A 52,707-nucleotide genomic window follows, 5' to 3' on the forward strand; every position below is an offset into this window, starting at 1 on the left:
CACGCGCTGGACGATCTTGGTGAAGTTACCGGTCGCGTTATCGGCCGGCAGCAGCGCGAATTGCGCACCCGAGGCAGGCGCGAAGCTGTCGACCGTGCCCACCAGTTTCTTGCCCGGCATGGCGTCGATGGTCACGTGCACGCTCTGGCCGCGGTGCAGGTCGGCCAATTGGGTTTCCTTGAAGTTGGCGGTGACCCAGACGTTATCCTGCACGATGGCCGTCAATTGCTGGCCAGGCTGCACGCGCATGCCCGTTTCCACGTTGCGCTTGCCGATGCGGCCGGCGACGGGGGCCAGGACGCGGTTGTATTGCAGCTGCTGTTCCGCGTCCTTCAATTGCACGCGCAGCACGGCCACCTGGGCCTTGGCCACGTCGCGCGCAGCTTGCGCCGCACCAATCTGCGCCTTGGCGGCGGAAGCGCTGTCGCGACGGGCGGCCAGGTCGGCCACGGCGCTGGAGCGGGCCGCGTTGGCGGCATCGAGTTCCGCCTTCGAGACGGCTTTCATCTGGCTCGTGTACAGCTGGCCATAACGCTCGGCATCCTGTTTCGCGCGCAGCAGTTGCGCATCGGCCTGCGCCACCTGCGCCTGGGCGGCGCTGGCCTGCGCCTGCACTTGCGCGATCTGCGCGTCGGCTTGCAGCACTTGCTGCTCGGCGCTGGCGATCTGCGCGGCGATCTGCTCGGTTTTCACGCGCTGGTCGAACGGATCGAGTTCGGCGATCACGTCGCCCTCTTTCACCACTTGATTGTCGTCGATGAAAACCTTGGTGACGACGCCGGAAATGCGCGCCGAGACGGGATGCACGTGGCCGGATACATAGGCGTTTTCCGTTTCCACGAAATAGTGGCTGCGGTACCACATGCGCGCGCCAGCGCCCAGCGCGACAAGGACGATCAGGCCGGCGATGATTTTCACGCGCTTATTCGGTGCAGCGGAGCTGGCAGAAGCAGCGGGCGCTGAAGGTGCGGCAGGGGCCGCGGGTGGGACGGCGCTCAGCACCTTGTGCTCTGCTGGACCTGGCTGGTTGGACATACTCGCTCCGAAAATGAAATGACATAGGTTCATTATTGGACAAAGAAAAGCGCTTGTCAAGAAATGAAACGATTGCATTTCATTTTAATTTGCACTACAGTGTGAGCCATCACTAACCTTATGAAGAGACCCAGACCATGTCCGATCCCGGCCTCAGCGATACCTTGCCCACCGATACAGAATCCGACGCCTCCGCCAAGGAGCTTTCCTGCTGCGGCAAGCCAGCCGGCCGCCCGCGCGCGGCCGACATGGAGGCGCGCATGGAAAACCTGCTGCACACGGCGGGCGGCCTGTTTCTGGAAAAAGGGTATGGAAAGGTAAGCCTGGAAATGATCGCGCGCGAAGCCCATGTGGCCGTGCGCACGATTTATGTGAAATTTGGCGGCAAGTCGGGCTTGTTCAATGCCGTGGTGGAACTGCGCCGCGCCGCCTATTTCTCGACCATGCCGGCGCTGGAAACGGATATGCGGCCCCTGCCCACCATTCTGGGCGAATTCGGCCTGCTGTTCGTGCAACTGGTCACCATGCCGGCGGCGATCCGCCTGAATCGCATGGTGGTTGCCGAGGCGGCCACGCATCCTGAACTGGCGGAAACGTTTTACAAGGTGGGACCGGGACAGACACGCGAGATGCTGAGCAAGTTTTTCAGCCGTCCCGACATCGCGCCACTGTTTCGCGCGGAACTGGCACCATCCATCCTGGCGCTACACCTGCTCAATTGCCTGCTGGGAGATCAGATGTCGCGCCTGCTGTTTGCGCCGCAGACGCAACCGGATGTGGCACAGCTGCGCGCCAAGGTAGCCCTCAGCCTGGACCTGTTCCTGCGCGGCACCTTGCGCCAGGCGCTCGCGGCCTGACGCGCGATTCAGCCGGGGCAACCGCCCTCTTCCTGCATCGCCGCTGCAGCACGCTCATCGCTCAGGCCCAGCGCGCGCAAGAAAGGCTGGGCCGCCGACTGGCCATCCGGACTAAGTGAAGAATCACTTCCGTCATGGCGTTCCGGGCCATAGCGCATCAGGTCGAACGATGTTTCAAAGCGCTGTGCCAGGAAGTAGGTACGGAAGTAATCGAAGGAAAACGCCGCCTGGCCATCGGCCAGCAGCAGCAAGCCATGCGCATACAGCGGCGCCAGCCAGTCCCTTGCCGGCATGTTCCAGCCCTTCACGCCGCAATAGTCGCTGACAAAACGCTGCAGTTCCGCTTCGCCAAGAAACAGGGTCTTGGCTTCGAACATCACGAACGCCAGTTCGATCAGGAATTCGCGCGCATCGGCCGCCACGCCAGCGTCCTCACGCTGCTGCGCGCCCGCCCTGCCCAGCAAGCCATCGAAATAGGCGCGTTCGCCTGCCAGCTGCGGCAGCAAGGTGGCAAACACATACTCGGCATCCATCTGCCCCGTTTCCTGGCCATTCGGCGTGTACAGCACCGACAGGGCGAAATTCTTGCTCACTTCGTCGAACTCGCGCAAGGAGACCTTCCACGGCGTGCCTGACGCGTCGCCATCGGCTCCGTTTGTGCCGAACTCGAGCACGGAAAACGCCGCCATCTGGCCATGCGCGCCGTACAGGCTGCCGGGATTGCTCTTGAACAAGATGCCTAGCGACTTCATCAGCGAACTGGCGTCCCCCGTATGCTGCTGGCCGTGGAACACGGCGTGGATATTCTTGTAGTACGCGCGCTGCTCGGCACTGGCGTGCTCATCGGCAGAGAAAAAACTGAAGCCGGCATTGCCCTGCGCCGCAGCCGCAACACCCTGCACGCGGCTGCCCGGCACCAGGTAGTATCGCGCACCGGGCAAGCTGGCCGCCTGCAGCAAGGGACGCAGGAAATATTCGTAGACATACAAGGGCGTGGTGCTGGCACAGGCATCGAGCGCCACCAGCTGGCCCGTGAAGAAAATCGCATCGATCTGCTTGCCCACCGTCAGGATAGCGGCCACATCCTGGTACAAGGCATGCAGCATCACGGCTTGCTCTTGCTCATCGGCGCGGCGCAAACGGACATCGGCAATATGAAGGGCGGTAAATTTTTTCATCGTTGCAAAACTCTCTCAATACAGCGCAATTTGACCGTATCCCACGCTGGCAACATTCCTGGAAAAATCACACGCTTCCGTTGAAGCAAAAGCAAAACATGCTGACAGACCTTCATTCTGCCACTTTTTCCATGTGGCAATACTCACCAATTTTCACAAGATACCGCTGCGCCACGTTTTACTATGCTACAGGTCAAGAGAAATAAAAAAACCGGGAACATGTCCTGGTTTTTTATACTGAAAGTTAACTCTTTATCAGCGCTTGCGCGGTGGCGGCAAGTCCGTGCAGACACCTTCGTAGACTTCAGCATCCATGCCGATCGATACACCCAGGGTCGGGTGAGGATAGATGGTCTTGCCGATGTCCGTGCCGTCGCAGCCCATTTCGATGGCCAGGGCGATTTCGCCGCTTCATCGTTCACCTGTCGCCCGCATGCGTGCCGACGATGGTGCCGCCGATGATGTGCCTAATCGTTGCTGGATAATAAAAAACCCCGCAATCGCTTGCGGGGTTTTTAGTGTTACGACATCAGCGCTTGCGCTGTGGCGGCAAGTCCGTGCAGACACCTTCGTAGACTTCAGCAGCCATACCGATCGATACACCCAGGGTCGGGTGAGGATGGATGGTCTTGCCGATGTCCGTGCCGTCGCAGCCCATTTCGATGGCCAGGGCGATTTCGCCGCTTCATCGTTCACCTGTCGCCCGCATGCGTGCCGACGATGGTGCCGCCGATGATGCGCCTAATCGTTGCTGGATAATAAAAAACCCCGCAATCACTTGCGGGGTTTTTAGTGTTACAACATCAACGCTTGCGCGGTGGCGGCAAGTCCGTGCAGACACCTTCGTAGACTTCAGCAGCCATACCGATCGATACACCCAGGGTCGGGTGAGGATGGATGGTCTTGCCGATGTCCGTGCCGTCGCAGCCCATTTCGATGGCCAGGGCGATTTCGCCGCTTCATCGTTCACCTGTCGCCCGCATGCGTGCCGACGATGGTGCTGCCGATGATGTGCCTAATCGTTGCTGGATAATAAAAAACCCCGCAATCGCTTGCGGGGTTTTTAGTGTTACAACACAGCGCTACAACATCAACGCTTGCGCGGTGGCGGCAAGTCCGTGCAGACACCTTCGTAGACTTCAGCAGCCATACCGATCGATTCGCCCAGGGTCGGGTGAGGATGGATGGTCTTGCCGATGTCCGTGCCGTCGCAGCCCATTTCGATGGCCAGGGCGATTTCGCCGATCATGTCGCCCGCATGCGTGCCGACGATGGTGCCGCCGATGATGCGGTGCGTTTCCGCATCGAACAGCAGCTTGGTGAAACCTTCGGCGCGGCCGTTGGCCACGGCGCGGCCCGAGGCGGCCCACGGGAAGTGGCCCTTCTCGACCTTGATGCCCTTGGCTTTCGCTTCGTCTTCCGTGATGCCGGCCCATGCCACTTCCGGGTCCGTGTAGGCGACCGATGGAATCACCTTGACGTCGAAATGCGACTTCTGGCCGGCGGCAGCTTCCGCCGCCACGTGGGCTTCATGCACGGCCTTGTGCGCCAGCATCGGCTGGCCCACCAGGTCGCCGATGGCGAAGATATTCGGCACATTGGTGCGCATCTGGCTGTCGACTTCGATGAAGCCGCGGTCCGTGACGTTCACGCCGGCCTTGTCGGCGGCGATCTTCTTGCCGTTCGGGCTGCGGCCCACGGCGACGAGCACCAGGTCGTAGACTTGCGGCGCCGGCGCCGTGGCACCCGCTTCAGCCGCTTCGAACGTGACCTTGATACCTTCCGGCAACGCCTCGACGGCCACCGTCTTGGTCTTGGTCATGATGTTGTCGAAGCGTTTTTCATTGAACTTCTGCCACACCTTGACGGCATCGCGGTCGGCGCCCTGCATCAGGCCATCCATCATTTCGACCACGTCGATGCGCGCGCCAAAAGTGGAGTAGACCGTCGCCATTTCCAGGCCGATGATGCCGCCGCCGATGACCAGCATGCGTTTCGGGATCTGGCGCAATTCCAGCGCGCCCGTCGAATCGACGATGCGCGGGTCTTCCGGCACGAAGGGCAGTTTCACCACGGACGAACCGGCGGCGATGATGGCTTGCTTGAACTGCACGACTTTTTTCGAGCCGTCAGCCGCCGTCACTTCGATGTGGTTGGCACTGAGGAACTGGCCCACGCCCGTCACCACTTGCGTCTTGCGCGCCTTGGCCATGCCGGCCAGACCGCCCGTCATGTTCGAGATGACGCCTTCCTTGTACTTGCGTACCTGGTCGATGTCGATGCTCGGCTTGGCAAACGTCACACCCGTGTTGGACATGTGCGCCGTTTCATCGATGACGGAAGCGACGTGCAGCAGCGCCTTCGACGGGATGCAGCCCACGTTCAGGCACACGCCGCCCAGGGTGGCGTAGCGCTCGACGATGACAGTGCTCAGACCCAGGTCGGCCGCGCGGAACGCCGCCGAATAACCGCCAGGACCGCCACCCAGCACCATCATGTCGACATCGATGTCGACCTGGCCGCTGTAATTGCCGGCCGGGATGGCGGCGACAGGTGCAGCTGCTGCCGGAGCTGCAGCAGGTGCTGCCGCTGGCGCAGGAGCAGCCGCTGGTGCGGCAGCCGCCGCGCCTTCAGTCGCTTCCAGCACCAGCAGCGCGCTGCCTTCGGCGATCTTGTCGCCAACCTTGACTTTGATTTCCTTGACGACGCCTGCGTGGGTCGACGGAATCTCCATGCTGGCCTTGTCCGATTCAACCGTGATCAGCGACTGGTCCACCTTGATGGTGTCGCCTACCTTGACCATCAGTTCGATGACTTCGACTTCCTTGAAGTCGCCGATATTCGGTACTTTTACCTCTACTGTGCTCATGAATCGCTCCTTACAGCAGAATTTTGCGCATGTCGGCCAGGACTTCGCCGAGGTACACGGAGAATCGCGCGCCCATCGCGCCATCGACCACGCGGTGGTCGTAGGACAGCGAGGTGCCCATCATCAGGCGCGGCTGGAAGGCCTTGCCATCCCATACCGGCTTGATCGAGGCTTTCGACAGACCCAGGATCGCCACTTCAGGCGCATTCACGATAGGCGTGAAGTGCGTGCCACCGATGCCGCCCAGGGACGAAATCGTGAAGCTGGCGCCCTGCATGTCGGCCGGTTTCAGCTTGCCTTCGCGTGCCTGCAGCGACAGTTCCGTCATTTCGCGGGCGATCTGCGAGACCGATTTCTGGTCCGCGCCCTTGATCACGGGCACCACCAGGCCATTCGGCGTGTCGGCCGCAAAGCCGATGTTGTAGTACTGCTTGAGGATCAGGTTTTCACCCTTGGCGTCGAGCGAGGCGTTAAACGCGGGGAATTTCTTCAGCGCGGCGACGGACGCCTTGATGACGAAGGCCAGCATGGTCAGCTTGGCCGCATCCTTGTTCTTCGCATTGGCGGCGTTGGTGTCGACGCGGAACGCTTCCAGGTCCGTCACGTCCGCTTCGTCGAACTGCGTGACGTGCGGGATCATGACCCAGTTGCGGTGCAGATTCGGACCCGAGATTTTCTTGATGCGCGACAGCGGCAGCAATTCAGTCGTGCCGAATTTGCTGAAGTCCAGCGACGGCCATGGCAGCAAGTCCAGGCCCACGCCCGAACCACCTTTGGCAGCGACCGGCGCATTTGGCGCGGCGACGGCGCCCGACATCACGCCCTTGACGAAGTTCTGCACGTCTTCCTGGGTGATGCGGCCCTTCGGCCCGGAACCGCCCACGCGGGCCAGGTCCACGCCCAGTTCGCGCGCGAACTTGCGGATCGATGGCGAAGCGTGCGCCAGCTTGCCATTTGCGGCAGGTGTGGCGGCAGGGGCAGCGGCGACCGGTGCCGAAGCGACGGCGGCGCCTGGCGCGGCAGCAGCTTGCGCGGCCGGTGCAGGCGCGGCGGCAGGGACAGCAGCAGGAGCGGCAGCGCCGCCGCTCGTTTCCACCACCAGCACCAGACTACCCTTGGCAACCTTGTCGCCGACCTTGACCTTCAGTTCTTTCACGATACCGGCGTGGCTCGATGGAATTTCCATGCTGGCCTTGTCCGATTCCACCGTCAGCAGCGACTGCTCGACCTTGATCGTATCGCCGACCTTGACCATCAGTTCGATGACTTCGACTTCCTTGAAGTCGCCGATATCGGGCACGGTCACTTCGACCAGGCCGCCAGCAGCAGCGGGGGCGGCGACAGGCGCTGGAGCGGCTGCAGCGGGTGCGGCTTCAGCTTCAGCTGCCGGTGCAGGCGCTGCAGCGGCAGCAGGTGCAGGCGCGGACGCATCATCGGCCACTTCCAGCAACAGCACCAGCGAACCTTCGGCGATCTTGTCGCCCACGTTGACTTTCAATTCCTTGACGACACCGGCGTGGCTCGATGGAATTTCCATGCTGGCCTTGTCCGATTCGACCGTGATCAGGGACTGGTCAAGCTTGACCGTATCGCCTGGCTTGACCATCAGTTCAATGATCTCGACTTCCTTGAAATCGCCGATATCCGGGACTTTGACTTCCACAATGCTCATAGCTTGCTCCGTTATTTTATTTGTCAGATGGACCCGCACACACGCCAGGGCGGCACTTGCGCACCGCCCTGGCATCATCGGGTCCGCACAACGATTACTGGGTCACCGGATTCGGTTTGTTGGCGTCGATGCCGTACTTGGCAATCGCCTGCTCCACCACCGATACGTCGATCTTGCCTTCGTCAGCCAGCGATTTGAGCGCAGCCACGGTGACATAATAACGGTTCACTTCGAAGAACTCGCGCAGCTTGGCGCGGCTGTCCGAGCGGCCAAAGCCATCGGTGCCCAGCACTTTATAAGTGCGGCCTTTCGGCATGAAGGCGCGGATCTGTTCTGCAAACGCGCGCATGTAATCGGTCGTGGCGACGATCGGGCCGTCCGTGTCCTGCAACAGCGACGTCACGTACGGCACGCGCTGCTGTTTCGACGGGTTGACCATGTTCCAGCGCTCTGCATCCTGGCCATCGCGGGCCACCAGGGTCAGCGACGGCGCCGACCACACGTCTGCAGCCACGCCCCAGTCGTTTTGCAACAGCTCGGCGGCGAAGATCGATTCGCGCAGGATGGTGCCGCAGCCGATCAGTTGTACGCGCAGCTTGGCGTCAGCCTGGCCTTCCTGCAACTTGTACATGCCTTTCAGGATGCCTTCTTCCTGGCCTGGCTTGATGCCTGGCTGGGCATAGTTCTCGTTCATGATCGTGATGTAGTAGAACACATCTTCCTGGTTGGCGATCATGCGGCGCAGGCCGTCCTGGATGATGACGGCGACTTCATGGCTGAAGGTCGGGTCGTACGGCATGCAGGTCGGGATGGTCGCGGCGAAGATATGGCTGTGGCCATCTTCGTGCTGCAAGCCTTCGCCGTTCAGGGTCGTACGGCCAGCCGTGCCGCCCATCAGGAAGCCACGGGCGCGCATGTCGGCCGATGCCCATACCTGGTCGCCGATGCGCTGGAAGCCGAACATCGAGTAGAAGGTGTAGAACGGGATCATGATGCGGTCGTTGGTCGAATACGACGTCGCTGCGGCGATCCACGAGCTCATGCCGCCCGCTTCGTTGATGCCCTCTTGCAGGATCTGGCCGGCCTTGTCTTCGCGGTAGTACATGACCTGGTCTTTGTCGACCGGCTCGTACAACTGGCCTTTCGGGTTGTAGATGCCGATCTGGCGGAACAGGCCTTCCATGCCGAAGGTACGCGATTCATCGACCAGGATAGGCACCACGCGCTGGCCCAGGTTCGGGTCTTTCAGCAGGGTCGAAATGACGCGCACGAAGGCTTGCGTGGTCGATATTTCACGGCCTTCCGGCGTCGCTTCCAGCACGTTCTTGAACGCGTCCAGGCCAGGCACAGGCAGGGTTTCTTCCGATTTCTGGCGGCGCTGCGGCAGGTAACCACCGAGGGCCTTGCGGCGCTCGTGCAGGTAGACCATTTCCGGCGCATCGTCGGCTGGCTTGAAGAACGGGATGTCGGCCAGCTTGTCGTCAGGGATAGGCAGCGAGAAGCGGTCGCGCATTTCGCGGATGGCTTCGTCGTCCAGCTTTTTCGTCTGGTGCGCCGTGTTGCGCGCTTCGCCGGACTTGCCCATGCCGTAGCCCTTGACGGTTTTCACCAGCAGGACGGTCGGCTGGCCCTTGTGCTCCTGGGCGATCTTGAAGGCCGCGTAGATCTTGTGCGGATCATGGCCGCCACGGGTCAGGCGCCAGATGTCGTCGTCCGTCATGTTGGCAACCATTTCCAGCAACTTCGGATGCTTGCCGAAGAAGTGCTTGCGCACGTAAGCGCCATCTTTGGCCTTGTAGTTCTGGTATTCGCCGTCGACGGTTTCCATCATCACGCGCTGCAGGATACCTTCTTTATCTTGCGCCAGCAGGGCGTCCCAGCCCGGACCCCAGATGACCTTGACGACGTTCCAGCCAGCGCCACGGAATTCACCTTCCAGTTCCTGGATGATCTTGGTGTTGCCGCGCACCGGGCCGTCCAGGCGCTGCAGGTTGCAGTTGACCACGATGACCAGGTTGTCAAGCATGTCGCGTGCGGCCAGGCCGATCGCGCCCAGGGACTCCGGCTCGTCCATTTCGCCATCGCCGCAGAAAGCCCAGATCTTGCGGTTGTCGGTTTTCGCGATGCCGCGTGCGTGCAGGTATTTCAGGAAACGCGCCTGGTAGATCGCCATGTGCGGGCCCAGGCCCATCGACACGGTCGGGAACTGCCAGAAGTCAGGCATCAATTTTGGATGCGGGTACGAGGAAAGGCCCTTGCCGTCAACTTCCTTGCGGAAGTTCAGCATTTGCTCTTCGGAGAGGCGGCCTTCGAGGAAGGCGCGCGCGTAGATGCCGGGCGAGGAGTGGCCCTGGATGTACAGCAGGTCGCCGCCGTGGTCGGCCGTCGGCGCGTGCCAGAAGTGGTTGAAACCGATGCCCAGCATGTTTGCCAGCGAAGCAAACGAAGACAGGTGGCCACCCAGGTCGCCGTCGGCGCGGTTGGCCTTGACTACCATGGCCATGGCGTTCCAGCGCATCCACGAGCGCAGGCGCTCTTCGTATTCCAGGTTGCCGGGACAGTGTGCTTCTTGCTTGGTGGGAATGGTATTGACGTAGGCGGTGGTGCTGGAGAACGGGATCTGGGCGCCACGGCGGCGGGCCAGGTCAACCATGCGCTCCATCAGATAATGCGCGCGTTCGGGACCTTCATTTTCCAGCACGGCTTCGAGCGCGTCCAGCCACTCCTTGGTTTCCTGCATATCCGGGTCGGTGCCGATCTGTGTCGTTACCTGGTTCAGTTGAGCTGACATCTGTTGAGTCTCCTTTGTGAACGCCCCACCCCGATTTTCCGGATCGCTGTCGGACGGTATTTCGCTGATTATTTACTATTAAGTCGGTTTAGTGTGGGGATTCTAACAGCGTATTTACTATTTTTCAAATTACGATATAGCGTTTCATATTATGAAATTACCCTCTGGAATTTATGCTGCAGTGCCGCAAATTCTGCCCGGAAATTAGCGTGATCAAAGTGCCAAAAACGGCGCCAAAAAAACCGCAGGCCCTTGCGCTCCCTAGACCACCAGCACAACAGCAAAACGCATTAACGCCCCAGTCGTCCGCACAGGCATACCGGGCCAAGCGGGCCTGAAAAATGTCGAGGGCAAGGCGCTGCAACGCCGTCATCGGCATTTTCTCAGGCTCGCGTCTGTGGCCCGCCGTTGTTACGCCTTTGCATAGCCAAAACCGCCCCTTTGCGCCGCCCGGCTTTATAATCTGTCTTTTCCCTCCCACACAGCCTCCCTACCATGCCAGCACAACTGATCGACGGAATCGCCCTCTCCCAAAAACTGCGCAGCGAGATCGCCACGCGCGCCGCCGCCCTCACGGCCAAGGGCACCCAGCCCGGCCTGGCCGTGATACTCGTCGGCGAAGACCCGGCCAGCCAGGTGTATGTCCGCAACAAGGTCAAGGCCTGCGGCGACGTGGGTTTTTACTCGGTGCTGGAAAAATATGAAGCGGACCTGTCCGAAGCGGACTTGCTGGCGCGCATCGCCAGCCTGAACGCCGACCCGGCCATCCACGGCATCCTCGTGCAAATGCCCTTGCCCAAGCACATCAACCCGCACAAGGTCATCGAAGCGATCTCCACGACGAAAGACGTGGATGGCTATTCCGTCCTGAGCGCCGGCGAACTGATGACGGGCTTGCCCGGCTTCCGTCCCTGCACGCCCTATGGTTGCATGAAACTGATCGAAAGCACGGGCGTGGACTTGCGCGGCAAGCACGCCGTCGTCATCGGTCGCAGCAACACCGTCGGCAAGCCGATGGCCCTGCTGCTCTTGCAAGCGAACGCCACCGTCACCATCTGTCATAGTGCGACGCCGGACCTGGGTCTGTACACGCGCCAGGCAGACGTGGTCGTGGCCGCCGTAGGCCGCCGCAACACGCTGACAGCCGACATGCTCAAGCCGGGCGCCATCGTCATCGACGTGGGCATGAACCGCGACGATGACGGCAAGTTGTGCGGTGACGTGGATTTTGCCGGAATGAAAGACGTCGCCTCCCACATCACGCCCGTGCCCGGTGGCGTGGGTCCGATGACCATTACGATGTTATTGATGAACACGGTCGAAGCCGCCGAGCGCATTTAAGAATCACCGGGGGCGGCATGAACGCCCCTTTTAATATATGGAACTGACGATGACCACCAATCCCCTGCTTGATTTTTCCGGACTGCCACGCTTCGACGCGATCACGCACGAGCATGTCACGCCTGCCATCGATACCCTTTTGGCCCAGGCGCGCGCCACCGTGGCGCGGCTGGAAGCGCCGATGGCAGCAGTCAGCTGGGAAAACTTCGTCGCGCCGCAGGACCAGATCGCCGAAACCCTGGGCCGCGCCTGGAGCATCGTCAACCACCTCAACAGCGTGATCGATACGCCGGAACTGCGCGCCGCCTACAATGCCAACCAGCCCAAGGTGACGGAATTCTTGACCGAGCTGGGCCAGAACGACATCCTCTTCGGCAAATACAAGCAATTGCAGGCCAGTCCCGCTTTCGCCAGCCTGTCGCCGGCGCGCCGGCGCATCGTCGACAATGCCGTGCGCGACTTCCGCCTGGGCGGCGCCGAGTTGCCAGAAGACAAAAAAGCGCGCTTTGGCGCCATCCAGGAAGAACATGCGGCCGTCGGTACGCGTTTTTCCGAAAACGTGCTCGACGCCACCGATGACTACAAGTTGCTGGTCGACAATGAAGCTGATCTCGCAGGCTTGCCCGACGACGTGAAGGCCGCCGCGCGCGCCGCCGCCGAAAAAGCGGGCAAAGCGGGTTATGAATTCTCGCTGCACTTCCCCTCTTATTACCCGATCCTGCAATTTGCCGACAAGCGCGCGCTGCGCGAGACCATTTACCGCGCCAACGCCACCAAGGCATCGGAGCAGGGCGAGGTCTTCAGCAAGAAGGACGAGTGGGACAATACGCAAAACATCGTCACCCTGCTGCAGCTGCGCGACGAAGAGGCAAAACTGCTCGGTTACGCCAATTTTGCCGAAGTGTCGCTGGCCTCCAAAATGGCTACCTCGCCCGCGCAAGTCATCGCTTTCCTGGAAGACCTGGCCCAACGCGCGCGCCCGTTCGCCGAGAAGGACTTGGCAGAACTGAAACAATTCGCCCGCGAAGAACTGGGCATAGACGCGCTGCAAGCGTGGGACGTGCCTTACGCTTCCGAAAAACTGCAGGAACGCCGCTACGCGTTCTCGGCCCAGGAAGTAAAACAGTATTTCCCTGAACACAAGGTGATCGACGGCCTGTTCCGCCAGATTCAGAACCTGTTCGCCGTCGAGATCAAGCTTGATACGGCACCCGTCTGGCACCCGGACGTGCGCTTTTACCGCATCGAGCGCGACGGCACGCTGATCGGCCAGTTTTATCTGGACCTGTATGCGCGCGCGGGCAAGAGCGGCGGCGCCTGGATGGACGATGCGCGCGGCCGCCGTGCAGACGCGCAACACGTGCAAACGCCGATCGCTTATCTGACCTGCAACTTCACGCAGCCGGCCGTGCTCGACGGCACGACCCAACCGGCCCTGTTTACGCACGATGAAGTGATCACCCTGTTCCACGAATTCGGCCACGGACTGCACCATATGCTGACGGTCGTCGACGAGCTGGGCGTGTCCGGCATTGCCGGCGTCGAATGGGATGCCGTGGAACTGCCATCGCAATTCATGGAAAACTTCTGCTGGGAATGGGAAGTACTCGAACACATGACGGCACATGCCGTCACGGGCGAGCCGCTGCCGCGCGCGCTGTACGACAAGATGCTGGCGGCCAAGAATTTCCAGTCCGGCTTGCAAACCTTGCGCCAGGTGGAGTTCTCCTTGCTCGACATGCATTTGCACTATGACTACGATGCCAGCACGGGCCAGAGCGTGCAGCAGCTGATCGACGGCGTGCGCGCCAAGTTTTCGCTGCTCATCCCGCCCCCGTTCAACCGCTTCCAGAATGCCTTCGGGCATATCTTTGCTGGCGGCTACGCGGCAGGCTACTACAGCTACAAATGGGCCGAAGTACTGTCCGCCGACGCCTATGCAGCCTTCGAAGAAGCCCGCGCGCTGGGGCCGGCCGCCACCATCGAGGCAGGCAAGCGTTACCTGCAGGAAATCCTGTCCGTCGGCGGATCGCGCCCCGCGCTGGAATCGTTCACGGCCTTCCGCGGCCGCGAACCGTCAATCGACGCCCTGCTGCGCCACAGCGGCATGGCAGCCTGAGTTCGCCATGAGCCGCGTCGATTTTCACAGCAACGTACCCGACAAGCTGGCGTATGCCTGCCGCCTGGCGCGCAAGGCCTATATGGCGGGCAACAAGGTCGTCGTGCTGGCGGCCGACAGCGCCCAGCTCGACGCCTTGAACCGCGCCATGTGGACCATTTCCGCCACGGATTTCCTGCCGCACGTGCTGGCCGGCGACCCGCTGGCGGCGCAAACGCCCATCATCCTGACCGATGACGAAACGGCCGAGCTGCCGCACCACGACATCCTTGTCAACCTGTCACAGTTGCCGCCCGCCAATTACGCGCAGTTCCAGCGCGTCTTTGAAATCGTTTCCATGGATGAGCAAGATGCGCAGGCAGGCCGCCAGCGCTTCCTGCATTACCGCCAGCAAGACGTGCAACCGACCCACTTCGTGGCAGGGAAGACATGAACCAACAGCCTTTCGACCAGGGCATCCCCCTGCTGACGGAGGTGCTGCTGGGGCCGGAAGTGGCGCCCGCCATGCCAGCCGAGCCTGCTGTCGAGTTGCCACCGGACGTCGTGCAGCCTGACTGGGACGCCATCGAAGAGCGACTGACGCAGCGCATCCTGCATCAGGTGCAAGGCAAGATCGACCATCTGCTGGAAGAACGCATCGCCCACGTCTTGCAGACGGCCCTGCAAAACGCCCTGATCGGCATGCGCGGCGCATTGCGCGAAGACTTGCAGCAGTCGCTGGAACAGATCGTGGCGCACGCCGTCAGCCATGAACTGGGACATTTGCATCCGCCTGCACAGTAATCAGGCCACTTTTACCCCTAACAGCGAATTGCCGGGGTCGGACCCTGAGGGTCCGACCCCAGTCCTTGCCGCTGGGTTAATGCCAGCATTCCTACACCCTCGCCCCTCCCAACGCCATTCTTTGGTGCGCTCGCGTCTGCGAAATCGGTGCATCGCGCCTCACTTTGGTGATTGTTGCGACAAAATGCGAAAAGCCCCAAAAGCGGCTTTGCGCCGCGTGTTTTTTGTTGTACCTTTCTTCACACGTACCGCCATTCGAAGCGGTTTCACGAGACGCCGCCGTATCTTTATCCATTGGAGAATGTTTATGCTGCTCAAGACCAAAGTCCTTCCTCTCGCCCTCGCCCTCGCTTTTTCCGGCCACGCGGGCGCGCAGGAAATCATCAAGATAGGCCATGTTGCCCCGGTCTCAGGCGCCAGCTCCCACCTGGGCAAGGATAATGAGAACGCGGCCAAGATGGCCATCGAGGATTTGAACGCCAAAGGCTTCAAGATCGACGGCAAAGTCGTGAAATTCGTGCTGCTGTCCGAAGATGACGCAGCCGATCCCAAGCAGGGCACGGCCGTGGCGCAAAAGCTGGTCGACGCCAAGGTCAACGGCGTGGTCGGCCACCTGAACTCGGGCACGACGATTCCCGCCTCGCGCATTTACTTCAATGCCGGCATTCCGCAGATTTCGCCGGCCGCCACCAACCCGACATATACCCAGCAAAAATTCAACACGGCCTTCCGCGTGGTGGCCAATGACAACAAGCTGGGCGGGACCTTGGGCGCGTATGCCGTGGGCAAGCTGCAGGCGAAGAAAATCGCCGTCATCGATGACCGCACGGCCTACGGCCAGGGCGTGGCGGAACAGTTCGTCAAGGGCGCCAAGAAGGCTGCGCCAGGCGTGCAAATCGTCGGCAAGGAATTTACCAATGCCAACGCCACCGACTTCAATGCCATCCTGACCAGCATCAAATCGAAAAATCCCGACCTGATCTTCTTTGGCGGCATGGATTCCGTGGGCGGCCCCATGCTGCGCCAGATGAAGGCGCTGGGCATCAAGGCCAAGTTCATGGGCGGCGACGGCCTGTGCACGGAACCGCTGGGCAAGCTGGCGGGCGACGCCGTGGGCGAAGACATGGTCACCTGCGCGGAAGCGGGCGGCGTGACGGGCGCGCAGCAAAAAGGCATGGACGATTTCCGCGCCCGCTACAAGCAGAAATACAATATGGAAGTGCAGCTGTACGCGCCGTACGTCTACGATGCCGTGATGACCATGGCCACCGCCATGGCCGATGCCAAATCGTCGAAACCATCCGTCTACCTGCCGTTCCTGGCCAAGGTGCACTACCAGGGCGTGACGGGTCCGATCTCGTTCGATGCCAACGGCGACATCAAGGATGGCGCGCTGACCTTGTTCACCTACCGAGACGGCAAGAAAACCAAGATGGAAGTCGTCAAGTAATAGAACCTACTGCGCGGCGCGATTTGCGGCCTACGATGCTCACTGTGCATTCGCACAGCTGCGCTTCTCAGCCACAACTCACATCCGCTCGCTACGGTTCTCGCTGCTCAGCCATGTAAGCCTGCAAGCCTTCGACCAGCGCGTCGAAGGTGGCGCGGCAACGCAAGCTGCCGCGCAAGTCTGCATGCATGGTGACCCAGGTTTCCATCGGCAGCGAAAATGCTTGCGGCAGCACGCGCCGCAGGGCCGGGTCGCGCGCCGCCAACCTCGCCTGGCACACGCCGATGCCGGCGCCTGCGCGTATCAGGGCCAGTTGCGCCAGATCGCTGTCGCTGCGCCAGGCAAAATTTTTCCGCTCAAAACCCTGAAAGGCCACGCCCGCGTTGCGCACGAAGGGACTTTCTTCGTCATAGCCGATGACGGCATGCTGCGCCAGATCAGGCAATCCTGCCGGCACGCCATGGCGCGCCAGGTAGTGCGCATGCGCATGCAGGCCCAGTTCGATATCGCCCACCTTGCGTGCCACCAGCTGCTCCTGACGCGGGCGCAGCATGCGCACGGCAATATCCGCTTCCCGGCGCAGCAAATCCTGCACCTTGTTGCTCAATACCAATTCAATGCTCAAACCCGGATGGCGCGCGCCCAATCGGGTCAGGATAGGCGGCAGCACTTCCACGCCCACCACCTCGCTGGCGGCGATGCGCACGACGCCGACCACGCCCTGGCCCTGGTTGCTGGCGGCGCGCTGCATCAGGGCCGCCGTATGCTCCATGGTTTCCGCATGGGGGCGCAGCGCCAACGCCACTTGCGTGGGCAGCAAGCCCGACTGGGAACGGGTAAACAGGGTCGCGCCCAGCGCCTGCTCCAGCGCGGCGATATGCCGGCCGACGGTGGGCTGTGTGATGCCCAGCGCGCGGGCCGCGCCGGACAGCGAGCCGTGCTTCAGTACGGCCAGCAGCGAGCGGTAGTATTCCCAAGCAATGGAGGTAGTCATACATAAATGTATAGCCTGTACTCGATGTTCGTCAATTCCCAATTAGCCATGCGCGGCAGATACTGGCGCTATCAACCACACGGAGGACAATATGGACAAAACGGCATTGGTACTGGGCGCCACGGGCGGCATCGGCGGCGAGATGCTGCGCCAGTTGGCGGCGGCGGGCTGGCAGGTGCGCGCCTTGACGCGGGGAGCAACGCCATCGCCACGGGGAGATAACGTCGAATGGCTGCGCGGCGACGCGCTGTCGCGCGCGGACGTGCTGGCCGCCGCCAAAGGCTGCGCCGTCATCGTGCACGCCGTCAACCCGCCCGGCTACCGCCAATGGGGCCGGCTGGTGTTGCCCATGCTCGACAACACCATCGCGGCCGCCATCGCCGAAGGCGCCACCATCGTGCTGCCTGGCACCGTGTACAACTTTGGCCCCGATGCCTTCCCCCTGCTGGCCGAAGACGCGCCGCAGCACCCGCAAACGCGCAAGGGCGCCATCCGCGTGGAACTGGAAGCACGCCTGGAACGGGCCAGCACACAGGGCACGCGGGTGCTGATCGTGCGCGCGGGCGACTTCTTCGGCCCGCGCGCCGGCAACAACTGGTTTTCGCAGGGCCTGGTGAAACGGGGCCAGAGCGTGCGCAGCGTGCTGTATCCGGGCGCGTCCGGCGTGGGCCACCAGTGGTCCTATCTGCCCGACGTGGCGCGCACGATGCTGCAGCTGCTGGCCATGCGCGCCACCTTGCCCGCGTTTGCGCGCTTTCACATGGCCGGCCACTGGGACCACGACGGCCGACAAATGACGGCGGCGATTGCCCGCGTGGTGAAACAGGCCACGGGTGCGCCACCGCTCATCCGGCGCTTTCCCTGGTGGCTGGTGACGCTGGCGTCGCCGTTCGTGGCGACCCTGCGTGAAATGCGCGAGATGCGCTATTTGTGGCAAACCCCGCTGCGGATGGACAATGCGCAACTGCTGGCCGTGCTGGGCCAGGAGCCGCATACACCGCTCGATGAAGCGGTGCGGGCTACCCTGGAAAGCATGGGGAATTTGCAGGCAGCGGGCAAAAAAAATGCGCCGGGATTGCCGGCGCGCTAATTGCAGCTACTGCGGCACAGATTATTTCTGTGCCAGTACCCATTTAACCAGGGTGTGGGCTTCCGCCTCGCTCACTTGCGGGTTGGCTGGCATCGGGATCGCGCCCCAGGTGCCGGAACCGCCCTTCATGACTTTCGCCACGAGCTTGGCTTCCGCGTCTTTTTGGCCGGCATACTTGGCCGCCACGTCTTTATACGCAGGACCCACCAGCTTCGTGCTCACCGCGTGGCAAGCCATGCAGTTTTTTGCTTTCGCCAGGTCCGGATTGGCCAACGCTGCTTGCGATGCCAGAGCCGATACGGTCAATACACTCACCAACATAAAACGTTTCATTGTCTTTTCTCCAAAGTTACTTCCTGCGGCATTTTACTGTGTTTCCGCAGATGCACCACGAGCCCAGATCAAGCGTTTCAATGTAGTAACGCAATATAGTAACGATTAGGCACTCATATTCTGCCCCATCTGCGCACGCATGACCATGTTGTTTGTAAGGCGATGTAACGACAGGCGGCCCCGCACGCTCAAACGGAGCCGGCCGTCGCACTTATGCAACAAATCAGCGTTTCTTCAGTTGGGAGAGATCACGCACGGCGCCGCGGTCGGCCGACGTCGTCAGCGCCGCATATGCCTGCAGCGCCTGCGACACGTAGCGCTCGCGGTTGACGGGCAGCCAGGCGCAATCGCCCTTCGCTTCCATGGCGACGCGGCGCGCGGCCAGCTGCGCATCCGTCACGCGCAGGTTGATGCTGCGCTCGGGGATGTCGATGTCGATGAAGTCGCCCTCCTCCACCAAGCCGATGGCACCCCCTTCGGCCGCTTCCGGCGAGGCGTGGCCGATCACCAGGCCCGAGGAACCGCCCGAGAAACGCCCGTCCGTGAACAGCGCGCACGCCTTGCCCAGGCCCTTCGATTTGATGTACGAGGTCGGATACAGCATTTCCTGCATGCCGGGGCCGCCTTTCGGGCCTTCGTAGCGGATGATGACGACGTCGCCTTCATGCACGGTGTCTTCCAGGATCGCCGCGACGGCCGCGTCCTGGCTTTCAAACACGCGCGCCTTGCCGGAGAATTTCAAAATACTGTCATCGACGCCGGCCGTCTTGACGATGCAGCCCTTCTCGGCCAGGTTGCCGTACAAGACGGCCAGGCCGCCATCCTGCGAATACGCATGCGCCTTGTCGCGGATGCAGCCGGTGCTGCGGTCCGTGTCGACGGCAGCGAAGCGCTCCGACTGCGAGAATGCCATCTGCGTCGGCACGCCGCCCGGTGCGGCGCGGAACAGTTCATGCACGGCAGGGTTGTCCGTGCACATGATGTCGTTTTGCGCGATGGCGTCGGCCAGGGTCGGCGCGTGGATGGTCGGCAAAGTCGTGTTGAGCAGGCCGGCGCGCGCCAGTTCGCCCAGGATGCCCACGATGCCGCCCGCGCGGTGCACGTCTTCGATATGGTATTTGTCCGTCATCGGCGCCACCTTGCACAGGCAGGGCACCTTGCGCGAGATGCGGTCGATGTCGGCCATGGTGAATTCCACTTCCGCCTCGTGCGCGGCGGCCAGCAGGTGCAGCACGGTATTCGTCGAGCCGCCCATGGAGACGTCGAGCGCCATGGCGTTTTCAAATGCGGCCTTGGTGGCGATGGAGCGCGGCAGCACCGAGTAATCGTCCTGCTCGTAGTGGCGCTTGGCCAGTTCGACGATCAGGCGGCCCGCGCGCAGGAACAGTTGCTGGCGGTCCGAATGCGTGGCCAGGATGGTGCCGTTGCCGGGCAGGGCCAGGCCCAGCGCCTCGGTCAGGCAATTCATCGAATTGGCCGTAAACATGCCGGAGCAGGAACCGCAGGTCGGACAGGCCGAACGCTCGATTTCCGCCACATCGGCGTCGGAGACGCTGCTGTCGCCCGCCTTGATCATGGCGTCGACCAGATCGAGCTTGATGATCTTCTGCGTGCCGTTGACAACCTTGACGACCTTGCCCGCTTCCATCGGCCCGCCTGAAATGAAAACGACGGGGATGTTGATGCGCATGGCGGCCATCAGCATGCCCGGCGTGATCTTGTCGCAGTTCGAGATGCACACCATGGCGTCGGCGCAGTGGGCGTTGACCATGTATTCGACGGAGTCGGCGATCAGGTCGCGCGATGGCAGCGAATACAGCATGCCGCCGTGGCCCATGGCGATGCCGTCATCGACGGCGATGGTGTTGAATTCCTTGGCCACGCCACCGGCCGCCTCGATTTCGCGCGCCACCATCTGCCCCAGGTCTTTCAGGTGCACGTGGCCGGGCACGAATTGGGTGAACGAGTTGACGACGGCGATGATCGGCTTGTCGAAGTCGCCATCCTTCATGCCGGTGGCGCGCCACAGGGCGCGGGCGCCAGCCATGTTGCGGCCGTGGGTGGTGGTGCGGGAGCGGTATTGCGGCATGATGGAGACTTTCCGAGAAATGAATAATGCCTGACTGCGCGGATTTTCAACAAAACCCTGCATGCAGTGGGGATACGCCAGATTGCCTTGCGCGCGCCCCACTGTCAAATATATGATGCACGTGTCTGTGATTCGTTTTACATATCACAGAACTTATTCCACATGGAAACACATATGAATCTTGAGCTGCGCCAGCTGCGCTACTTCGTCACCGTCGCCGAGGAATTGCACTTCGGCCGCGCCGCCGCGCGCCTGCACATGACGCAGCCGCCCCTGTCGCAAACCATCATGGCCCTGGAAGAGTTGCTGGGCGCGCCCCTGTTCCTGCGCACGCGCCGCGAAGTGCAGCTGACGCCGGCAGGCAGCGCCCTGCTGCCCGAGGCGCGCCGGCTGCTGGCGCAGGCGCTCGATCTGCCCGCGCTGGTACGGCGGGCCGCGCAGGGCGAGGCGGGGCGTTTGAGCCTGGCGTTTGTCTCCTCGGCCGATTACAGCGTGCTGCCGCCATTGCTGCGCGCCTATCTGACTGCCTATCCGCAAGTGCAGATCCAGTTGCAGGAAGCCACGTCCGACTTGCAGCTCGATGAATTGCTGGCCGGGCGCACGGATGCGGGCCTGTTGATCCCGCCCCTGCCCGAGAAGGCGAAAGGAGAGCTCGATTACCTGCCCGTGCTGACCGAAACGCTGGTGCTGGCCGCGCCCTCCGGCCTCGACATCTTGAACGCGCCGGGGCCCGTGCGCCTGCGCGACCTGCCGCCCCTGCCTTTGATCATTTTCCCGCGCGCGATATCGCCCGCCCTGCACGACGCGATACTCGGCGTGTTCCGCGCGGCCGGCATCACGCCGCAGATCGGCCAGGAAGCGATCCAGATGCAAACCATCGTCAGCCTCGTCTCGGCTGGCATGGGCATCGCGCTTGTGCCACAATCGGTATCGAATCTGATGCGCCCCGGCGTAGAATACAGGCCGCTGCAGGATGCCACGCCCCTGGTGGAAACGGGCCTGGCCTGGCGCCGCGACAATCCGTCCACCGTGCTGCAGGGTTTCCTGGCGCTGCTGCGCAAGCAGATCAGCGCTACTGCCCCTTAAATTAAGTGGCCGCTAAGGCAAAAAACCGCTGGCGCCGCCATACTACGCAACCTTGGCTTTAAACAAAGAAAGAAACCCCATGCTGATACACCCGATGCCCGACCCGATTGCCATCCAGATCGGCCCGCTCGCCGTGCACTGGTACGGTCTGATGTACGTGCTGGCCTTCGCCCTGTTCATTATCCTGGGCCGCGTGCGCATCAAGCAGCCGCACATCGCCGTGCTGGGCTGGAAGAAGGAAGACCTCGACGACATGCTGTTCTACGGCATGCTGGGCGTGGTGGTCGGCGGACGCCTGGGCGAAGTGCTGTTCTACCGCCCCGAATACTTTATGCACAATCCGCTGGAAATCTTCATGGTCTGGCATGGCGGCATGTCCTTCCATGGCGGCTTCCTCGGCGTCATCCTGGCCATGTATGTGTGGAGCCGCAAGGCGGGCCGCAACCTGTTCGACGTGCTCGACTTCATCGCGCCGCTGGTGCCGCTCGGTTATGCCGCCGGCCGCCTGGGCAACTTCATCAATGCCGAACTGCCGGGCCGCATCGCGCCGGAGAGCTTGCCTTGGGCCATGCAATGGCCGGGCATTCCCTATCCCGTGCACCCGTCGCCCCTTTACCAGATGCTGATCGACGGCATTTTGGTCTTCATCATCCTATGGCTGTATGCGCGCAAGCAGCGCCCGCGCATGGCCGTGGGTGCCATGTTCACCCTGCTGTACGGCTGCGCCCGCTTCTTCACGGAATACTTCCGCACGCCGGACTGGGAAGTCGTGTGGCTGGGCGTGCCGATCACATCGGGCCAGATGCTGTCGCTGCCGATGATCGTCGGCGCCATCGCGCTGCTGGTGTGGGCGTATAAAAGCCAGGTGACGGGCACGCCGCCCACCAAGGCCCGCCCGGCCAACACCTGACACCGCAGCCCCCCCCCCCGATGGTGCGCCAGGCAGGCGCGCCATCCCCTCCCCTGGCAACACTTCCCTTAAAGCAACGACGTTTCCTTGCGGAATAGACTTGCTGTTGACATCTGGGTATCATCGTTTTAACGTGCCGCCAGACCAGGGCATGCCACGACGCCACGATACCGATGCCACCGGGGAGTGCCTTGCCATGCCGCCCACCGGGCGAAAACTGAGATGCTGGATCGCGCTGGGCGCCTGTTATGTGCTGGCCCAGCTGGCCTTGACGGCCTGCGCTGGCACGCGTGCGCCCTGGGTGAGCTATGCGTTCAGCATTGTCTCGCCCCTGCTGGCGCTGGCCGCCTGTTGCCGCTGCGCCTATGTCAGCGCGGCAGGCGCCGCCAGAACAGGCTGGACCCTGTTTGCCGTGGCCATGCTGTTCTGGAGTACGGGCATGTTACTGTCGTCCTGGCAAGACCTGAGTGGCCAGGTGGCATCGGACGCCACGTATTTTTCCGATTTCGCCTATTTCATGTATGGCGCGCCCCTGCTGCTGACGATGTTCTTATGGTGCTATGCAGGCTGCGCGGGCGCGTATAACTACCTGACCTTGCAGGGCGTGACGGAACCATGGAGCGAGGTGCTGCCGGGCCTGCCGTTCCTGCTGCTGGTGCTGCTCACCACACGCGTCCCGGCGGCGCAGGCCGGGATGGCAAGTACACCGGCGCAGCGCGTCCCGCAAAAGCTGACCCTGCTGATCGACAACTTCAGTCCCATCTTCTTTACGGCCGCCTTGCTGGGATTGGGCTTTGCCGTCATGCGCACGCATTTTTACCTGGCAGCGGCGTCGCTATTTGTCGCGCTGCTGGTCCACGCGCTGCGCTCGGCCACCCTGCAAAGCCGCTACATGCAAAGCGAACGCGCACTGCGCGCAGCCCACGACAAGCTGGAAAAGCTGTCGCTGACGGATGGCTTGACAGGCATCGCCAACCGGCGCTGCTTCGACCAGACCCTGCAGCTGGAGTGGCAGCGCGCCACGCGCGATAACAAGCCGCTGGCGTTGCTGATCATCGATATCGATTTTTTCAAAAGCCTCAACGATGCCTTCGGCCATCCGTATGGCGACTCCTGCCTGGTGCAGATCGCGGCGGCCCTGCATTCAGCGCTGCCGCGCGCCAGCGACCTGTCGGCCCGCTTCGGCGGCGAGGAGTTTGCCGCCATCCTGCCCGCCACCGACCGCGCGGGCGCCTTGGCGGTGGCGCACAAGATGCAGCAAGCGATCGCCGCTGCCGCCATCGTCCACGCGCCGTCGCGCGGCGGCCTGGTGACGGCCAGCATCGGCCTGGCATTGAATGACGCAGGACAGACGCCGGCACCATTGCTGGCCGCCGCAGATCAGGCCCTGTACCGGGCCAAGCAGAATGGCCGCAACCGGGTCGAGGGCTAGCTTGCCAGCTTGCCGGTAATAACTTCCCATTGCGCCGGCGTCACGGGCGTGATCGACAAACGGCTGCCCTTCTTGAGCAACAGCATGTCTTCCAGCTCCGGCATCTGGCGCATCTCGGACAGCGGCAGCAGCACCGTCTTCTTCAGGCCGCGCACGTCGACGCTGATCCAGCGCGGCTGCTCAGGCGTGGCCTTGGCATCGAAATACTTGCCGCCTTCTTCAAACTGGCTGTGATCGGGATACGCACCGCTGGCCACTTCCGCCACGCCCGCCACGCCCGGCTGCTGGCAACTGGAGTGATAAAACAGCACGCCATCGCCAGGCTGCATGCCATCGCGCATGAAGTTGCGCGCCTGGTAGTTGCGCACGCCGAACCACGGCATGGTGTGCTGCGGCGCTGCCATCAGGTCGTCGATGCTCACTTCATCGGGTTCGGATTTCATCAGCCAATATTGTTTCATCTGGACTCCGTGTCATAGCGACAGACGTAAAAAAACGGTTGCGCATCAAAGCTGCAACCGTTTTCAGTTGTACTACAAATGTACTGCAAATTGGGCCCCGCCTGTGCCGCTATGCCGGCATCCCGAACCAAACGGTTCAAGGTGGTCACGTTAGTTCAATTTCGGGTTCGTCGAACGAGCGACGCTCACTCCCATCAAACAAAATTCGCAACCGATGCGCATAAATGGTTCAAGGAATATATGGCAATCGCGAACACCGCAGGGTAGACCCAAGTTTACTCCTTTGATCGCGCATCGCAAAGACAAATCGTCGCGTATGCGCTTAAAAAAGGTTTTCCTGGGGCGTCAATGCGCTATCCAGGACCGTGTGCATGGCCGATATCTTTTGCTTCACTTCCAGTATCGTCAATTCCGACAGCGGGCCTTGCGGCGACTTCACGGAAAGGAATTCTGCGGCCACGCCCAGGGCGGCCAGCACGGCGATGCGGTCATTGCCCTTGACCTTGCCCGCGTCGCGGATGGCTTTCATTTTGCTATCGAGATAGAGCGCCGCTTCGCGCAGCGCGCGCTCTTCGCCGTCGCGACACACCATGCTGTAGGACTGGCCCATGATATTGACATCGACACGCGGCATTACGCTTCCTTCTCGTTCTCGGCACTATAGGCGCCCGCTTCCGAAGCGGCTTGCTCCAGGCCAGCTTGCACCAGTTCGGGAATTTTTTCCAGCAACGCTTCCACCCGCTCCTGCGCCTCGCGCATGCGTTGCACATACAGGGCGTTATCGGCGGCCAGCGCGGCATTGTCCTTGCGCAATTGCGCGTTTTCACGGCGCAGCGCATGGGTCATTTCGGCCAGAAGGCCTATCTTGTCGGATAATTCGTTGAATTCGGAAATCATCCCGCCACTATAGGGCGGACGCTCCATGGGCGTCAATCGAATCACGCCGCTGTCACACATATTTACATCAATGCAGGGCTTTGCCATGAAATACACGCTTTTTATCGCCATCACGCGCTTGCCGACGTGCCGCCGGCCCGTCTAGCGGGGCGCTACGTAGTCCGGTTGAATGTCCAGGACACCATAGCGATTCTCGCACGAACGGCGCGTCAATTCCTGCTTGCCGCTCTTGCCATCAAGCACCATCGTCAAGTTGCGGCACGTGGTAAAACTACCGGGCTTGGTGCCCGTGTCGGATGGCGTCAAGGTGACGCGCAAGGGAACGGCATTGCCCAAGCCCTTGTTGCTCCACTCACGGCTCTTGCCATCCTCTTCATCTTTCAAGGTGCGCACGGCGGCCGTCAGCAAGGCTTTCTGTTCCTTCGCATTCAGCCTGGCGATGGTGACATCCGACAAGAAAGGCGGATACACGACGGGCGCCGGGTCCTTGCCCTGCACATCCCAGTTGCCGCTGTTCTGCGAACAGGTGCGGCGACTCAGGTCCTGCGACCTGTCGCCCGCCTTGACGACGAATTTCAGGTCACGGCAGACGTGTGCCTTCAGGCTGTGCTCTGTCATGCCGGAGTTGCTGAAGTTATACGTGACCTTCACCAGCACGCCGTTGTCGCCGCCGTTGTCCCATACGTGCGCTTCCTGGTCGTCGTCATCCTTGTTCAAGTCATTGAACAAGTCATTGAGCAGCATCGTCTTTTCCAGCGGCGTCAGGGTCGCCACGGTGATCTCGTCGACGATGGTGGGTGTTTGCGCGGCCGCATTGCCCAGGCAGGCGAGACCGATGACGGTGGCGCCCAGCAAGCGCAGGGCGGAATGGGGAACAGGAAATGGCATGGTGTTCTTTCTGGCGCATGTGGTGATAGGTGGCGATATTGATATGCAATTGCAATCATCTTATCAAATTTCATAGTGAAACTCTGTTACCCATGCGTACCGGAACGCCCTCTCTCCGGACGGCATGCTAGAGTCGCTGCTGTTGCTGACGCCCGGGAACGCGGCTTGTGCTGGCGCAAACCCTGTGCAGATGCAGGCTCTGCTTATCATGTATGTATATATTCCTCGTGAATAAGCCCTTGAAGTTGACCCATACCGTCCCTATAATTAGCACTCGTTAGTAGAGAGTGCTAACAAACTCTTTCGTAGCAATCCTCAGGACTGATGGTGCTTGCCAGACCACTGCAGGGAACGCTACGCGGCGGGCGACGCCGCGATGCACACCACTGCCGGAGACAGGCAAGGACAGAATGACAGGGGGTTTGCTTGACCGTTGCGGGCTGCTTTCAACGGCGGTCACTGAAAGCATGTCTGGCGCTGTGCCGGATATGTATTCATTTAGCAACACTTATCCATTGAACTTTAAGGAGTTTTGTATGAATCTGCGCCCATTGAACGATCGCGTCATCGTCAAACGCCTCGACCAGGAAACCAAAACTGCGTCCGGCCTCATCATTCCTGATGCAGCTGCTGAAAAACCGGATCAAGGCGAAGTCCTTGCCGTAGGCAATGGCAAGATTCTCGACGACGGCAAAGTCCGTCCTCTGGATGTCAAAGTGGGCGACCGCGTCCTGTTCGGCAAGTACGCCGGCCAAACCGTCAAAGTTGACGGCGATGAGCTGCTGGTCATGCGCGAAGAAGACATCATGGCGATCGTCGTCAAGTAATTGTTTCCACGTTATAGACAGATACATCCCGAAACTCAGGAGAATTGAACATGGCAGCTAAAGAAGTAGTATTCGGCGACGCAGCGCGCGCCAAGATGGTCGAAGGCGTCAACATCCTCGCCAACGCAGTCAAAGTAACGCTGGGCCCGAAAGGCCGCAACGTCGTCCTGGAGCGCTCGTTCGGCGCCCCTACCGTCACCAAGGATGGTGTATCGGTAGCGAAAGAAGTTGAACTCAAAGACAAGCTCATGAACATGGGCGCGCAAATGGTCAAGGAAGTTGCTTCCCGCACCAGCGACAACGCCGGCGACGGTACCACCACCGCGACCGTGCTGGCACAAGCCATCGTGCGCGAAGGCATGAAGTTCGTTGCCGCCGGCATGAACCCGATGGACCTGAAGCGCGGTATCGACAAAGCCGTTGCTGCGACCGTCGAAGAACTGGCGAAAATCGCCCGTCCTTGCACCACGACCAAAGAAATCGCCCAAGTTGGCGCGATCTCGGCGAACTCGGACTACTCGATCGGCGAGCGTATCGCTGAAGCGATGGAAAAAGTCGGTAAAGAAGGCGTCATCACCGTGGAAGACGGCAAGTCGCTGAACGACGAGCTGGACATCGTTGAAGGCATGCAGTTCGACCGCGGCTACCTGTCGCCATACTTCATCAACAACCCAGAGAAACAAGTTGCCGTACTGGATAGCCCATTCGTCCTGCTGTGCGACAAGAAAATCTCGAACATCCGTGACCTGCTGCCAATACTGGAACAAGTCGCCAAAGCTGGCCGTCCACTGCTGATCATCGCAGAAGACATCGAAGGCGAAGCGCTGGCCACCCTGGTTGTGAACAACATCCGCGGCATCCTGAAAACGTGCGCAGTGAAAGCACCTGGCTTCGGCGACCGCCGCAAAGCCATGCTGGAAGACATCGCTGTCCTGACCGGCGGCCAAGTGATCGCTGAAGAAGTCGGCCTGACCCTGGAAAAAGTGACCCTGGCCGAACTGGGCCAAGCGAAACGCATCGAAGTGGGCAAGGAAAACACCATCGTCATCGATGGCGCCGGCGAAGCTGCCTCGATCGAAGCACGCGTGAAACAAGTGCGTGTACAGATCGAAGAAGCGACCTCGGACTACGACCGTGAAAAACTGCAAGAGCGCGTAGCCAAACTGGCTGGCGGCGTTGCCGTGATCAAGGTTGGCGCAGCCACCGAAGTCGAAATGAAAGAAAAGAAAGCCCGCGTTGAAGATGCACTGCACGCCACCCGCGCTGCCGTGGAAGAAGGCATCGTGCCTGGCGGCGGCGTAGCCCTGCTGCGCGCACGCGCCAACATCACGGTCAAGGGCGACAATCCTGATCAAGATGCTGGTATCAAGATCGTCCTGCGCGCAATGGAAGAGCCACTGCGCATGATCGTGCAAAACGCTGGCGAAGAAGCTTCGGTCGTCGTGGCAGCCGTACTGGCTGGCACGGGCAACTACGGCTACAACGCTGCCAACGGCACGTATGGCGACATGGTTGAAATGGGTGTCCTGGACCCAGCCAAAGTGACCCGTTCGGCGCTGCAAAACGCCGCTTCGATCGCTTCGCTGATGCTGACAACCGACTGCATGGTCTGCGAAATCGCCGACGACAAAGCAGGCGGCGGCATGGGCGGCGGCATGGGTGGTATGGGCGGCATGGGTGGCATGGACGGCATGATGTAAGCCCTGCGGCCCCGCGCCGACGGCGCGCGCGGCCGCACACGCCGGGCCAGGACAGGCAGAGCAAAAGCTGTTTGCCCCAGCCCGGCAACCCCGAAAGCTGGCTTCTACGGAAGCTGGCTTTTTTTTCGCCTGACTTTTCAGCAAGCCCGGCGATTGCCCACCTGCGCATTTTGCTTTAGCATGGCCGCCATCGTCCTTCTTTCTCACGCCACCATCATGCCGCCACGCGCCTCTTCTTCCAAAACCACCATCATCGCCGGCATCCTGGCAGGCTTGCTGACCGCCGGGCTAGTCGCTTTCTATCTGCACCAGCAGTCCGCGCCACACGCTGGCAATGCCCCGGCCGTGAGCAACCAGGCGGCGCAGGAACAGAACGCGCGCGCCGTCGATGCGCTGATGGCGTTGCCGGAAATCAAGGCATGGTCGGCGCATATCGAAAAAGCGTCGGGTGGCCGCGCCCATGGCGCCGTGATGGAAACGTCGCCCGAGACGCGTCTGGTGGATGGGGTCGCAGGCTATCAGCTGAGCTTTTTCGAAAGCACGCCGGACGCGGCCCACCGCTGGGAAAGCTTTGTCGTCACGCCCGACGGCAAGCGCATTCTCGTCGACGACATCGCCACAGGTGAGCTGATCAGCCTGGAACAATGGCGCAAGGACAACGCGCCCATGCAGCGCATCGCCACCCAGTAATTCTCCTATGCCGGCGCGCCCTGCGGCGCCGCGCCCAGCACGCCACCCGCCAGCCCCGCAAACGCGCGCGACCACAGCAGCACATGGAAGTTCGGCGCCAGCGCGCAAGCCAGGTTCGACACGCTAAACAGGAAAAACATGGTCAACAGCAGCTTCTTGCGGTCGAAGCGGTCGATATACGTGGCCGCCAGCAAGCCGGACAGGCCCGCGCACCAGGCGTAAGCCGAGACGGCGCCCGAGACGGCAGCCGGGCCGATGGCGAACGCCTGCATCAGCTGGGGTGCCAGCGGCATCATCAGCATGAAATCCATGCTGACGGTAAATTGCGTCAGCGCAAGCAGCCACAGCATCGCGCGCTCGCGGGCCGGGGTCAGGGCCGCGCCAGCGGACATATCAGGGGAAGGGTTCGGTACAGGTTTCATGCGGCAGATCTTAAGGATGGCGGCGGTGGACGGCAAGGTTTACTTTCTGGCATCGAAGCGCGATACTCGTCCACATGCCCGCCACCTCTGTCCGCCCCCTCACACCAGACGACGCCAGCGCCTACCGCGCGCTGCGCCTGGCCGGCATCGCCGAACTGCCCGCCGCCTTCTGCACCACACACGCAGCGGAAAGCGGCTTGCCGCTGGCACACATAGCCCAGCGCTTGCGCGCCACGTCGCACCAAATAATATTTGGCGTTTTCAACGAAGAACAATTGATCGCCATTGCCGGCCTGCGCCGCGAACCAATCGCCGTCGTGCATGACAAGGCCAGCCTGTGGGGCTTGTATGTGGCGCCCCAGGCGCGTGGACGCGGCGCGGCACGGCAACTGGTGCAGGCGGCCATCGACCATGCCTGCGCCATTCCCGAGCTGGGCTGCGTGCGCCTGGCCGTGGCGCAGGATAATCACGCGGCATTGACCCTCTACCTGGGCTGCGGTTTTACCCTGGCGGACGGTCCCGCAGCGGAGGGCATGCTGCCACTGCAGCTGTTGCTGCCCCGCCCGGCGCGTGCAAGTGCCAGTGCAAGTGCAAGCCCAAGTGCCGAAAGTAATGTCTTTATGAAAATCAATACCTTACAAATCCCTGCGAAATAGCGGACAGGCCGTTTTTTCTGTTGCAAGCAAACGCGACAGGCCTTAGCATCGCGGCTTACAAAAAAAACTTGGGGAGAGCCAATGTCATCGGCCGAGACACAAACCGCCACGGGCAAAATGCCCCGGCAAATACCGTACATCATTGCCAACGAAGGCTGCGAACGCTTCAGCTTTTATGGCATGCGCAATATCCTGACCGTTTTCCTGATCAGCACCCTGTTGCTGCAGCTTCCGGCCGAGCAGCGCACGGGCGAAGCCAAGCACGTGTTCCACACCTTCGTCATCGGCGTGTATTTCTTCCCGCTGCTGGGCGGCTGGCTGGCCGACCGCTTCTTTGGCAAATACAACACCATCTTCTGGCTCAGCCTCGTGTATTGCGCCGGGCATGCCTCGCTGGCCATTTTCGAGAACAATGTCAAGGGCTTCTATTTCGGCCTGTTCCTGATCGCCTTCGGCTCCGGCGGCATCAAGCCCCTTGTCGCCTCGTTCGTCGGCGACCAGTTCGACCAGACCAACAAGCACAAGGCCAAGCTGGTCTTCGAGCTGTTTTACTGGATCATCAACTTCGGCTCCTTCTTCGCGTCTTGGCTGATGCCGATGTTCCTGCGCGATTACGGTCCGTCGATCGCTTTCGGCATCCCCGGCCTGATGATGTTGGCCGCCACCATGGTCTTCTGGATGGGCGCCAAGAAATACGTGCACGTGCCGCCGGCGCCGCCGAATCCCGACTCATTTACCCGCGTGGCCCGCACGGCCCTGCTGGCCCGTGTCGACGGCGGTTCGCGCCCCGGCCTGTATGTAGCCTACGTCGGCGTGATCGGCGCCCTGTATGCGTTCTACAGCATTCCCGAATGGGGCTTCGTGATTGCAGCATGTACCGCGCTGGTCTTGCTGCTGGCCTTCGGCAGCATCGGCACGGCCATGCAGCTGGAACGCGCGCGCGGCATCCACCCGGATGATGCCGTCGAAGGCGTGCGCTCGGTCCTGCGCATCCTCGTCATCTTCGCCCTCGTCACGCCCTTCTTCTCGCTGTTCGACCAGAAGGCCTCGACCTGGATCGTGCAGGCCGAATCGATGACCAAGCCGGAAGGCTTCCTGCCATCGCAGATGCAGGCGCTCAACCCGTTGCTGGTAATGCTGCTGATCCCGTTCAATAACCTGGTGCTGTACCCGAGTCTGCAGCGCTTTGGCTGGCAGCCGACGGCGTTGCGCCGCATGACGGCCGGCATCGGCTTTTCCTCGCTGTCGTGGATCGTCATCGGTATGCTGCAACTGGCACTCGACAGCGGTAACTCCGTATCGATCTTCTGGCAGATCCTGCCCTACGCGCTGCTGACCCTGGGCGAAGTACTGGTGTCGGCCACGGGCCTGGAGTTTGCCTACAGCCAGGCGCCGGCATCGATGAAGGGCGCCATCATGAGCTTCTGGAATCTGTCGACCACGGTGGGCAACCTGTGGGTACTGATCGTCAACAAGAGCGTGATGAACGAAGGCGTGATCAGCAAGATCGGCCAAAGCGGCATCAGTGTGACGGCCTTCCAGATGTTCTTCTTCGCCGCCTTTGCCGCCGTCGCCATGCTGGCCTTCGGCCTGTATGCACGCAACTACAAGATGGTCGACAACTACCGCCAGGCCGCCGTGCCGGGCAAGGCATGATGTACAAGTAAGCTGAAATGAAGAGCGCCCACAGAACATCGTGGGCACTTTTTTTTGCCTGTCCTTGTCAGGTCGTCACCGTCGGCGCATCGCGCCCCGTGCGTGCGCGGATCTGCGCCAGTTGCTCGGCCACGGCGATCAGTCCCGCCAGCGCCTCCTGGGTCGGGATGCCATGTTGCGCCGGATCGGCCTCATAGCGCTCCAGGTACAGGCGCAGGGTGGCGCCCTCGGTGCCCGTGCCTGACAGGCGCAGCACGACGCGCGCGCCATCCGTCATGATGATGCGGATGCCCTGCTGCGTCGCCACGGAACCATCGACGGGGTCCGTGTAGCTGAAATCGTCGGCCAGCGCCACCGTGTAGCCAGCGAACACCTGGCCCGGCAAGGCGGCCAGCTGGCCGCGCACGGCTTCCATCAGCTGCGCCGCGGCGGCGCTGTCGATGTCTTCGTAATCGTGGCGCGAATAGTAGTTGCGGCCATACGTGGCCCAGTGCGCGCGCACGATGTCTTCCACCGATTGTTTTTTCTCTGCCAGCAGGTTGAGCCAGAACAAGACGGCCCACAGGCCATCCTTTTCGCGCACGTGGTTCGAGCCCGTGCCGTAGCTTTCCTCGCCGCACAGGGTGGCCATGCCGGCGTCGAGCAGGGTGCCGAAGAATTTCCAACCCGTCGGCGTCTCGTAGCACGGGATGCCCAGCGCCGCAGCGACCCTGTCGGCCGCACCCGACGTCGGCATGGAACGGGCGATGCCCTTCAAGCCCTCACGGTAGCCGGGCGCCACGCCGGCGTTGGCAGCCAGGATGGCCAGGCTGTCCGACGGCGTGACGTCGAAGCGCCGGCCGACGATCATGTTACGGTCGCCGTCGCCATCCGAGGCGGCGCCGAAGTCGGGGGCATCCTCAGCGGCCATGATGGCGATCAATTCCTGCGCGTTGACGGGGTTCGGGTCGGGGTGGCCGCCGCCGAAGTCTTCCAGGGGCACGCCGTTGATGACGCTGCCCTTGGGTGCGCCCAGCATGCCTTCCAGGATGGCCGTCGCATACGGGCCGGAAACGGCGTGCATGCCGTCAAAGCAGATGCGCAGGCCGCCTGCAAACAGGGCGCGGATCGCGTCGAAGTCGAACAGCTGCTGCATCAGCTCAGCGTAGTCAAAAACCGGATCGATCACTTCCACCGTCATCTGCTCGATGTGCACAGTACCCAGGGCATCGAGGTCGATGTCGGCCGCGTCGCTGATGCGATATTCGCTGATCGTTTGCGTGCGCGCAAACATGGCTTCGGTGATCTTTTCAGGCGCCGGGCCGCCATTGGCGATGTTGTACTTGATGCCGAAATCGCCATCGGGGCCACCCGGGTTATGGCTGGCCGACAGGATGATGCCGCCGCTGGCGCCATGCTTGCGGATCACGCAGCTGACGGCCGGCGTCGACAGGATGCCGCCCTGCCCCAGCAGCACGCGCGCGTAGCCGTGCGCGGCCGCCATGCGCAGCACCGTCTGGATGGCCGTGCGGTTGTAAAAGCGGCCATCACCGCCCAGCACGAGGGTCTGGCCACGGCAATCGCCAAGCGTGTCAAAAACGCTCTGCACGAAGTTTTCCAGGTATTGCGGTGCACTGAAGACAGCCACCTTCTTGCGCAAGCCCGAGGTGCCGGGCCGCTGACCAGGTATCGGCGCCGTATTGATGATTTGAGTAGCCATATTGCCTCCATATTAACTTCCCATGGTAGCGCATGCGGGACCAGCAACAAAGCGTTGTACGCCTGCCACGGTGCGCCAAGCCGCTTAAGCTGGCTGCAGCAGTGCAGCACCTTACTCTTGCATGTCTCACAAGTACGAACTATAATAAGAATGGTTCTCATTCACATTTGGACTCCCACCAGAGTCTGCGCACAGTCGCCTGACTGATGCGCGGCTGGATGACACGCTGCGCCAGCCAGGCACCACCGCCAAGCAAGCCTCCCATGCCAAACACGCCCACCGCACGACGGAAGGCACACGAAAAGAAGGATGCTTCATGGTGCGAGCACGTTCGTTGGCCGGCATGGTTGCCGGCCCGTTTTCCCCGCATGTTGGCAACATCACCCTGCGGCCGCTGGTCGCTGCCGCACATTCGGCATTGCTGACGACAGCACTGGGGAGCGTTGCGGTCGTGGCAGCGCAGGCGCCGGCCACGCGCGCTGAAACCAGCTTGAGCGAAATCAAGGTGCTGGGCCAGCAAGACAAAGCATCGACCGAGCACACGGGTTCCTATACGGCAAAACAGATGGGCACGGCCACGCGCATGGGCCTGTCTACCCGCGAAACGCCGCAATCGCTCTCGGTCGCGACGCGCCAGCGCATGGATGACATGGGCTTGAACAGCCTGGCAGAGGTGCTGGCATGCGCTGGCCAATCTGATGGCGCGCTACCAGATCAGCCCGAAACTGTCGGCCGGCCTGAATGTCAACAAGCTGTTCGACAAGACGTATTTCCGCCGCCTGGGCTTCTATAACGACGGCTATTACGGCGAACCGCGCAACCTGGCGCTGAACCTGCATTCCCAGTACTGATGCACCGATGCCGGCCGCTTTTCCATTCACATAAAAAGATAAGGGATACACCATGCACATCACTTCCATCGCTCGCCTCGGCGCCCTTGCCACCGCCCTGCTGGGCGCGGCCCTCGCTTCTGGCTCGGCCATCGCGCACCAGATCTGGCTGCAGCAGGACGGCAAGGCGGCCAGCGTGTATTTCGGCGAATTCGGCGACAACTTGCGCGAAGCGTCGCCCGGCCTGCTGGACAAGTTCAGCATCGAGCGCGTGACGTGGATTTCGCCATCCGGCAGCAAGCCACTGCAGGCGAGCAAGACGGCCGGCGCGTACATCCTGAATGGCAAGGCGGGCGCCGGCGAAAGCATCATCGTCGAGGAAGACAACTACCCGTCATGGGAAGAAAAAAAAGATGGCAAGAGCACGCGCACCGTGTGGGTCCCGGCCGCGCGCCTGATCGCCGACGGCAAGGCGCAAACACCCGCGCTGACGCTGGACCTGGTGCCGACCGGCAAACCCGGCCAATTCCAGGTCAGCTATCAGGGCAAGCCGCTGGCGCAGGCCAAGGTCAACGCCGTGGTGCAATCGGGCTGGGGCAAGGAAGCGTGGAGCGATGCGCAAGGCCTGGTCAGCTTCCCGCTGCCATGGAAGGGAAGCTATGTACTGGAAGTGCAGCACACGGACAAGACGGCCGGCCAGCGTGGTGCGCAAGCCTATGACAAGGCCATGTTCGTGACCACCCTGAGCCTCGTGCAGCCGCAAGGCGTGACGCCGCTGCCGGCCGGCCCGGCCCTGCCACCGAGCAAGGATCACGACTGACCATGCCAGCGCACGCGAACAGTGAAACCACTGAAAAAATGGCCCGTCTGCGCCTCTCAGCAGGCGCGCTCTACCGCCTCGGCGTGGCGTCGCGCAGCGTGGCGGCCATCGTTGGCGGCTACGTGCTGGCAGCGCTGCTCACCATGCTGCTGTCGGTGAGCCTGCCCTTGGCACGTTCCGAAGCCGTCATGACGGCCACCCTGTTGTCGTTTGCCATCTACACCTGCGCCGTGATGTGGGTCTTCGCCACGCGCAGCGCCCTGCGCGCCTGGCTGGGCCTGTTGATCCCCGCCGCCGTCATCGCCGCCATCCTGCAGTGGATGGACGCACTATCCTGGAGTCTCGCATGAAAGAAGGTTTCCGCCAGTCGATGGCATGGCTACACACCTGGTCAGGCCTGCTCGTCTGCTGGATCTTGCTGCTGGTGTTTTGCGCCGGCACGGCCAGCTACTACCGCAATGAAATCACCCTGTGGATGCAACCCGAACTGCATGGCGCCGCCGCCAGCAAGGTGACGACGGACGAAGCGGTTAAGGTCGCGCAACAGGCGATGCAGGAGCGGGCCAAGGGCGCCACGCGCTGGTTCATCAGCCTGCCCGGCGAGCGCAATCCCGCCACGCAACTGGGCTGGAGCAAGCCGTCGCAACCGGGCGAAAAGAAACGCGGCCGGCGCGGCAACTTCCATAGCGAAGCAGCCGACCCGGCCACGGGCGAGGTGCTATCGAAGCCGCGCGAAACGCGGGGCGGCGAATTCCTCTACCGCCTGCATTTCGACCTGCATTACATGCCGGCCATCTGGGCCCGCTGGATCGTGGGTTTTTGCGCCATGTTCATGTTCGTCTCCATCATCAGCGGCATCGTCACGCACAAGCGCATCTTCAAGGACCTGTTTACCTTCCGGCCAAAGAAGGGCCAGCGCTCGTGGCTCGACGCGCACAACGTGACGGCCGTGCTGGCCCTGCCCTACCACATCATGATCACCTACACGGGCCTGGTCACCTTGATGTTCCTGTACATGCCGTCCGGCGCCACTGCCGCCTACAAGGGCGACCAGGATGCCTTCTTCGCTGAAGCGTTTCCCGGCCGCTCGGGCGACAGCAAGCCGGCCGGCGTGGCCGCGCCGCTGACGCCACTGGCGCCCCTCGTGCGCCAGGCCGAGCAGCAATGGGGCGGCAAGGTCGAGCGCATCTCCGTGAATCACCCGGGCGACGCCCACGCCACCGTGACGCTGTCGCGCACGTCCGGACGCGACATGTCGTCGAAGCAGCCATCGATGGAATTCGATGGCGTCAGCGGCAAGCTGCTGTCGACCGATGGCGACGCACTGCCCGGCGCTGCCGCCACGCATGGCGTGATGGTCGGCCTGCACATCGCGCACTTCGGAGGGCCGCTGCTGCGCGCGCTGTTCTTCCTGTCCGGTCTGGCCGGCTGCGCCATGGTGGCCACGGGCGCCCTGCTGTGGGCCGTCAAGACGCGCCAGAAGCAAGCCAAGGCGCTGGCCGCCGGCAAGCGCGCCAGCTTCGGCCTGCGCCTGGTGGAAGCGCTCAATATCGGCGCCATCGCCGGCATCCCGATCGCCTTCGGCGCCTATTTCTGGGCCAACCGCCTGCTATCGGTGACGATGGAAGACCGGCCGAAGGAAGAAATCGCCTGCTTCTTCGGTGCCTGGGCCCTGGCCGCCCTCATCGCCCAGCTGCGCCCCTCGCGCGCCATGTGGCGCATGCAACTGGCCGTCGGCGCCTTCCTGCTGGCGTCCCTGCCCGTGCTGAACGTCGTCACCACCGAGTCGCACCTGGGCGTGACCCTGTTCCTGGGCCGCGGCCCCGTGGCGGTGGCCGCTTTCGACCTGGTGGTGCTGGTGCTGGGCCTGGGCCTGGCGTATGCCGCGTGCAAGTTAAAACCGCTGCCCGTGAAGGCAGCCAAAACCACACCCGCCGCCAAGCCGGCGACGACGATGGAGGCCGCGTGATGGAGCTGATGGCCAATTTCCTCGTCTTTGCCCTGTGCTATGCGGGCCTGTCGTCGCTGTGCCTGGCCATGGACCGCCACTACGCGGACCTGCATGGACGCGGCGCCGAATCGCCCGCACCCCTGCGCCGTCGCCTGCAGTGGGGCGGCTGGCTGGCGCTGGCGGCCGCCCTGGCCTGGGCCATGCACATCGCCGGCGGCGGCTATGGCCTGGTCTACTGGGTCGGCAGCCTGACGGGCTGCGGCTTGCTGCTGATCTGGCTGCTGCCCTACGCGCCCCACGAGGCCATGCGCCTGGCGCGCGTCATCGGCGGCGCGGCCGTGCTGGCAGCCCTCGCGCTGGCAGTGCTGTAGCTACCGTGGCCATGCCAGGCAGTCCGTTCGCACCCTCCCCCCTGCTGCCCACGCAGCTGGAAAGCCATTACCGCACGCATCACGGCTGGCTGGCGCACTGGCTGCAGCGGCGCCTGGGCAATGCTGCCGAAGCGGCCGACCTGATGCAGGACACTTTCATCCGCCTGCTGGCCGGTGCCCCCGCACAGCCGCAAACGCCAGCCCTGCGCGCGCCCAAGGCTTACCTGGCCACCGTCGCCAAGCATTTGCTGATCAATCATTTGCGCCGCCAGTCGCTGGAACGCGCATGGCTGGACGCGCTGGCAGCCCTGCCCGAACAGCATGTACCATCGACCGAACAGCGCGCGCAAATCCTGCAAGCGTTGCAAGCGGTCGACGCCATGCTCGACGGCCTGAAACCGAAGGTGCGCGCCGTCTTCATCCTGGCGCAGATCGAAGGCCATGCGTATGCCGACATCGCCGCGCAACTGGGCATCGGCGAGCGCTCCGTGAAGCGCTACATGGCCGAGGCGCTGACCGAATGCGTGCTGCTGGCGCCGGACTTGCCGGCATGAGCGCCGCTGCTGCGCCATCTCCTCCGCTGTCGCGCAAGGTGGCGCGCCAGGCCGTGGAATGGTATTTGCTGGAGCAGTCGGGCCGCGCCACACCGGATGACCTGGCGGCGTCGGCCCAGTGGCGTGCGCTCGACCCGGAACACGCGCGCGCCTGGCACAAGGTACAGCAAGTGAGCAAGACGGCCGGCCTGCTGCCGCCCTCGCTGGCCGTGCCCGTACTGCGCCGGCCGCAACGCCGCGTGGCCATGCAGGTGCTGCTGGCGCTGATGGCGGCGCCCGCCGCCTGGCTGCTGGTGCGCCACGAGATGCTGGCCGACTACCGCAGCGGCGTGGGCGAACGGCGCGAGGTGTCCTTGCCCGATGGCGGCACGCTGGTGCTCAACACAGACAGCGCCGTCGATGTGGCGTATGACGCCGATGAACGTTTGCTGACGCTGCGTCGCGGCGAAGTACTGATACAGACGCGCCCCGACCACGCGGGCAGCCGCCCCTTCATCGTCGCCACCTGCCATGGCCGCATCCGCGCGCTGGGCACGCGCTTCACCGTACGCGTCGACGACGACAGCAGCCGCGTGACGGTGCTCGAACACGCGGTGGAAATCACGCCGCGCGCACCGTCGGCCACCGTGCGCACGGTGGCAACGGGCCAGCAAAGCCGCTTCGACGCCAGCCACGCCGGCCTGCCCATGCCTGCGCCGCTGCAAGCCGATGCGTGGGCGCGCGGCATGCTGACGGCGCAGGACATGCGCCTCGATGCCTTCGCTGCCGAATTGTCACGCTACCGCCCCGGCCTGCTGCGCGTGGAAGCGCAAGTGGCGGGCTTGCGCCTGACGGGCGCCTTCCAGCTCGACGACACGGACGCCGTGCTGGCAAACCTGACGCACATGCTGCCCGTCGATGTGCTGTACCGCAGCCAATACTGGGTCACCCTCGCGGCCCGAAAAAAATAGTTTACAAAAGTGGCCCTTTTTTTCGGCATGGCCTGTCCTATGAGTACTACAACGACACTCACCAAAAAGGCCAGACCATGTATCCACCTCGTTTGACTCCCCTCGCGCGCGCCATCGGCAGCGCTGTGATCCTGCTGGCACAGGCGCCGGCCATGGCGGCAGAACTGCCCACCGCGCCGCCCGCCGCGCAAACGGCCTTCAACGTGCCGGCTGGCGAGCTGTCCGCCGCCATCGCCAGCTTTGCCATCGAGGCGAAGGTGAGCGTGGGCGCGGCGGCCGAACTGCTGCAGGGCGTGCGCACGCCAGGTTTGAGCGGCAGCTACACGGTGCCGCAGGCACTGGCCCGTTTGCTGGCCGGCACGGGCCTCGATGCGCTGCCCAGCGGGGAACGCAACTACGTGCTGCGCAAGGCGGTCGCCGCATCGCCTGCCGCGCCGATTACCGCCACCCTGGGCGAAGTGGCCGTCAGTTCCAGCGCACTGCGCGACGGCACCACGGAAGGCAAGCGTGGCTACGCGGGCCTGACCAGCGCCACACGCTTGAACCTGTCGCTGCGCGAAACGCCGCAAGCCGTCAGCGTCATCACGCGCCAGCAGATCGACGACCAGGGTTTGCGCACGTTGCAAGACGCGCTGCTGCAGGCACCCGGCATCACGGTCGACCATTCGTCGAGCACGCGCGAATACGACCAGGTGTTTTCACGGGGATTTGAAGTAACGTCATACATGTTCGATGGCATCCCGACCAGCAAGAATCTGGAAGCGCGCACCTACGACATGGCCATCTACGACCGCGTCGAGATCATCCGCGGCGCGACGGGCCTGATCAGCGGCACGGGCAGCCCGTCGGCGGCCGTCAACCTGGTGCGCAAGCGTCCGGGCCGCAGCTTTGCCGCCACCGCCGGCGCGCAGCTGGGATCATGGGACCGCTACCGCATCGAAGGCGATCTCTCGACGCCCTTGACGGCGGACGGCAAGGTGCGCGCGCGCCTCGTCGCCGCGCATGAAGACCAGCGCTCGTTCATCGACCGCTACCAGCAAAAAAAAGACGTGCTGTACGCCATCGTCGAAGCGGACCTGACGCCATCGACAGTGCTCAGCGCCGGCATCAACTACCAGAAGGAAAAGCTGAAAGGCGCGGGCCGCGACTTCCCCATGTTCTATGCCGACGGCTCGCAGACCCGCTTCCCCCGCTCGATGAACGGCACGGCCGCCTGGAGCACGTACGAGCGCGAACAGAGCATGCTGTTCGCCACGCTCGACCATTATTTCGACAACGACTGGATCGCCAAGCTGGCCGTCAGCCGCAGCAGCAACCGGTACGACGCCTTGCAGGGCTTTTCCGGCAACGGTTACCCGGACCGCGTGACGGGCGGCGGCATGCAGCTGTGGCTGGCCAACTGGCACAGCAAGCCGCAACAGACCTCGCTTGACGCCTATATCAGCGGCCCGTTCCAGGCCTTCGGCCGCAAGCACGAACTGGTGCTGGGCGTGAGCGCCTCTGAACTCAAGACAAATAGCCCCATCTATCCGGGCTGGCGCCTCGATGGCTACCACGACACGGTGCCCGACATCAACCACTGGAATGGCGATATGCCGGTGCCCGACTACAGTGGCACGCGCCTGGGCAGTTCCTACGACAAGGAACGCGAAAGCGGCCTGTATTCGACCCTGCGCCTGCGCCCGACGGACGCGCTGTCGGTGATCCTCGGCGCGCGCCTATCGTACTGGAAGCGCGACATCCGCAGCGATTATGCCAACGACACGGACCTGTACGACGCCATGCGCGAAAACGGCAAGATCACGCCGTATGCAGGCCTCGTCTACGACCTGGGCCGGCACTGGTCGGCCTACGCCAGCTACACCAGCATCTTCACGCCGCAAAGCCAGCGCGACGTCAACAGCCGCTTCCTGGCGCCGCTGGAAGGCAAGAACTACGAAGTGGGCGCGAAGGGCGAATTCTTCGACGGCAAGCTTACCACCAGCGCCGCAGTCTTCCAGCTAAAACAGGAGAACCTGGCCGAAGCCGACCCGGGCAATGTCTGGATCATCGGCACGGGCGGCGGTTCCTACGCCTACCATACGGTCAAGGGCGCCACCACGCGCGGCGTCGAAGCGGAAGTATCGGGCCAGCTGCGTCCCGACTGGCAACTGACGGCCAGCTATGCCTATAGCCGCATCCGCAACGCCGCTGGCGCGCGCATCCAGACCAGCCAGCCGCAGGCCATGGCCAAGCTGTGGACCACCTGGCGCCTGGCGCAGGGCATGCCTGGCCTGGTGCTGGGCGGCGGCGTGAACTGGCAGAGCGATATCTACATGGATGACCGCGGACCGCATGGCGAACGCTTCACGCAGAAGGCGTATGCGGTGGCCGGGCTGATGGCGCAGTACCCGGTCAGTGCGCAACTGGTGGCGACCCTGAACGTGAATAACGTCTTCGACAAGAGGTACTATTCGACGGGCATGGGCGGCTACTACGGCGATCCGCGCAACGTCATGCTGTCGCTGCGCTATCAGTTCTGAATGACTTCACTACTTTTGAGCAGCACCTCGATGCCCTCGGGCGCCATGGCACGGCCCAGGTAGTAGCCAAACGCCTCGTCGCAACCCATCTCGGCCAGCAGTTCCAGCTGCTCGCCGCTTTCCACGCCGCCGGCGATGGTACGCAGTCCGAGCGTGCGCGCCATCGCCACGATGGCGCGCACCATGGCGCTGTCGCCACCGGGCTTGCCCAGGTCGTCGACGAAGCACTTTTCGATCTTCACGGCATCCGTGGGAAAGTGTTTCAGGTAATTGAGCGAAGCATCGCCCGTGCCGAAATTGCTGATGGCAATCGCCATGCCCAGCTGACGGAACTGGCGCAATATCAGTTCGCAGTTCTGGCTGCGGTCGATCAGGATGCCGGCGGCGATTTCCAGCTCGATGCAGTGGCCCGGCACGCCGGCCGCCTCCAACGCGGCGGCAAAATTGCGCGCGATATCGCGCTGGTAGAACTGGCGCGCCGACAGGCTGACGGACACCGTCAGCATCTGCCCCTGCGCGATCCAGCTGCGCGCCTGTTCCACCGCCGTGGCCAGCACCCAGGCGCCCACCGGCAGGATCAGCGCGCTTTCCTCCAGCACCGGCAAAAAATCGAGCGGCATCATCAGACCCAGTTCCGGGTGCTTCCAGCGCAGCAGCGCCTTTACGCCCGTGATCCTGCGCGTCTTCAGGTCCATGCGCGGCTGGTAGAAGAGGGCGAATTCGTTGCGTTCGAGCGCATGGCGCAGGGCCGTCTCGAGGATGGTGCGCGAATACGACTGCGTCTGCATGCGCGCGGCGTAGCGCAAACAAGTGCCCGGCGCGTGGCGCTTGGCCGCATACATGGCCAGGTCGGCCTTTTCGATCAGCGCATTGACGTCGTCGTCATCGTCCGGGTACAGGGCCACGCCCACGCTGGCCGCCACCGACAGGCTGTATTCGCCGATAACGAAGGGGGCGGCGATGGCGGCGACGATTTTTTCGGCCACCCGCTCGGCATCGTGCGCCGTGCGCAGTTCCGTCAGCAGGATGATGAATTCATCGCCGCCCTGGCGCGCCACAGTATCGACCTTGCGCACGCACTGCTGCACCCGGCGCGCGAACTCCGTCAGCACCTGGTCGCCCACGTCGTGCCCCAGGCTGTCGTTGATGGATTTGAAGCGGTCGATGTCGACGAACAGCACGGCCAGCAAGCCCTGGTGGCGGCGCGCGTAGGCGATGCCGTGCTCGAAGCGGATCTGGAAGTGCAGCCGGTTCGGCAGCCCCGTCAGGCCATCGTGGTGGGCGATGAATTCCAGCTGCTGCTCGGCGCGCCGGCGCGCCGATACATCGTGCAGCAGCAGCACCGCACCGCCCTGCGCCAGCGGCGCGCAGCTGTACTGCACGTCGATGCGCTTACCGTCGAGATGGCGCAGCAGCACGGCGCCGCGCGCCACCTCCAGCACTTCCTGCCGCGCCACGCAGTCGCGCACCTGGTGCGCCGCATCGATGGGCGTGCCGTCATGGAACAGCGGCAACAGCTGCGTCACGGGCCGGCCCAGAGCAGCGTCACCCAGCAAGCCACCCATGGCGCTGGCGCGGGGATTCAGGTACTGCACCACGCCATCGTGGTCGGTGCCGATGACGGCCGCCGGCAAGGCATGCAGCAGCGCCAGCGCATCTGCCATATGCTGCGCCTGCGCCGCCTGCGGCACCACGCCGCCCGCCTGGCGCAGGCGCCACATGCGCGCCGCATGCCACTGGCAGGCCAGCAGCACGCTGAGCACCATGGCCAAGGTCAGGCACAGCGCCAGCAGCAGCGCCGTCATGCGTCAGCCTGCAGACGGAAAGTGAAGAACATGGTTTTCCTTTGCAACGCGCGCCATGCGGCCGGGCCCACATCCATGCGGAAAGGAAATAGTATAAGAATTTCGCCGGACTTTTTGCCTGATCGGGCGCCGCTTGACTGGCATCAAGCGGCGCGGGGCAAGCCTGCGTCAGGTCAGCGACAGTCTCCGGGCCGGCGCGGCCACGCCGGGCACGGCGTGCAGCTTGAAGATGCTGACGGCGTCTGCCAGGCTGGCTGCCTGCTGCTGCAGTGCATCTGCGGCGGCTGCGGCCTGCTCCACCAGCGCCGCATTCTGCTGCGTCACGCCATCCATCGTGCGCCCCGCCTGGCCGGCCAGCACGCGGCCCTCTTCCACCGTGCGCACGGATTCGCCGATCAGCTGCTTGATTTCCACGGCCGCATTCAGGGCCAGGATAATCGTCTGGAAGACAATGCCGTCGATGACGGCGATGACGTCGACGTCCTCCGTGCGCGAAGACAGGTCCAGGTTGCCGCTCATCGCCTTCAAGGCACGCAGCAGGTCGCCGATTTCATCGCGATCGCTGTCGGCCAGCATGGCGATGCTGGCGCTGCGGTGCGCGGTGTCGGCGTGCGCGCCGTCATATTTTTGCAGCGCCGCCAGGTAGCTCACGCCCGGCGCAGCGCGCGCCGTGAAAAACCAAGCGGCGCTTTCGCTAGAGAAACACTTTCAACATACAAACAAAAAATTACACGGGTAGCTTGACTGTCTGTCCATATTGCCGGGCTCGCAGCATAGTCGGGCCGGCAATCTTGTTGGCAGCCCTAGCGCGCCGCCGCAGCCGCGCCCGCGAACTCTTCGCGCAGCAGCGGGTATAAACGCCGGTAGCGCGCCAGCCGCTCGTCCAGCATGGCGGACGCCTGCGGCGCGATCGTTTCCTGCACGGGCGGGCGCGTGCACACCTGCGCGGGCGACAAGCCTGTCACCGCCATCTGCGCCAGGCGCGCCGCACCGAGGGTGCCGCCAGCCACGCCGTGGTCGTGCCGCAGCACGTTCAAGCCGGAGGCATTTGCGCACAGCTGCGCCCAGAAACGGCTACGCGAGCCACCGCCCACGAACGACGCTTCGCGCAACTGCGTACCGGCGCTGCGCAGGGCCGCATTGCCGTCAGCCATGGCAAAGGCCACGCCTTCCATCACGCTGTAGGCCAGTTCCGCGCGCCCGTGTTCCGTCGACAAGCCGAAAAATACCCCGCGCGCCGTGGCATCGTTATGCGGAGTACGCTCGCCGCTCAGGTAGGGCAAAAAGATGGGCGCCGTACGCGCTTCGACGTTTTCCGCCAGCGATACCAATGCGCCGATGTCGCTAGCTTGCGTCAGTTGCGCCACCCAGGCGAGGCTGGACGCGGCGCTGAGGATCACGCTCATCTGGTGCCAGCGCTCGGGCAGGCAATGGCAGAATGCATGCACGCCCTGGCCCGGATTGGGCGCGAAGCCATCGCTGCCGGCGAACAGCACGCCCGAAGTCCCCAGCGACAGCAGGCCGGCGCCCGCTTCCACCACGCCCAGGCCCACGGCGGCAGCGGCATTATCGCCCGCGCCCCCGGCCAGCACGACCGGGTGCGCGATACCCCATTCCTGGCACAGGGCCGGGCGCACCTGCGCGGCGATGGCGCTACCTTCGACCAGGCGCGGCATGTGTTCGCGCGTCAAACCGGTGGCCGCCAGCATGCGTTCGGACCAGTCGCGTTTGGCCACGTCCAGCCACAGGGTGCCGGAAGCGTCGGACATGTCGGAAACGTACTCGCCCGTCAGGCGCAGGGCCACGTAATCCTTGGGCAGCAAGACCTTGGCCGTGGCGCGGAACAGCGATGGCTCGTACTTTTGCAGCCACAACAACTTGGGTGCCGTGAAACCCGGCATGGCCTGGTTGCCCGTGATGGCGCGCGACTCCGGCACCAGCGCCTCAAGTTCCACGCATTCGGCAAACGCGCGCGTGTCATTCCACAGGATGGCCGCGCGCAGCACGTGCTGCTGCTTGTCGAGCAGGGTGGCGCCATGCATCTGGCCCGACAGCGCGATGCCGCGCAAGCCGGAAAACGCCAGCGGCTGCGCGGCCCGGATGGCGGCGATGACGTCCAGCGTGGCGTGCCACCAGTCTTCGGGATTCTGTTCCGACCAGCCGGGATGGGCACTGGAGACGCGCAGGGTCACGCCGGCGCTGGCGAGGATGGCTTGGGCGTCATCGGTGAGGATGGCCTTGACTTCGGAAGTGCCGATATCGATACCGAGATATGTCACGATGGTTCCATAAAAAAAGTAAAAACGGGCGGTCAGGAAAACGACTCCGGCATATTCATGTGCAGGCAGGAGCGGAATTTCGACGGCGACATCTGCTTGTGGGCCAGGAACTGGCGGTTGAAATTGGAGAGATTGTTAAAGCCGGTGCGGTAGCAGATATCGGTGACCTTCATGTCCGTGTTCATCAGCAGCTCGCAAGCGAGCGCGATGCGTTCCTGGTTGACGTAATGGATGAAGGAGGTGCCCGTGTGCTTGCGGAAGAAACGCGTAAATTTCAGCGTATTCATCTCCGCCACGTCGGCCACGTCCTGCTCGCAGAAATCCAGGGTGATGTTCTGCTTGATGTAGGCGAGCACCAGGTTGATGGTCGAGGACATGTAGCGTCCCGCCTGCGCCAGGTAGGTGACGCTGGCCAGCGGGCGCCGTTCGCGGCAGTCGCACAGGTCGCCGAACAGGCGCGCGAACAGTTCCACCCGGCGCGGCCCCTGCGCCGTCGTCAGCTCCTGCAGCAGCGGCGCCAGGCGCAAGCCCAGCGCATCGGGAAACTGCAAGCCCCTGCCCGCTTCGCCCAGCAGGGTCTTCAGCGGCGCCATTTCCGGGAACAGCAACGCGCAGCGCTCAACGAAGTCGCTGGAAAACTGCAACACCAGGTCGCGCGCCGGCAAGGTCACGCCCTCGGCCAGTTCGCTGACCCAGTTGTGCGGCAAATTCGGCCCCGTCAGCACCAGGTTGCCCGGCGCATAACTGCCGATATGGTCGCCGACAAAAAATTTTCCCGTCGATGTGGTGATGATGTGCAGCTCGTACTCCGGGTGAAAATGCCATTTCGCCACGACATGCGGATAGCCGTGCGCCCACGCGCGAAATGATTCGTGTATCGGTTTGTGGATCAGTTCCAGGTCAGGCGTCACGGCAGTTCCCTTGCACGGTCTCGGCGGTTCTTATTCTAACCACTTACCGCCAGAGCCAGTTCGGTCTCGGCGTCGAACAGATGCATGTGTTCTTCGTCGAAGGCCAGCGCCAGGGTCTGGCCTACCTGCGCCACGCTGTTGGCCGCGTTCGCCGGCAGCAGGGCCGCCAGGCTCAAGGCGCCGCACTGGAAGCTGATCAGCGCTTCCGCGCCCAGCAGCTCGACCAGGTCGATCACGCACGCCAGGCCATGCGTGCCTGGCTGCGCCTCCGGCAACGCCGCGCGCAAGTGGTTCGGACGCAGGCCGAAGACCACGCGCGTGCCCGCCTGCAGCGCCGCGTAGCGGGAGGAAACCAATGGCCAGCGATAACCCGCGCACACAAGCACCGTTTGGCCGCCCTCGATCTCGACGACGCCATCGATGAAGTTCATGGCCGGCGTGCCGATGAAGCCGGCCGCGAACAAGGTGCGCGGATGGTTGTACAGTTCCGCCGGCGTGCCGATCTGCTCAATATGCCCGCCCTTCATCAGCACCACCCGGTCGGCCAGCGTCATCGCTTCGAGCTGGTCATGCGTCACGTACAAAGTAGTCGTGCGCAGGCGACGGTGCAATCGCTTGATGTCGGCGCGCAGCTGCGCGCGCAGCTTGGCGTCCAGGTTCGACAGCGGTTCGTCGAACAGGAATACCTGCGGTGTCTTGATCATGGCGCGCGCGATGGCCGTGCGCTGCTGCTGGCCGCCCGACATGGCGCGCGGCTTGCGCTCAAGCAGGCTGTCCAGGCTGAGGATGGCCGCCACCTCGCGCACGCGGCGCTCGATCTCGTCGTTCGGCACCTTCAGGCGGCGCAGGCCGAAGGCGATATTGTCGTACACCGTCATGTGCGGGTACAGCGCGTAGTTCTGGAAGACCATCGCCACATTGCGCGCGCGCGGCGGCAAGTCGTTGACGACGGCCCCGCCGATCAGCAACTCGCCGCCGCTGATGTCTTCCAGTCCTGCGATCATGCGCAGCAGAGTGGATTTGCCGCAGCCCGATGGCCCCAGCAGGACGATGAATTCACCGTCGTCTATCTCCAGGTCGAACGGCTGCAGCACCGCCGTCTTCTGGTCGTAAGTCTTGTGCAGCTGCCTGCAGGCGATATTTGCCATGATTATTCCCCTGCCAGTTCAATTTGGATCTTGACGTCGCGCGGATGGCCCTTGGCCGCTTCCTCGAACGCCCGCACGCCATCGGCGAAGTCGAAGGTGCGCGATATGAAGGGTTTCACGTCGATCTTGCCCGAGGCCAGCAAGGCGATAGCGCGCGGGAAGATGTTCGCGTAGCGGAAAACCGACTCGATGCGCACTTCCTTGGCCTGGATGGCAACGATATCGAAAGGGACGTTCTCGGGTGGCATGCCGACCAGCACCAGGCAGCCGTTCGGGCATAGCAGGTCGATGATGTTGTCGTAGGCGCGCATGCTGCCGCTGGCCTCAAAAACGATGTCGGCGTCCCAGCCATCCGTCAGTTCGCGCACGGTGTCGGCCAGGCTGGCGTGGCGCACGTCGACCGTGGTCACGGCTGGATTGCCGGCGAACAGCGCCAGTTTTTCCGGCACCAGGTCGGCCAGGATCACGCGCGAGCAGCCGCCCGCCAGTGCGGCCAGCGCATTCATGGCGCCGATGGTGCCGGCGCCGATCACCACCGCCACGTCGCCCGGCTTGATAGCCGCCTTCTTCGCCGCCTGCAAGCCGATGGCCAGCGGCTCGACGATGGCGCCTTCGCCGAAGCTGACGTTATCGGGCAGTTTGAAGGTGAACGAGGCCGGGTGCACGACATACGGCGTGAGGCAGCCGTGGATGGGCGGCGTGGCCCAGAAGCGCACGGCCGGATCGAGGTTGTACAGGCCGCGCATGGTGGCCGGCGAATCGAACTGCGGCACGCCTGGCTCCATGCAGACGCGGTCGCCGACCTTCAGGTGCATCACCTCATCTCCCACTTCCGCCACCACGCCGGACGCTTCGTGACCGAGCACCATCGGCGCTTCGACAGCGAAGTGACCGATCTTGCCGTGCTTGAAATAGTGCACATCGCTGCCGCAGATACCCACCGTGTGGATCTTGATTTTCACGTCGCGCGGGCCGACGGCGAGTGGCACGTCGATGTCGCGCAAGGTGATGGAATGCGCTTGTTCCAGTACGAGTGCTTGCATGATAGTCTACCTTATTTATGTTTAAGCATGGAGTTGAGCAGGCGTCCCAGGATGCCGACGAACAGCAGCGGCGGCAGGGCCAGCAGCACGGTGGAGGCGTTCACCACACCCCACGGCACTTCCTGGCCCATCGAAGTAAAGGCCGACGCCACCACGGGCAGGGTCATGCTTTTCGACGAGGTGAGCGCCAGCGCGATCATCAGTTCATTCCAGACCAGCACGAAGCTGAAGACGATGCCGCCCATCAGGGTTTTCGAGGCCACCGGCAGGGCCACGTGCCAGAACACCTGGTAAGGGCCCTAGCCATCGAGCGCGGCCGCTTCCTCGATCTCCTTCGGGATGCGCGCAAAGGCGGGAATCGACAGCCAGATGATGGTTGACAGGGTCACCAGCAGATACGTCACCACCATCGACAGGCGCGAGTCGTACAGGCCCAGGTCAATCCAGATCGAGATCAATGGAATGGCGACGGCCACGGGCGGCAAAAAACGCAAGGACAGCAGGAAGAACTGGATATCCTTCTTGGCCGGAATCGGATAGCGGGCGATCGCATACGCGGCCGGCACGCCCAGCACGGCGCCCAGCAACACCGCCACGCCGACGATGGCCACGCTGTTGCCCAATCCCGTCAGCACTTCCGGGCTGGCCAGCACCTGCTGGTAGTTGGCCAGTGTCGGGCTGAAGAAAATGCGCGGCACGGGCGTGACGATGTCCATCAGCTCCTTGAAGGAATTGAGCACGGCCCACAGGATGGGGAACAGTGCCACCAGGACAATGACGGTGGTAATGGCGGTGGTGGCGGCATGGTCGACGCCGCGCCGAACAGTTAATTTTCCCATTTGGCGACCCGTTTCCAAAGTAAGGTGAAGATGACAGTCGTGGCCAGCATCATCAGCACGGCCATGCTGGATGCGTACGACACCTTGCCCATCAGGCCGATGCCTTGCGCATACGCATACATGTCCAGGGTTTCCGTGGAAATGCCGGGGCCACCCTTGGTCATCACGTAAATCAGGTCGAAAGAGCGCAGCGACTCAACCATTTTGATGAACACGAGGCTCATGATGGGCACCTTCAGCATCGGCAGCGCGATGTAGGCATACACCTGTATCGTGCTGGCGTAGTCGAGGCGCGCCGCTTCCAGCGGTTCGGCTGGCAGGGTTTCCAGCAGCTTCAGGATGACGGCGCCGAAGAACAGGCCCCACTGCCAGATGTCGACCAAGGCCACTGCGTACAGGGCTGTGGCGGGATCGGACAACAAGGCCGTGCCGCCCAGGCCCACACATTCGAGCATCCAGTTGAGGATGCCCATCAGTGGCGAATACATGAACTTCCAGATGAAGGCTGCCGACACGCGCGGCAGCAGCACGGGCACGATCAGCAGCAGCGCGAGAAGATCGCGCGTGCGGCCCTTGACCTTCTCGAACAGGAACACGGCCAGCAGCACGCCGACGAGCAGCGAGCCGGCCACGGTAACCACCTCCCAGATGGCCGACACTTGCACGGCATTGATGAAGCGGCGGTCGCCGAACAGGCGGATAAAGTTGGCAAAGCCGACGTAGTCGCTGTCGCTGTAGCGCAGCACGCGGTTTTGCAGGGCCAGGTTGATGGCGGCGATGCTGGTCACCAGGCCCAGTATCAGCAGGACCAGCAGCGGCAGCGTCAGGAACACGGCCGGCAGCCAGGTGTGGCGTTTCTTGCGGATGGTATGCGGCATAAGGGAGACTCTCGCAACGGACTGTCAGGCACAGGGGAGCTGGCCGCCACCCTGGCGGGCGGCGACCAAACGGCATGCGGACTACTTTCTTTTCTGTGCCCGTTGCATCACTTCGGTGGCGTACTCGTTGGCTTCGTCGAGCGCGCCCTGCACGTCGCCGCGCGTGCCCGTAAACACCTCTTCCAGCACGACGCCCAGGTTGTCGCCGATGTCCGGCCATTCCGGGCTAGGCCAGATGGTGACGCGCGAGACGGGCGTGGTGTCCGTCAGGCCCGCCTGGATCTGCGGCTTGACGTGCTTGCGGAAGTAGTCGCTGTTGATGGTGCTGCTGCGGTTGTAGTCGCTGAAGACATTGTCCTTCAGGCGCGCCTGCTCCTGTTCCTTGCCCGTGGCCCAGGCGATGAACTTGCCAGCCGCCTGGCGCGTGCATTCATCCTTGGCGCCCGTGGCGGAAATGGCCAGGCCGTGGCCGTAGGCGGCCGACGCCAGCGGCGCGGGCGGCCGCACATAGCCGACCTTGTCGACCACCGAGGATTTTTTCGGGTCTTCCATCCAGTCGGCAAATGGCGTCGACTCGATCATGAAGGCCACCTTGCCCGACCTGAACGCTTCGAGCGCATTGCTCCAGTCGTAGGTGGCGCCGCCCGGCGGCGAGTACTTGAACAGGTCGCGGTACAGGGTGGTGGCCTTGACGGCCTGCGGCGAATTGAAGGTCGGTACACCATCCTTTTCCCATTTGCCGCCAGCGGCCAGCATGAACGGCGCCCAGCGCCAGACGTTCATGCCCGAGCCGCGCTGGCCGCGCGCCGCCCAGCCATACACATTCGGCGGATTATTCAGTTTCTTGACGGCGGCGACCAGTTCGTCGAGCGTCTTCGGCACGCCGATGCCGGCCTTTTCCAGCAGGTCGCGGCGGTAGAACAGGAAATCGCTGCCGCCGATCAGGGGCGCGAAATACGCCACGCCCTTGTACGAGGCGACAGCGCGGCGGCCCGGCAGGAAGTCGTCGTAGTCAGCCTCCTTGGGCAGATATTTGAGGAGGGGGACGACCCAGCCGGCCGTGGCAAATTCGGCCACGTTGGCTTCGTCGATGTAATAGATCTGGTAGGAACCGGCCTTGGTGGAAGCGTCGAGGCGGGCCTTGGAGCGGCGGTCGTTCTCGCCGAAATAGCTGATTTGCACCTTGGTGCCGCTTTTCTTTTCATACTCGGCCAGAGTCTTTTCCATCACCGTCAGGCCCAGGCTCTTTTGCGCCAGCACCTTGAGGACGGGCACCGAGCAGCTTTGCGCCGAGGCGTCGGCAATCCCGGCGGACATGAGGGCACCCCATGCAACAGCAGTCATGATTTTCATAACACGTCTCCATTTTTATAGTCCGGTGGTCTTCCACCGGTAAGCAAACTATAAAAACAAAGACCGCGCATCACCACTACAAAAGGCGCGGCTTTCTAAATACTTTTTTTCAGCCATCCCTCGCCTGCAGGCGGATTGCCAAGAGCCAGGATGTCCTATTTCGTCCGAGGATTCACACTTCAAACAAGATATCCTGCTGCAACGCCTGTGTTCGAACCAACAACTCTGGCCCAGGATTTCCCCTTTTAACCAGTGCCATCACTGTGCTACGCGATGGTTGACCTAGCAGGGTGTTGAAAAAGGACCCCAGTCCTTCGGATTTTGTCGCCAGACATGCGAATTTTTCGGGCTGGAAGCCGCATTTTGCCTAAAAAGCAGTTTTCAGCCACTTTTCAGGCCGTTTTTTGACATTTTTTAGCGCTTTCCGTACTCTATGGACGGAGTTATCCAACCACCGCCGATAAACGCCAGCCAAAGATCGTCGCCATGCGCGTCAGGTTGTAAGCGGCGAAAGTGAACGTGGTTTGT

General features: G+C 62.8%; 44 protein-coding genes, 1 other RNA gene and 5 pseudogenes (1 of these 50 running past the window's edge). 23 read left to right on the forward strand and 27 right to left on the reverse strand.

All coding sequences use genetic code 11. The annotated features are described in order from the left end of the window. Window positions 1-1,035 carry the 5' portion of an HlyD family secretion protein gene (locus tag CSZ94_RS05820; RefSeq protein WP_102120643.1) on the reverse strand. 174 nt of this gene lie to the left of the window's left edge, so only the first 1,035 of its 1,209 coding nucleotides appear in the window; it begins with the start codon at window positions 1,033-1,035; its stop codon lies beyond the left edge, outside the window. Window positions 1,036-1,172: 137 nt separating this feature from the next. Between CSZ94_RS05820 and CSZ94_RS05825 the strand changes: the two genes are divergently transcribed. Then, on the forward strand, window positions 1,173-1,892 hold the full coding sequence (locus CSZ94_RS05825; RefSeq protein WP_102120644.1) for a TetR/AcrR family transcriptional regulator: 720 nt from the start codon (window positions 1,173-1,175) through the stop codon (window positions 1,890-1,892). A gap of 8 nt (window positions 1,893-1,900) precedes the next feature. On the opposite strand, the gene CSZ94_RS05830 is transcribed toward CSZ94_RS05825, so the two are convergent. The 7 genes and pseudogenes from CSZ94_RS05830 to aceE form a co-directional block, all read right to left on the reverse strand. Then, the gene (locus tag CSZ94_RS05830; protein ID WP_102120645.1) at window positions 1,901-3,070 is read right to left on the reverse strand and encodes a hypothetical protein; all 1,170 of its coding nucleotides are present in this window, start codon (window positions 3,068-3,070) and stop codon (window positions 1,901-1,903) included. Window positions 3,071-3,325: 255 nt separating this feature from the next. Beyond that, a pseudogene (locus CSZ94_RS05835) lies at window positions 3,326-3,539 on the reverse strand (dihydrolipoyl dehydrogenase); the annotation flags it as partial. Window positions 3,540-3,599: 60 nt separating this feature from the next. After that, window positions 3,600-3,816 (reverse strand): annotated as a pseudogene (locus tag CSZ94_RS28485) (dihydrolipoyl dehydrogenase); the annotation flags it as partial. Between the two features lie 57 nt (window positions 3,817-3,873). Then, entirely contained in the window at window positions 3,874-4,002 is a 129-nt protein-coding gene (locus CSZ94_RS28490) for a hypothetical protein (RefSeq protein ID WP_258000798.1), read from the reverse strand. A gap of 158 nt (window positions 4,003-4,160) precedes the next feature. Beyond that, on the reverse strand, window positions 4,161-5,939 hold the full coding sequence (gene lpdA / locus CSZ94_RS05845) for a dihydrolipoyl dehydrogenase (RefSeq protein WP_102120646.1): 1,779 nt from the start codon (window positions 5,937-5,939) through the stop codon (window positions 4,161-4,163). 10 nt (window positions 5,940-5,949) lie between these two features. Beyond that, window positions 5,950-7,611, reverse strand: a complete 1,662-nt coding sequence (aceF, locus tag CSZ94_RS05850; protein ID WP_102120647.1) for a dihydrolipoyllysine-residue acetyltransferase — start codon at window positions 7,609-7,611, stop codon at window positions 5,950-5,952. 94 nt (window positions 7,612-7,705) lie between these two features. Then, window positions 7,706-10,402 (reverse strand): pyruvate dehydrogenase (acetyl-transferring), homodimeric type, encoded by a 2,697-nt coding sequence (gene aceE, locus CSZ94_RS05855; RefSeq protein WP_102120648.1) that lies wholly within the window; start codon window positions 10,400-10,402, stop codon window positions 7,706-7,708. A gap of 495 nt (window positions 10,403-10,897) precedes the next feature. On the opposite strand from aceE, the gene folD reads away from it, so the two are divergent. The 5 genes from folD to CSZ94_RS05880 all read left to right on the forward strand — a co-directional run bounded on the left by folD (window position 10,898) and on the right by CSZ94_RS05880 (window position 16,095). Further along, window positions 10,898-11,743, forward strand: a complete 846-nt coding sequence (gene folD / locus CSZ94_RS05860) for a bifunctional methylenetetrahydrofolate dehydrogenase/methenyltetrahydrofolate cyclohydrolase FolD (protein WP_102120649.1) — start codon at window positions 10,898-10,900, stop codon at window positions 11,741-11,743. A gap of 49 nt (window positions 11,744-11,792) precedes the next feature. Beyond that, the gene (locus CSZ94_RS05865; protein WP_102120682.1) at window positions 11,793-13,862 is read left to right on the forward strand and encodes a M3 family metallopeptidase; all 2,070 of its coding nucleotides are present in this window, start codon (window positions 11,793-11,795) and stop codon (window positions 13,860-13,862) included. Between the two features lie 7 nt (window positions 13,863-13,869). Continuing rightward, the gene (locus CSZ94_RS05870) at window positions 13,870-14,295 is read left to right on the forward strand and encodes a DNA polymerase III subunit chi (RefSeq protein ID WP_102120650.1); all 426 of its coding nucleotides are present in this window, start codon (window positions 13,870-13,872) and stop codon (window positions 14,293-14,295) included. After that, complete coding sequence (locus CSZ94_RS05875) at window positions 14,292-14,645, forward strand: hypothetical protein (RefSeq protein ID WP_102120651.1); 354 nt, start codon at window positions 14,292-14,294, stop codon at window positions 14,643-14,645. Before CSZ94_RS05870 ends, CSZ94_RS05875 begins: the two co-directional genes overlap by 4 nt. Before the next feature lie 307 nt (window positions 14,646-14,952). Beyond that, on the forward strand, window positions 14,953-16,095 hold the full coding sequence (locus CSZ94_RS05880; protein ID WP_102120652.1) for a branched-chain amino acid ABC transporter substrate-binding protein: 1,143 nt from the start codon (window positions 14,953-14,955) through the stop codon (window positions 16,093-16,095). Between the two features lie 91 nt (window positions 16,096-16,186). Here CSZ94_RS05880 and CSZ94_RS05885 read toward each other — a convergent pair whose 3' ends face one another. Next, the gene (locus CSZ94_RS05885) at window positions 16,187-17,089 is read right to left on the reverse strand and encodes a LysR family transcriptional regulator (protein ID WP_102120653.1); all 903 of its coding nucleotides are present in this window, start codon (window positions 17,087-17,089) and stop codon (window positions 16,187-16,189) included. A 91-nt stretch (window positions 17,090-17,180) separates the two neighbouring features. Here CSZ94_RS05885 and CSZ94_RS05890 point away from each other — a divergent pair, with 91 nt between their 5' ends. After that, window positions 17,181-18,179 carry an NAD-dependent epimerase/dehydratase family protein gene (locus tag CSZ94_RS05890; protein WP_102120654.1) on the forward strand — a complete coding sequence of 333 codons (999 nt, stop codon included), beginning with the start codon at window positions 17,181-17,183 and terminating at the stop codon, window positions 18,177-18,179. Between the two features lie 21 nt (window positions 18,180-18,200). Here CSZ94_RS05890 and CSZ94_RS05895 read toward each other — a convergent pair whose 3' ends face one another. Then, entirely contained in the window at window positions 18,201-18,512 is a 312-nt protein-coding gene (locus CSZ94_RS05895; RefSeq protein ID WP_092713693.1) for a c-type cytochrome, read from the reverse strand. 223 nt (window positions 18,513-18,735) lie between these two features. Further along, a complete protein-coding gene (gene ilvD, locus CSZ94_RS05900) occupies window positions 18,736-20,601 on the reverse strand; it encodes a dihydroxy-acid dehydratase (RefSeq protein ID WP_102120655.1) in 1,866 nt (621 codons plus the stop codon). 174 nt (window positions 20,602-20,775) lie between these two features. Here ilvD and CSZ94_RS05905 point away from each other — a divergent pair, with 174 nt between their 5' ends. From CSZ94_RS05905 to CSZ94_RS05915, 3 genes are all read left to right on the forward strand, one after another. Continuing rightward, window positions 20,776-21,687, forward strand: coding sequence for a LysR family transcriptional regulator (locus CSZ94_RS05905; RefSeq protein WP_102120656.1), 912 nt, complete (start codon window positions 20,776-20,778; stop codon window positions 21,685-21,687). Between the two features lie 79 nt (window positions 21,688-21,766). Beyond that, window positions 21,767-22,597, forward strand: a complete 831-nt coding sequence (lgt, locus tag CSZ94_RS05910) for a prolipoprotein diacylglyceryl transferase (protein WP_102120657.1) — start codon at window positions 21,767-21,769, stop codon at window positions 22,595-22,597. Between the two features lie 151 nt (window positions 22,598-22,748). Then, window positions 22,749-24,029 (forward strand): GGDEF domain-containing protein, encoded by a 1,281-nt coding sequence (locus CSZ94_RS05915; RefSeq protein ID WP_102120658.1) that lies wholly within the window; start codon window positions 22,749-22,751, stop codon window positions 24,027-24,029. Here CSZ94_RS05915 and CSZ94_RS05920 read toward each other — a convergent pair. The 5 genes from CSZ94_RS05920 to CSZ94_RS05940 all read right to left on the reverse strand — a co-directional run bounded on the left by CSZ94_RS05920 (window position 24,026) and on the right by CSZ94_RS05940 (window position 26,275). Next, window positions 24,026-24,490, reverse strand: coding sequence for an EVE domain-containing protein (locus CSZ94_RS05920; RefSeq protein ID WP_102120659.1), 465 nt, complete (start codon window positions 24,488-24,490; stop codon window positions 24,026-24,028). The two genes, CSZ94_RS05915 and CSZ94_RS05920, sit on opposite strands and share 4 nt — an antisense overlap. 90 nt (window positions 24,491-24,580) lie before the next feature. Continuing rightward, window positions 24,581-24,758, reverse strand: a non-coding RNA gene (gene ssrS, locus CSZ94_RS05925) — 6S RNA. 54 nt (window positions 24,759-24,812) lie between these two features. After that, window positions 24,813-25,124 carry a cell division protein ZapA gene (locus CSZ94_RS05930; protein ID WP_102120660.1) on the reverse strand — a complete coding sequence of 104 codons (312 nt, stop codon included), beginning with the start codon at window positions 25,122-25,124 and terminating at the stop codon, window positions 24,813-24,815. After that, window positions 25,124-25,447: a DUF904 domain-containing protein gene (locus tag CSZ94_RS05935; RefSeq protein ID WP_258000799.1), complete on the reverse strand. Its 324-nt coding sequence runs from the start codon at window positions 25,445-25,447 to the stop codon at window positions 25,124-25,126. The genes CSZ94_RS05930 and CSZ94_RS05935 overlap by 1 nt, the downstream gene beginning before the upstream one ends. Before the next feature lie 81 nt (window positions 25,448-25,528). Beyond that, window positions 25,529-26,275, reverse strand: a complete 747-nt coding sequence (locus CSZ94_RS05940) for a hypothetical protein (protein ID WP_102120661.1) — start codon at window positions 26,273-26,275, stop codon at window positions 25,529-25,531. A gap of 536 nt (window positions 26,276-26,811) precedes the next feature. On the opposite strand from CSZ94_RS05940, the gene groES reads away from it, so the two are divergent. The 3 genes from groES to CSZ94_RS05955 all read left to right on the forward strand — a co-directional run bounded on the left by groES (window position 26,812) and on the right by CSZ94_RS05955 (window position 29,492). After that, window positions 26,812-27,102 carry a co-chaperone GroES gene (gene groES / locus CSZ94_RS05945; RefSeq protein ID WP_010400979.1) on the forward strand — a complete coding sequence of 97 codons (291 nt, stop codon included), beginning with the start codon at window positions 26,812-26,814 and terminating at the stop codon, window positions 27,100-27,102. A gap of 50 nt (window positions 27,103-27,152) precedes the next feature. Continuing rightward, window positions 27,153-28,802, forward strand: a complete 1,650-nt coding sequence (groL, locus tag CSZ94_RS05950) for a chaperonin GroEL (RefSeq protein ID WP_102120662.1) — start codon at window positions 27,153-27,155, stop codon at window positions 28,800-28,802. Between the two features lie 180 nt (window positions 28,803-28,982). Beyond that, window positions 28,983-29,492 carry a hypothetical protein gene (locus tag CSZ94_RS05955; protein ID WP_258000800.1) on the forward strand — a complete coding sequence of 170 codons (510 nt, stop codon included), beginning with the start codon at window positions 28,983-28,985 and terminating at the stop codon, window positions 29,490-29,492. A 29-nt stretch (window positions 29,493-29,521) separates the two neighbouring features. Here the strand turns inward: CSZ94_RS05955 and CSZ94_RS05960 are convergent. Beyond that, window positions 29,522-29,884: pseudogene (locus CSZ94_RS05960) on the reverse strand (MFS transporter); the annotation flags it as partial. A gap of 104 nt (window positions 29,885-29,988) precedes the next feature. Between CSZ94_RS05960 and CSZ94_RS05965 the strand changes: the two are divergent. Next, on the forward strand, window positions 29,989-30,570 hold the full coding sequence (locus CSZ94_RS05965; RefSeq protein ID WP_102120663.1) for a GNAT family N-acetyltransferase: 582 nt from the start codon (window positions 29,989-29,991) through the stop codon (window positions 30,568-30,570). Window positions 30,571-30,651: 81 nt separating this feature from the next. Next, the gene (locus tag CSZ94_RS05970; RefSeq protein ID WP_102120664.1) at window positions 30,652-32,226 is read left to right on the forward strand and encodes a POT-type proton-dependent oligopeptide transporter; all 1,575 of its coding nucleotides are present in this window, start codon (window positions 30,652-30,654) and stop codon (window positions 32,224-32,226) included. 67 nt (window positions 32,227-32,293) lie between these two features. Here CSZ94_RS05970 and CSZ94_RS05975 read toward each other — a convergent pair whose 3' ends face one another. Continuing rightward, window positions 32,294-33,925 carry an alpha-D-glucose phosphate-specific phosphoglucomutase gene (locus CSZ94_RS05975; RefSeq protein ID WP_102120665.1) on the reverse strand — a complete coding sequence of 544 codons (1,632 nt, stop codon included), beginning with the start codon at window positions 33,923-33,925 and terminating at the stop codon, window positions 32,294-32,296. 698 nt (window positions 33,926-34,623) lie between these two features. Here CSZ94_RS05975 and CSZ94_RS27545 point away from each other — a divergent pair. The 8 genes from CSZ94_RS27545 to CSZ94_RS06010 all read left to right on the forward strand — a co-directional run bounded on the left by CSZ94_RS27545 (window position 34,624) and on the right by CSZ94_RS06010 (window position 41,923). Next, complete coding sequence (locus tag CSZ94_RS27545; protein ID WP_146009745.1) at window positions 34,624-34,776, forward strand: TonB-dependent receptor; 153 nt, start codon at window positions 34,624-34,626, stop codon at window positions 34,774-34,776. A gap of 52 nt (window positions 34,777-34,828) precedes the next feature. Further along, window positions 34,829-35,575 (forward strand): DUF4198 domain-containing protein, encoded by a 747-nt coding sequence (locus CSZ94_RS05980; protein ID WP_102120666.1) that lies wholly within the window; start codon window positions 34,829-34,831, stop codon window positions 35,573-35,575. Window positions 35,576-35,613: 38 nt separating this feature from the next. Continuing rightward, window positions 35,614-35,925 carry a DUF3649 domain-containing protein gene (locus tag CSZ94_RS05985; protein ID WP_102120684.1) on the forward strand — a complete coding sequence of 104 codons (312 nt, stop codon included), beginning with the start codon at window positions 35,614-35,616 and terminating at the stop codon, window positions 35,923-35,925. Continuing rightward, on the forward strand, window positions 35,922-37,544 hold the full coding sequence (locus tag CSZ94_RS05990; RefSeq protein ID WP_102120667.1) for a PepSY-associated TM helix domain-containing protein: 1,623 nt from the start codon (window positions 35,922-35,924) through the stop codon (window positions 37,542-37,544). The genes CSZ94_RS05985 and CSZ94_RS05990 overlap by 4 nt, the downstream gene beginning before the upstream one ends. Next, the gene (locus tag CSZ94_RS05995) at window positions 37,544-37,897 is read left to right on the forward strand and encodes a DUF3325 domain-containing protein (protein ID WP_258000803.1); all 354 of its coding nucleotides are present in this window, start codon (window positions 37,544-37,546) and stop codon (window positions 37,895-37,897) included. Before CSZ94_RS05990 ends, CSZ94_RS05995 begins: the two co-directional genes overlap by 1 nt. A gap of 11 nt (window positions 37,898-37,908) precedes the next feature. Next, entirely contained in the window at window positions 37,909-38,451 is a 543-nt protein-coding gene (locus CSZ94_RS06000; RefSeq protein ID WP_102120668.1) for a sigma-70 family RNA polymerase sigma factor, read from the forward strand. Then, window positions 38,448-39,401 (forward strand): FecR domain-containing protein, encoded by a 954-nt coding sequence (locus CSZ94_RS06005; protein ID WP_102120669.1) that lies wholly within the window; start codon window positions 38,448-38,450, stop codon window positions 39,399-39,401. The genes CSZ94_RS06000 and CSZ94_RS06005 overlap by 4 nt, the downstream gene beginning before the upstream one ends. A 77-nt stretch (window positions 39,402-39,478) precedes the next feature. Then, window positions 39,479-41,923, forward strand: coding sequence for a TonB-dependent siderophore receptor (locus CSZ94_RS06010; protein WP_102120670.1), 2,445 nt, complete (start codon window positions 39,479-39,481; stop codon window positions 41,921-41,923). On the opposite strand, the gene CSZ94_RS06015 is transcribed toward CSZ94_RS06010, so the two are convergent. From CSZ94_RS06015 to CSZ94_RS06055, 9 genes and pseudogenes are all read right to left on the reverse strand, one after another. Then, complete coding sequence (locus CSZ94_RS06015; RefSeq protein WP_102120671.1) at window positions 41,914-43,728, reverse strand: putative bifunctional diguanylate cyclase/phosphodiesterase; 1,815 nt, start codon at window positions 43,726-43,728, stop codon at window positions 41,914-41,916. The two genes, CSZ94_RS06010 and CSZ94_RS06015, sit on opposite strands and share 10 nt — an antisense overlap. Window positions 43,729-43,896: 168 nt before the next feature. After that, complete coding sequence (locus CSZ94_RS06020; RefSeq protein WP_374703561.1) at window positions 43,897-44,379, reverse strand: hypothetical protein; 483 nt, start codon at window positions 44,377-44,379, stop codon at window positions 43,897-43,899. Between the two features lie 152 nt (window positions 44,380-44,531). Next, window positions 44,532-46,007 (reverse strand): xylulokinase, encoded by a 1,476-nt coding sequence (gene xylB / locus CSZ94_RS06025; protein WP_102120672.1) that lies wholly within the window; start codon window positions 46,005-46,007, stop codon window positions 44,532-44,534. 32 nt (window positions 46,008-46,039) lie between these two features. Then, window positions 46,040-46,918 (reverse strand): AraC family transcriptional regulator, encoded by an 879-nt coding sequence (locus CSZ94_RS06030; RefSeq protein ID WP_102120673.1) that lies wholly within the window; start codon window positions 46,916-46,918, stop codon window positions 46,040-46,042. Between the two features lie 62 nt (window positions 46,919-46,980). After that, window positions 46,981-48,066, reverse strand: a pseudogene (locus tag CSZ94_RS06035) (ABC transporter ATP-binding protein); the annotation flags it as partial. 2 nt (window positions 48,067-48,068) lie between these two features. Then, window positions 48,069-49,109 (reverse strand): NAD(P)-dependent alcohol dehydrogenase, encoded by a 1,041-nt coding sequence (locus CSZ94_RS06040; protein WP_102120675.1) that lies wholly within the window; start codon window positions 49,107-49,109, stop codon window positions 48,069-48,071. Window positions 49,110-49,120: 11 nt separating this feature from the next. Next, window positions 49,121-49,948: pseudogene (locus CSZ94_RS06045) on the reverse strand (carbohydrate ABC transporter permease). Continuing rightward, the gene (locus tag CSZ94_RS06050; RefSeq protein ID WP_102120676.1) at window positions 49,936-50,826 is read right to left on the reverse strand and encodes a carbohydrate ABC transporter permease; all 891 of its coding nucleotides are present in this window, start codon (window positions 50,824-50,826) and stop codon (window positions 49,936-49,938) included. The pseudogene CSZ94_RS06045 and the gene CSZ94_RS06050 overlap by 13 nt, the downstream one beginning before the upstream one ends. A gap of 81 nt (window positions 50,827-50,907) precedes the next feature. Further along, window positions 50,908-52,170 carry an ABC transporter substrate-binding protein gene (locus CSZ94_RS06055; RefSeq protein WP_258000801.1) on the reverse strand — a complete coding sequence of 421 codons (1,263 nt, stop codon included), beginning with the start codon at window positions 52,168-52,170 and terminating at the stop codon, window positions 50,908-50,910. Window positions 52,171-52,707 lie beyond the last annotated feature (537 nt).

It is taken from the genome of Janthinobacterium sp. ROICE36 (assembly GCF_002869965.1).
Classification (GTDB): Bacteria; Pseudomonadota; Gammaproteobacteria; order Burkholderiales; family Burkholderiaceae_D; genus Janthinobacterium.

Bases quoted from the DNA above. Each gene is read 5' to 3' on its own strand.
- groES (WP_010400979.1), top strand. From the start codon at position 26,812: ATGAATCTGCGCCCATTGAACGATCGCGTCATCGTCAAACGCCTCGAC.
- ilvD (WP_102120655.1), bottom strand. From the start codon at position 20,601: ATGCCGCAATACCGCTCCCGCACCACCACCCACGGCCGCAACATGGCT.
- CSZ94_RS05920 (WP_102120659.1), bottom strand. From the start codon at position 24,490: ATGAAACAATATTGGCTGATGAAATCCGAACCCGATGAAGTGAGCATC.
- lpdA (WP_102120646.1), bottom strand. From the start codon at position 5,939: ATGAGCACAGTAGAGGTAAAAGTACCGAATATCGGCGACTTCAAGGAA.
- CSZ94_RS05890 (WP_102120654.1), top strand. From the start codon at position 17,181: ATGGACAAAACGGCATTGGTACTGGGCGCCACGGGCGGCATCGGCGGC.
- CSZ94_RS06010 (WP_102120670.1), top strand. From the start codon at position 39,479: ATGTATCCACCTCGTTTGACTCCCCTCGCGCGCGCCATCGGCAGCGCT.
- CSZ94_RS05940 (WP_102120661.1), bottom strand. From the start codon at position 26,275: ATGCCATTTCCTGTTCCCCATTCCGCCCTGCGCTTGCTGGGCGCCACC.
- CSZ94_RS05995 (WP_258000803.1), top strand. From the start codon at position 37,544: ATGGAGCTGATGGCCAATTTCCTCGTCTTTGCCCTGTGCTATGCGGGC.
- aceF (WP_102120647.1), bottom strand. From the start codon at position 7,611: ATGAGCATTGTGGAAGTCAAAGTCCCGGATATCGGCGATTTCAAGGAA.
- CSZ94_RS05895 (WP_092713693.1), bottom strand. From the start codon at position 18,512: ATGAAACGTTTTATGTTGGTGAGTGTATTGACCGTATCGGCTCTGGCA.
- CSZ94_RS05825 (WP_102120644.1), top strand. From the start codon at position 1,173: ATGTCCGATCCCGGCCTCAGCGATACCTTGCCCACCGATACAGAATCC.
- CSZ94_RS06040 (WP_102120675.1), bottom strand. From the start codon at position 49,109: ATGCAAGCACTCGTACTGGAACAAGCGCATTCCATCACCTTGCGCGAC.
- CSZ94_RS05875 (WP_102120651.1), top strand. From the start codon at position 14,292: ATGAACCAACAGCCTTTCGACCAGGGCATCCCCCTGCTGACGGAGGTG.
- folD (WP_102120649.1), top strand. From the start codon at position 10,898: ATGCCAGCACAACTGATCGACGGAATCGCCCTCTCCCAAAAACTGCGC.
- aceE (WP_102120648.1), bottom strand. From the start codon at position 10,402: ATGTCAGCTCAACTGAACCAGGTAACGACACAGATCGGCACCGACCCG.
- CSZ94_RS06015 (WP_102120671.1), bottom strand. From the start codon at position 43,728: ATGACGGCGCTGCTGCTGGCGCTGTGCCTGACCTTGGCCATGGTGCTC.
- CSZ94_RS05990 (WP_102120667.1), top strand. From the start codon at position 35,922: ATGAAAGAAGGTTTCCGCCAGTCGATGGCATGGCTACACACCTGGTCA.
- groL (WP_102120662.1), top strand. From the start codon at position 27,153: ATGGCAGCTAAAGAAGTAGTATTCGGCGACGCAGCGCGCGCCAAGATG.
- CSZ94_RS27545 (WP_146009745.1), top strand. From the start codon at position 34,624: ATGGCGCGCTACCAGATCAGCCCGAAACTGTCGGCCGGCCTGAATGTC.
- CSZ94_RS05905 (WP_102120656.1), top strand. From the start codon at position 20,776: ATGAATCTTGAGCTGCGCCAGCTGCGCTACTTCGTCACCGTCGCCGAG.
- CSZ94_RS05955 (WP_258000800.1), top strand. From the start codon at position 28,983: ATGGCCGCCATCGTCCTTCTTTCTCACGCCACCATCATGCCGCCACGC.
- CSZ94_RS05870 (WP_102120650.1), top strand. From the start codon at position 13,870: ATGAGCCGCGTCGATTTTCACAGCAACGTACCCGACAAGCTGGCGTAT.
- CSZ94_RS06055 (WP_258000801.1), bottom strand. From the start codon at position 52,170: ATGACTGCTGTTGCATGGGGTGCCCTCATGTCCGCCGGGATTGCCGAC.
- CSZ94_RS06000 (WP_102120668.1), top strand. From the start codon at position 37,909: ATGCCAGGCAGTCCGTTCGCACCCTCCCCCCTGCTGCCCACGCAGCTG.
- CSZ94_RS05975 (WP_102120665.1), bottom strand. From the start codon at position 33,925: ATGGCTACTCAAATCATCAATACGGCGCCGATACCTGGTCAGCGGCCC.
- CSZ94_RS06050 (WP_102120676.1), bottom strand. From the start codon at position 50,826: ATGCCGCATACCATCCGCAAGAAACGCCACACCTGGCTGCCGGCCGTG.
- CSZ94_RS05830 (WP_102120645.1), bottom strand. From the start codon at position 3,070: ATGAAAAAATTTACCGCCCTTCATATTGCCGATGTCCGTTTGCGCCGC.
- CSZ94_RS05985 (WP_102120684.1), top strand. From the start codon at position 35,614: ATGGCCCGTCTGCGCCTCTCAGCAGGCGCGCTCTACCGCCTCGGCGTG.
- CSZ94_RS05915 (WP_102120658.1), top strand. From the start codon at position 22,749: ATGCCACGACGCCACGATACCGATGCCACCGGGGAGTGCCTTGCCATG.
- CSZ94_RS05980 (WP_102120666.1), top strand. From the start codon at position 34,829: ATGCACATCACTTCCATCGCTCGCCTCGGCGCCCTTGCCACCGCCCTG.
- CSZ94_RS05970 (WP_102120664.1), top strand. From the start codon at position 30,652: ATGTCATCGGCCGAGACACAAACCGCCACGGGCAAAATGCCCCGGCAA.
- CSZ94_RS05930 (WP_102120660.1), bottom strand. From the start codon at position 25,124: ATGCCGCGTGTCGATGTCAATATCATGGGCCAGTCCTACAGCATGGTG.
- CSZ94_RS28490 (WP_258000798.1), bottom strand. From the start codon at position 4,002: ATGGGCTGCGACGGCACGGACATCGGCAAGACCATCCATCCTCACCCG.
- CSZ94_RS05935 (WP_258000799.1), bottom strand. From the start codon at position 25,447: ATGTGTGACAGCGGCGTGATTCGATTGACGCCCATGGAGCGTCCGCCC.
- CSZ94_RS05880 (WP_102120652.1), top strand. From the start codon at position 14,953: ATGCTGCTCAAGACCAAAGTCCTTCCTCTCGCCCTCGCCCTCGCTTTT.
- CSZ94_RS05885 (WP_102120653.1), bottom strand. From the start codon at position 17,089: ATGACTACCTCCATTGCTTGGGAATACTACCGCTCGCTGCTGGCCGTA.
- CSZ94_RS06005 (WP_102120669.1), top strand. From the start codon at position 38,448: ATGAGCGCCGCTGCTGCGCCATCTCCTCCGCTGTCGCGCAAGGTGGCG.
- CSZ94_RS05865 (WP_102120682.1), top strand. From the start codon at position 11,793: ATGACCACCAATCCCCTGCTTGATTTTTCCGGACTGCCACGCTTCGAC.
- lgt (WP_102120657.1), top strand. From the start codon at position 21,767: ATGCTGATACACCCGATGCCCGACCCGATTGCCATCCAGATCGGCCCG.
- CSZ94_RS05965 (WP_102120663.1), top strand. From the start codon at position 29,989: ATGCCCGCCACCTCTGTCCGCCCCCTCACACCAGACGACGCCAGCGCC.